The organism is Streptomyces sp. NBC_00083 (assembly GCF_026343295.1).
Classification (GTDB): Bacteria; Actinomycetota; Actinomycetes; order Streptomycetales; family Streptomycetaceae; genus Streptomyces.
On sequence record NZ_JAPELY010000001.1, the window covers coordinates 2,166,266 to 2,221,964 of the forward strand.

Sequence of the window (55,699 nt, forward strand, 5' to 3'; positions counted from 1 at the left end):
GCACGGCAAGAACCCCTCGACCGCGGTCGCACTCGTCCAGGAGGGCACCACGGCCGCTCAGCGTCGCGTGGACGCCACGCTGGAGAGCGTCGGCGAGGTCGTCAGGGCCGAGGACGTCAGGCCGCCGGCGGTCATCGTCATCGGCGACGTCGTGACGGTGAACTCCCGCCCGTAGCCGACCCGCCCCGGCCGGCGGCGGGATCCGATCCCCAGCCGTTGGCACCCGACCCAGGACAAGGCAGTATCACCCCGTGGCCGATCTCATCACCGTCGAGGACCCCGACGACCCCCGCCTGCGCGACTACACGGGCCTGACCGACGTGGAACTGCGGCGCCGCCGCGAACCCGCCGAGGGCCTCTTCATCGCGGAGGGCGAGAAGGTCATCAGACGGGCCAAGGACGCCGGGTACGAGATGCGCTCGATGCTGCTCTCGGCCAAGTGGGTCGACGTCATGCGGGACGTCATCGACGAGCTCCCGGCCCCGGTGTACGCCGTCAGCCCCGAGCTGGCCGAACGCGTCACGGGCTACCACGTGCACCGCGGGGCGCTCGCCTCGATGCAGCGCAAGCCGCTCCCCGAGGCGGAGGAGCTCCTCACCGCGGCACGCCGCGTGGTGGTCATGGAAGCGGTCAACGACCACACCAACATCGGCGCGATCTTCCGCAGCGCGGCGGCGCTGGGCATGGACGCGGTCCTGCTCTCGCCGGACTGCGCCGACCCGCTGTACCGCCGCTCGGTGAAGGTGTCGATGGGCGCGGTCTTCTCGGTCCCGTACGCCCGCCTCGAATCGTGGCCCAAGGCCCTGGAGACGGTCCGCGGCGCCGGCTACCGCCTCCTCGCCCTGACCCCCGACGAGAAGGCCTCCAGCATCGACGAGGCGGCCCCGCACAAGCTCGACAAGGTGGCCCTCATGCTGGGCGCCGAGGGCGACGGCCTGTCCCGCCAGGCCCTGGTGGCGGCCGACGAGTGGGTGCGCATCCCGATGGCCCACGGAGTCGACTCCCTGAACGTGGGCGCGGCAGCGGCGGTGGCCTTCTACGCAGTGGCGACAGGCCGCCCGACGTCCTGACCCGGCCGGGATCGCGAGGCGCCCCCCAACCCCTCCGGCGTGCAGCCCCCGACCCCGCCAGGGGCGCGGGGAACGGCGCGCCCAGCCACGAACCGGCCCGCACCCGTAAGGGCACCCGGAAGCGGCGCCGAACGCACGCGTAGGCGCAGCCGGCCCCGCTCCCTCAGAACTGCTTGACCGCGGCGATACCCAGCAGCACGATCAGCGTGACCAGCACGAAGACCGTGAGCCGCTGCCGCAGCAGCCGGGGGTTGGCGGGCCGCAGCCCGCCCGAGGTACGCGCCCCGGGCCGCGTGCCCGGCCGCCCCCCGGGCCGCGACGCGTTGCCGCGCGACGCACCGGGACGCGACCCGCCCGTACGCGAGCTCCCGGTCCGGGAGGACGCACCCGTACCGGAGCCGGCGGTACGCGGCGCACCCGGACGCGCCCCGGACCGCGGCCCGCCCGACGTCCCGGGGCCCGCGGACCCCCGCCCCGCCTCGGTGTACCGCTGCGTCCGCTCGTCGAGCCGTCCCGTGGGCCGCTCGACCTCCACCCGCTCCCGCTGCACCGGCGGCCGCACATCCGCCGCCTGCGCGTGCAGACCGCCCTGGGCCTCCCGCGCCGCGATCTCCTTCAGCCGCATCGAGAGCTGCAACGTGCTCGGCCGCTCCTCGGGGTCCTTCGCCAGGCACGCCTGGACCAGCGGGGCCAGCGCGTCCGGCACGCCGCGGAGCTGGGCCTCCTCGTGCACGACGCGATAGAGCATCACCTCGGAACTGCCGTGCCCGAAGGGCGAGTCGCCCATCGCCGCGTACGCCAGCGTCGCGCCGAGCGAGAAGACGTCCGTGGCCGGGGTGACCGCCGCGCCACGGACCTGCTCGGGCGCGAGGAAGCCGGGCGAGCCGACGGCCGTGCCGACATGCGTGAGCGTCGAGGCGCCGGTGGCCCAGGCGATGCCGAAGTCGATGATCCTGGGCCCCTTGGGGGAGAGCAGGATGTTGGACGGCTTGAGGTCGCGGTGGACCACACCGGCCTCGTGCACCGCGACGAGCCCTTCGGAGAGCGCGGCCCCGATCGCCGCGGTGTCGGCGGCGGTCAGCGGGCCCTCCTCGGCGACCTTGTCGTGGAGCGAGGGTCCGGGCACGTACTGCGTGGCGAACCAGGGCCGCTCGGCTTCGAGATCGGCGGCGACCAGCCGAGCCGTACACCCGCCCCGGATGCGCCGCGCGGCCGAGACCTCACGGGCGAACCGTGACCTGAACTCCTGGTCCTCGGCGAGATCGGGCCGGATCACCTTGAGCGCCACCCGCTGCCCGCGCCGGTCGGAGCCGAGGTACACGACACCCATGCCGCCCGCGCCGAGCCGCCGGTGAAGCCTGAACGAGCCGACGACACGCGGGTCCTCGCGCCGGAGCCGCATCATCGCCATTTTCATCCCCGCTGCCAGTCCTGTTGACGGGGCACAGCTTACGTACCCGCCGCCCGGTGTGCTCATAGGCCGCGCCCTCGCGGCCCGACCGATTGTCAGTGCCGGGTGGGAAACTTGAAGAGTGGTCAGCAGGCCGCGGATCCATGGCTGCTGACCCGTGCGAGATCTCAACGGTCCGTCGCAGAAGGGGGTTTGGGTCCATGAAGGGTGACCGGGTGGAGATAGTGGTGGACGCGGGAGACACGACCCGCACGTATGAAGTGGTGGCCGGCAGGGCGGGCCGGAGGGTCGAGACGGCGGTCCGCCGCGGGGTGGTCGAAGTGAGCGAAGTCACGCGCAGCGGCACCGTCGTGCGCACCGCGCGCTTCATGGCGACGCGGGTGCTCGCCCTGGTCGAGCAGCCCGTCCCGAGGGAGGGCGCGGGGGAGGCGGAGTCCCGAGCGCAGGCCCGACCCCTCCGGGAAGACCCCAGGACATAGGGGTCCGTCTCCACCCAGGGGAGTAGGCGCGAGGGTGACGGCTCATCCCCTGGGAGGCCCGCAGATCGGTACGAGGGCATGACGTCCGGCGCCCCGAGGATCCCTAGTGTTGAAGTCAAGCGGCGGGTGATGCACTCGTCCCCCGAGGTCAGACACCCGCCGCTGTCAGGCCGCCCCCATGGCGGGGGCCGGCCGGACACATGAGGCAGACCCATAAACGAACAGGAGAGGACCATGGCGGACACGGCTGCGCGGACGATCATCCGCACGCGGGGACGCAGGGCTTACAGCACCGCGTTCGGTGCCCGCCGTTCCGGCCCGCGCCACCCCCTGGTGGCAACGGCCATGGTCCTTCCCCTGGCGGCCCTGCTCGTAGTCGTCTTCGGCGGCTGGGACGCGGTGGTCACACAAGCGTCGTCCGTGGGCGTGATGCTGGGGCGCTGAGCGGCGCCCCGGACCCGGTAGAGCGGACCGGGTCGGGACATCCGGCCATTACAGCCCCGTGGGGACGGGGGTGCGGCGGACGGCAGTAAGAGGCGTTGCCCGATCGGCTGGGGAGCCGATCGGGCAACGCCTTTTGCGTGTCCGGCAGTTGCGTCCGCCGGCCGTCTCGGGCCGTCTGTGGCCCATGGGGGAGGTCTCCGGCCCATGGGGGAGACGACGGGAGAACGACGGAACCCCCGGCCTTCGAGAAGGCCGGGGGTTCCGGGTGGTGCGCGATACTGGGATTGAACCAGTGACCTCTTCCGTGTCAGGGAAGCGCTCTCCCGCTGAGCTAATCGCGCGGGAACGGCCCCAAACCTTACAGGGCCGGTTACTTCGTGGTACTGCGTGCGCGATACTGGGATTGAACCAGTGACCTCTTCCGTGTCAGGGAAGCGCTCTCCCGCTGAGCTAATCGCGCGGGAACGGCCCCAAACCCTACGGGACCGGTTACTTCGTGTTACTGCGTGCGCGATACTGGGATTGAACCAGTGACCTCTTCCGTGTCAGGGAAGCGCTCTCCCGCTGAGCTAATCGCGCTTGGAGGTGGAGACGGGATTTGAACCCGTGTAGACGGCTTTGCAGGCCGTTGCCTCGCCTCTCGGCCACTCCACCAGGAGTGCATATGAGGGTTCGGGAAGATCCCCCACATCGAGCGGACGACGAGATTCGAACTCGCGACCCTCACCTTGGCAAGGTGATGCTCTACCAACTGAGCCACGTCCGCTTGTCGTTTCCGTTGCGCTTGCGCGTCCCGGCGACGTGTTGAACTCTAGCGGATTCCCGGGCCAGTACAAAAACGCGTTTGTGCAGCGTGCTGCGTTACGCCTGGTCCGGACCGCCGCCGGGGTACGGCCGGAGTTCGCCCCCAGGTCACTCAGAGGCACCCCACCTGCACCGGCCCTAGACTCACAAGCGTGCACGACCTCGCTCCTCTGGCCCGCTTCGGCCGCCTCGTCGCCTCGGACCTGCGTGATGTCACCAGCGACCCCGAGGCCCTCGACTCCGCCGGCTTCTGGGCCGTCTCCGCCGACTTCGAGGGCCGGCTCGTCTGCGCCCGCTTCGCGGACGTCCGCAACCGGCCCGTCCCCGAGCCCCTGCCCGGCGCCTGGCGCGGGCCCGCCGCCGACGACTGGGCGTCGTCCCTCGACCGCGCCGCGTACACGGCGGGGGTGCGCCGCATCCGCGAGCACATCGCCGCCGGCGAGGTCTACCAGGCCAACCTCTGCCGCGTCCTGAGCGCGCCGCTGCCCGACCCGGCCGCGGCCGACGTCGACGCGCTCACCGCGCTGCTCGCCCGCGGCAACCCCGCCCCCTATGCCGGAACGATTCGGCTGCCCGCCCACGGCGTCGAGATCGCGACCGCCTCGCCCGAGCTGTTCCTGCGGCGCACCGGACGCGTCGTCGAGTCCGGCCCCATCAAGGGCACCGGCAGGACCGCGGCGGACCTCCTGGAGAAGGACCACGCCGAGAACGTGATGATCGTGGACCTCGTCCGCAACGACATCGGACGCGTCTGCGCCACCGGCACGGTGAGCGTGCCCGAGCTGTGCGCCGTCGAGGAGCACCCCGGCCTCGTCCACCTCGTCTCCACCGTCCGCGGCGAACTGCGCGAGGGCGCCGGCTGGCGCGAGCTGCTCGCCGCCACCTTCCCGCCCGGCTCCGTGACCGGGGCGCCCAAGTCCAGCGCGCTGCGGATCATCGACGCGCTGGAGACCGCGCCCCGCGGCCCCTACTGCGGAGGCATCGGCTGGGTCGACGCCGACCGCGGCACCGCCGAGCTCGCCGTGGGCATCCGTACGTTCTGGATCGACCGGCCGCAGGGCGTGCTGCGGTTCGGCACCGGGGCCGGCATCACCTGGGGCTCCGACCCCGAGGGCGAATGGCGGGAGACCGAGCTGAAGGCGGAGCGCCTGCTCGCGATAGCGTCGGGCGACCGGGCCCACAGCGGGCACAGTGGAAGGACCGCGTAAATGCAGATCTGGGTCAACGGCGCCCTGCGGGACGCCGGCGCCGCGCAGGTGTCCGTCCTCGACCACGGGCTCACCGTGGGCGACGGCGTCTTCGAGACGGTGAAGGCGACCGGCGGGCGGCTCTTCGCGCTCACCCGCCATCTGGACCGGCTGACCCGCTCCGCCCGCGGGCTCGGCCTGCCCGACCCCGATCTCGACGAAGTGCGGCGCGCCTGTACGGCCGTCCTCGACGCCAACCCGGTGCCGCTCGGCCGGCTGCGGATCACCTACACCGGCGGACTCTCGCCGCTCGGCTCCGACCGGGGCGACAACGGGCCGACCCTGGTCGTCGCGCTCGGCGAGACCGCGCGCCGCCCCGACACCACCGCGGTGATCACGGTGCCGTGGACGCGCAACGAGCACAGCGCGGTGACCGGCCTGAAAACCACCTCGTACGCCGAGAACGTCATCGCCCTCGCCAGGGCGCACGCGGCGGGTGCGTCCGAGGCCCTCTTCGCCAACACGGCGGGACAGCTCTGCGAGGGGACCGGCTCCAACGTCTTCGTCGTCGTCGACGGCCACCTGCACACCCCGCCGCTCGCCTCCGGCTGCCTCGGCGGCATCACCCGCGCGCTGGCCGTCGAGTGGACCGGCGCGCAGGAGAGCGAGCTGCCGCTCGACGTCCTGGAGCGCGCCGAGGAGATCTTCCTGACCTCCACGCTGCGCGACGTGCAGGCCGTACACCGCGTCGACGGGCGGCAGTTGAGCGCCGCGCCGGGCCCGGTCACGGCGAAGGCCATGCGGATCTTCGACGAGCGGGCCGGATCGGACCTGGATCCGTGACCGAGGCCGATCCGGGCCCGTAAAGCACGTGACGAGCGCCGCCCGGCCCGGTACAACGGCCTTGATGACCACCACCATTCGGCCGACCGGGCCGCTCCAGCAGGGCGCCGACGGCGCCAAGTCGCGCACGTACGACGTGTGTGTGAACAGCCGACGCGTCGGACGGATCAAGATCACCACGGACTCCCGGTTCGGCGCCGGCACGGGCCGGATCGAGGAGCTGCACATCGACCCGGCCGACCGGGGCCGTGGCCGTGGCACCGTGGCCGCGCTCGCCGCCGAGGAGGTGCTGCGCGGCTGGGGCTGCGGCCGGATCCGCTTCACCGCCGCGGCCGGGGCCGACGCGGCCCTGCGCATGGCGGCGTCCCTCGGCTATGTGGAACGCAGCCGGAACATGGTCAAGCAACTCCCGCACATCACCCCGGAGTTGCCCCCGCAGACGGCCGGGCGGCACATGGACGCCGCCGAGTTCGAGCGGTGGCGCTCCGCGGCCGTCGAGGGGTACGCGCAGAGCTGGATCGAGCGGGGCGTGCCCGAGGCGCGGGCGCTGGCCGAGTCCGAGGAGGAGCACCGCGCCCTGCTGCCCGACGGCGCCGCCACCGCCGGGACGCATCTGATGGTGCTGGAGGAGCGGGGGAGCGAGGTGGGCACCGTGTGGGTGGCCCGCGCGCCCGCGCCCGAGGCGGGGGCGTACGTCTATGACGTGCACGTCATGGAGGAACACCGGGGCCGGGGCCACGGCCGCTCCCTGATGCTCCTCGCGGAGCGGGCGGCGCTCGCCGACGGCCTGGACACGATGGGCCTGCACGTCTTCACGGGCAACACCCCGGCGCTGCGGCTCTACGAGTCGCTCGGCTACCGCGCCACCCGCCACCACCTGAACAAGGACCTGCTCTGACGCCGCGTCCCGACGGGCCGCCGTCTCCGTCCCGCCCGCTCCGCCCTACTGCGCGAGCAGCCGGTCCACGAGCTCCTCGATGCGCTCGCGCAGCCCGTCCTGGCTCTTGCCGCCGTCGAGGCGCTCGTCGCCGATGACGTACGTCGGCGTGCCCGTCACGCCGATCGCCTTGCCCTCGGCCTGATCCGCGTCGACGATCAGCATGTGCCGCCCGTCGATGAGGGCGGTGTCGAACTCGTCGGCGTCCAGGCCGAGTTCGGCCGCCGTCCGTACCAGCACGGACTCGCCCTCCGCGGCGAGGGCCCCGGTGCGGGCGAGCACGGCCTCCACGTACGGCCAGCCCCTGCCCTGCTCGAAGGCCTCCTCGGCGGCCTGCGCCGCGGCGAAGGCGTGCTTGTGCTTCTCCAGCGGGAAGTGCCGCAGCCGGATGGAGAGACGGTCGCCGTAGCGGGCGCGCAGGGCCCGGATGTCGTCGAGTGCGGTGGCGCAGTCGGGGCACTGCAGCTCGCACCACACGTCGAGGACGGCGGGGGCTGCGGTGCCGGAGGAGGTGGGGTCGCTCATGGGGCCAGTCTCCCAGCAACCGGGACCTGGGGAGGATCCCGCCCCGGAGATCTCCCTGAGGTCGCGGCCGGGCGTGGCCTCCCGGACGGGTTCCGGTGCAGGATGGAAGGAGCCACACCCGCCCACGTCTGGAGGAACCGGATGCTTGCCGAGACCGTCTGCTCCGCCGTTTCCGCGGCAGGACTGGGCATCGCCGCCGTCACGGCGTACCGCAAGCGCTTCCTCGCGGCGACGCGCATCGCCGCCTACGCGCTGGTCCCGGTCGGCCTCGTCATGACGGGCGTCGTGCAGTGGGTGTCCGGCATCGTCTTCAAGCCCAGTGTGTGGCTCGGTTTCGGGCTGCTCGGCATCGCCTGGCTGCTCTTCCTGACCACCCGGGCCGTGGAGCGGCGCGGCGGCGGCACCCGCAAGGAGCGCAAGGCCGCGGCGGCGGCCGGCCGGAGCGACGCGGTGGCCCCGGCGGCGTCCGCCCCCTCGCTCGGCGCGGGCCGCGCCACGGCGGCCGGGCCCGCGGCGAAGCCGCAGGGCAGGCCCGCCGCGAGCGAGGACTTCAGCGACATCGAGGCCATCTTGAAGAAGCACGGCATCTGAGGTCCCGCCCCGGCCGGGGAGCCGGTCCGCGAGGCCGCCGCGCGCGGGCGCCCGAGCCCCGCTCGGCCCGTTTTCGTACGCCCTGCAAGATCGGGTGAACTCCCGCTCATTATGGATGGGTTGGTATATCCATGCGGCGGGGCTGCGTCATCATCGCCCCGAGATGCTGGACACTTCCCAGGGCCCCGTCCCTGCACCGACCGACGAGCCGAGCGCGCCCGATCCCCAGGCCCGGGGCTGCCTCTTCGCGCTCTCCCAGCCGCCCCTGATGATCTTCCTGGGGGTGATCGGCTCACTGCTCCTCATGGCCGCCCTGCACGATCTGTTCCTGCTCTGAGGGGCTCCCGGCTCCCAGGCCCCGGCCGGCCGGAGGTCAGCCGGCCGCTTCCTTGCGCCGGGCCCGGTAGGCGGCGACGTGCAGTCGGTTCCCGCAGGTGCGGCTCGAGCAGTAGCGCCGGGAGCGGTTGCGCGAGAAGTCCACGAACGCCCGGCCGCAGTCCGGCGCCTCGCACCGGCGCAGCCGCTCCAGCTCGCCGGTGACGATGAAGAAGGCGAGGGCCATGCCGCCGTCGGCCGCCAGGTGGTCGGCGACCGAGGCGCCGGGCGCGAAGTAGTGCACGTGCCAGTCGTAGCCGTCGTGGTCGGTCAGCTGCGGGGTGGTGCCCGCGGCCGCGACCAGCTGGTTGACGAGTGCGGCTGCGGCGCGGGCGTCGGGCGCCGCGAAGATCTCCGCGAACCTGCCGCGTACGCCGTGGACGCCCAGCAGGTCACCGGGGGAGAGCCGCTCGACCCCGCTGATGTCGTGGTCCTGGACGAAGCCGTACAGCGCGTCCACGTCGGCGAGCAGGTCGGTCGCCTCGCTCTCCGGCGCGGTGTTCACCAGATCGACCACCATGTCGAGGGCGATCCGGGTGTCGTGAGGGATCAGCACGATTCGCTCCCTGGCCTGCGGCGGGCGGCGCCCGTCGGATGCTGGCCGACTCTAGCGGCTCGTGCTGTACGCGCATCGGCGCCGTCCCCCACGACGGCTTCGTGGGGGACGGCGCCGATGGGTGCCGCTCCTTGGGTGTCCGCGCGGCGCCGTCGCCCCGAGTCGGACGGCGCCGTGCGGCTCTCTGCCTGGCCTCAGTTGTTCTCGGCCAGGATGTGCGAGAGTTCCGTGTCGAGATCGAAGTGACGATGCTCGGTGCCGGGCGGAACCGCGGCGTCGGTCCGCTTCAGGAACGACTCCAGGGCCCGCGCCGGGGCTTCGAGAAGGGCTTCTCCTTCCGGCGAGCTCAGGGCGATACAGACGACACCCTGACCGTGACTGCGTGACGGCCAGACTCTGACGTCGCCGGTTCCGGTGGGCCGGTGCAGGCCCTCGGCGAGGAGATCGCGAGCGAAGACCCACTCGACGGTTTCCTCGGCTCCGGTGTGGAAGGTGGCGTGCACGGCATAGGGATCGGCCGTGTCATACCGCAGGCCCGCGGGTACAGGCAGTGAGGACTCGCTCGACACAACGAGGCGCAGGTGCAGCTCGCAGCTGACCGTGGTGTTCATAAGCGCCAGGGCCTTTCGCTCAGTGTGCGCTCGGGGATTCGCACGTCGGCGAAATCGACATGCCACCTACGGTGCCGTTGTAAACCCCTCTGACCGTTTTGGAGGGGTTCACGTAGCTCGTACGGCGGACTATTACTTTGGGTGATAGGTCCATTTCGGTGAACCCGTTTCGGGACGCCGGTCCGGTACGTTGGGGTCCATGGATACGGGGAGTGACGAGCGGGGCGGGGCGGCGCTCGGATCGCGCGCGCCGGCGTTCATCAAGGCGTCGAGACCGCTCCACCTGAGCTGGCAGGTCGGTGTCTTCGTGGTCGGCCTCGCGGTCGTGGCGGGCGGCGTGGTCATGCTGCCGCTGCCGGGCCCCGGCTGGCTGGTGATCTTCGGCGGCATGGCGATCTGGGCGACCGAGTTCGTCTGGGCCCAGCTGGTGCTCCGCTGGACCAGGCGCAAGGTCACCGAGGCCACGCGGAAGGCGCTCGACCCCAAGGTGCGGCGGCGCAACATCATGCTCACCACGGCCGGCCTGATCATCGTCGGCGCGCTCGTGGGGAGCTACCTCTGGACGTTCGGTTTCGTCCCGCCGTGGAAGATCGACCACTGACCGCTCGCGGTCGAAGTGCGTGGTCAGAGGCCCCGCTGACATGCGGTAATGTTTGCGGTGCGTCCGGGCGATTAGCTCAGTGGGAGAGCGCTTCGTTCACACCGAAGAGGTCACTGGTTCGAACCCAGTATCGCCCACCCGGACCGAAGGCCCCGAAGATCATCTCGATCTCCGGGGCCTTCGTCGTACCGCCTTCGTCGTACCGCCTTCGTCGTACCGCCTTCGTCGTACCGCCTTCGTCGTACCGCCTTCGTCGTACCGCCTTCGTCGTACCGCCTCCGGCGCCCCGCGCACACCCCGGGCGCAAGGCCCCTGCACGCCGCTCTGCGGCCCCGCGCAGACTGGGGGCATGAACTGGTGCCACTACCGCTTCCGCACCGCCTGGCAGCTCCCTGCGGAGCCCGAAGCGGTCTACGCCGTCCTGGAGCGCGCCGAGGAATACCCGCGCTGGTGGCCCCAGGTCCGCGAGGTGACCCCGCTCGACGCGCACACCGCCACCGCCCGCTTCCGCTCCGTCATCCCCTACGACCTCCGCGTCACCGCCCACGAGACCCGGCGCGACCCCGAGGCCCTCGTCCTGGAGGCCGCCCTCAGCGGCGATCTCGAAGGCCGGGCCCGCTGGACACTCCTCGCGCACCACGGCGGCACCCGCGCCCTCTACGAGCAGGAGGTCGAGGTCCGCAAGCCCCTGATGCGCCGCCTCGCCGTCCCCGGCCGCCCGCTGTTCCGCGCCAACCACGCCCTGATGATGCGCTCCGGACAGCGCGGACTCCGCCGTCGCCTGGAGGTGGTTTGAAAGCAGGGCCGCAAGGCCTGTATGGTTCAGTCCGTTCCCGGGCGATTAGCTCAGTGGGAGAGCGCTTCGTTCACACCGAAGAGGTCACTGGTTCGAACCCAGTATCGCCCACCGGGAAAGGCCGGTCCGTCCCAGACGGACCGGCCTTCTTGCTGTCCGGCGCCCGCCGAGAACCCGCCAACGCTCAAGCCGCCGCCGGGAGTTCGGGCCGCAACGGCCACGCCGTGTCCACCAGCTCCGGAGTGCCCTGCTTGCTGAACCACGCCTGCAGACCCCGCGCCTGCGCCGCGTGCCACGTCGTCTGCAACGCGTGCAACTCCGTCGGCGTCAGCCGCTCCAGACGTCCCGCGAACCTGCGCCCCACCGCCCGCACCACCTCCAGGGCCGCCAGCGCGTCGGCCGCCGCGTCATGCGCGCCCTCCAGCGTCACGCCGTAGTGCTCACACAGATCGGTCAGCGTGCGGCGCCCCTTGCGATAGCGGTCCAGATGCTTGTCCAGGACCCGGGGATCGAGCACCCGCAACGGATTGCGGCCCAGATAGTGACCGAGGGAGGCCGCCCGATGGCGCCTCAACTCCCGGTCCAGCATGGTCAGATCGAACGGCGCGTTCATGATGACCAGCGGCCGCCCCGCCGAACACTGCTCGGCGAGCGCCTTCGCGACCTCCTCCATCACCGGAGCCGGCCAACGCCCGTGCAGCTGAAGGTGCTCGTCCGTCAGGCCGTGCACCTCCGTCGCACCCGCCGGGACGGGTATCCCCGGGTTGATCAGCCAGCGCGTCACCCGCGGCCGCGCCCCCGGCCCGTCCTGCACCACCAGGGCCGCCGAAACTATCCGGTCCCCTTCGACGTCCACCCCGGTCGTCTCCGTGTCGAACGCCGCCAGGGGACCCTCGAACCAGCACGTCATGTCTACTCAACTCCTCGCGCACTACCGGCAGATGGCGTGCATCCCCTGCCCGATTGCGTGATACCCGTGCTGTTTGCGACATACGCCGTTTGCGGGCGGCGGAGTACGGAGACAACACAGGTGACGGAACGCGCTGTTGACGGCCCGTCACGGAAAAGGTTCGGCACAGCCCGGAAGGCATACGACAGCCATGGCGCTCGCGCAGCCCGATCCGGCCGCGCCCGGGTACGGTCTGCTGCCCGAGGGGATCGCACCGCTGCGCGGCTCGCTCGCCACCACCGCCTGCATGGAGACCCTCCAGGTGGGCTACCTGCACGCGGTGGCCGCCGCCGCGGGGTGCTCGCTGTCGCAGCCCTTCCCGGACAACGGAATCGACTGGCACCTCAGCCACAGCGCCGCCGGCCACACCGTCGACGACGAAGTGACCATCAAGGTGCAGCTCAAGTGCACGTACCAGATACCGCCGCACCCGCCGGGCGGGGCCTTCTCCTTCACGCTCGACAACGACCACCTGGTGAAGCTGGCCCGCACACCCGTCTCGGTGCACAAGATCCTGGTGGTCATGGTGGCGCCGAGGAACCGGGAGGAATGGCTTCAGGCGGGCCACGACCGGCTCGCGCTGCGGCACTGCTGCTACTGGACCAACCTGGCCGGACACCCGGTGACCGGCCGGCGCAGAACCACGGTGCGAATACCGACCTCGCGGATCTTCGACGACCGCGCGCTCTGCGAGATCATGACGCGGGTCGGGGTGGGAGGGAGGCCCTGATGCGCTGGTTGGACGAAGAGCCCGGCGGAACGCCACCGGTTCCCGGCCAGGTCGACCCCGCGGTGCTCGGGGCGCTGCTCAGCCGGCACGGCTGGCGCAGGCGCGGCGGAGCGGCCGGGCACTACACCCGCTGGACACCCCCCGGAGCCACCGGCTCCGGCACCAGCCTGCTCGTCCCCGAAAGCAGGGCCTACCCCGACAGCGACGACCTCCTGGGCGAGGCGCTCACCGCCCTCGCCCGCAGCGCCGCGCCCTCCGCCCGCGAGGTCCTCGTCTCGCTCGCCGTACCCAGCGACGAGGTCCGCTGGTGGCGCGAGGTGCCCGAAGGCCCCGCAGGCACCGCCTCCTGGAACGAACAGGAACACCTGCGCCGCGCCGCCCACCGCATGCTGCTCGCCGGCGCCCTCGCCGTACGCGGCTCCGCCGGCCACCACGGCGCGCGCCACCGCAGTCAGGCCCTCGCCTCCCTCGAAGGCGTCCTGGTCGAACCCGCGACCGGCGCGGGCCTCACCGCCTTCGTGCCCGCGGCCTCCGCCCGGCCCGCCGTCGTCCGCCTGTACGCCGCGCTCAACGCCGTACGCGACGCCGTCGACTACCAGCGCACCACCGGCGGCATGGAGGCCTTCGACGCCGCCGTACGCGCGGGCGTCAGCCGAGAACTCACCGAGTCCCTCGTCGCGCTGGTGCGAGGCAGCGAGGGCGTGCGGGTCGCCCTCGCCTGGGCACCCGCCGCCGGGGTCCCCGAAGGCTGCGCGGCCCGCCCCGAACCCGTCGACTTCTCACCCGGCGACCTGCCCGCCCTGCGTGCCGCCGGCGCCCGCTACCTCGGCGGCGAACCGTCCGTACCGGTGCGGATCACCGGCGCCGTGGTGCGCCTTCGCCGCCCCGCCCCCCGCGGACCCGGCGTCGTACGGCTCCGCGTGCTGGCCGGGGCGGAGGTCGACCACGTGCGCATGGAGCTGGACGAGGAGGCGTACCGCATCGCGGGCCACGCGCACCTGGTCGGGCTGCCGATCCGCGTCGTGGGGCGCCTGGAGAGCCGTGGCGGGTTCCGCCGGCTCTTCGACGCACGCGAGGTGACCCCCGTCCAGGTCGACGACGCCGAACGGGACCGGCTCATGAAGTCGCTCCAGGAGAACCTCGACTTCTTCGAGGAGGCCTGCGGCGCGGAACCCGGTCCCGCCGACGCGTGAGCGCCCCGATATCCGTTTCGCGAGGCACCCCACCGGCTCGGTAGGATCGTCTCGCGTACGCGACACGCGCTGCGCGCCCCCTACGGCAGGAGAAGTCCGGTGTCAGACGTCCGTGTGATCATCCAACGCGATTCCGAGCGGGAAGAGCGCGTGGTGACGACGGGCACTACGGCGGCCGAGCTCTTCGCCGGTGAGCGCACCATCGTCGCGGCCCGCGTCGCCGGCGACCTCAAGGACCTGGCGTACGAGGTGAAGGACGGCGAGGAGGTCGAGCCCGTCGAGATCTCCTCCGAGGACGGCCTCAACATCCTGCGCCACTCCACCGCGCACGTCATGGCCCAGGCGGTGCAGGAGCTGTTCCCCGACGCGAAGCTCGGCATCGGCCCGCCGGTCCGGGACGGTTTCTACTACGACTTCGACGTCGAGAAGCCGTTCACGCCCGAGGACCTCAAGGCCATCGAGAAGAAGATGCAGGAGATCCAGAAGCGCGGCCAGCGCTTCTCGCGCCGCGTCGTCACCGATGAGGCCGCGCGCGAGGAGCTCGCGGACGAGCCGTACAAGCTGGAGCTCATCGGCATCAAGGGCTCGGCGTCCACCGACGACGGCGCGAACGTGGAGGTGGGCGGCGGCGAGCTGACCATCTACGACAACCTCGACGCCAAGACCGGCGACCTGTGCTGGAAGGACCTCTGCCGCGGTCCCCACCTGCCGACCACCCGCAACATCCCCGCGTTCAAGCTGATGCGCAACGCCGCCGCCTACTGGCGCGGCAGCGAGAAGAACCCGATGCTCCAGCGCATCTACGGCACCGCCTGGCCCTCCAAGGACGAGCTGAAGGCGCACCTGGAGTTCCTCGCCGAGGCCGAGAAGCGCGACCACCGCAAGCTCGGCAACGAGCTCGACCTGTTCTCCATCCCGGAGCAGATCGGCTCCGGCCTCGCCGTCTTCCACCCCAAGGGCGGCATCATCCGCCGGGTCATGGAGGACTACTCGCGCCGCCGGCACGAGGAGGAGGGGTACGAGTTCGTCTACACCCCGCACGCCACCAAGGGGAAGCTCTTCGAGACCTCGGGCCACCTGGACTGGTACGCCGACGGCATGTACCCGCCCATGCAGCTCGACGAGGGCGTGGACTACTACCTCAAGCCCATGAACTGCCCGATGCACAACCTGATCTTCGACGCGCGCGGGCGCTCCTACCGTGAACTCCCGCTGCGGCTCTTCGAGTTCGGCACGGTGTACCGGTACGAGAAGTCGGGCGTGGTGCACGGTCTGACCCGCGCGCGGGGCTTCACCCAGGACGACGCGCACATCTACTGCACCAAGGAGCAGATGGCCGACGAGCTCGACCGGACGCTCACCTTCGTCCTGAACCTGCTCCGCGACTACGGTCTGAACGACTTCTACCTGGAGCTGTCGACCAAGGACCCGGAGAAGTTCGTCGGCTCGGACGAGATCTGGGAAGAGGCCACCGACACCCTGCGCAAGGTCGCCGAGAAGCAGGGCCTCGACCTGGTCGCCGACCCGGGCGGCGCGGCGTTCTACGGCCCGAAGATCTCGGTGCAGGCGCGCGACGCGATCGGCCGCACCTGGCAGATGTCGACCGTGCAGCTCGACTTCAACCTGCCGGAGCGGTTCGACCTGGAGTACACCGGCCCCGACGGCACCAAGCAGCGTCCGGTGATGATCCACCGCGCGCTGTTCGGCTCCATCGAGCGCTTCTTCGCGGTGCTCCTGGAGCACTACGCGGGCGCCTTCCCGGCGTGGCTGGCCCCCGTCCAGGCGGTCGGCATCCCGATCGGGGACGCGCACGTGGAGTACCTCCAGGACTTCGCCCGCCAGGCCAAGGCCAAGGGGCTGCGCGTCGACGTGGACGCGTCCTCGGACCGGATGCAGAAGAAGATCCGCAACCAGCAGAAGCAGAAGGTCCCGTTCATGATCATCGCGGGTGACGAGGACATGGCCGCGGGCGCCGTCTCCTTCCGCTACCGCGACGGTTCCCAGGAGAACGGTGTTCCGGTGGCCGAGGCCATCGCGAAGATCGAGAAGGTCGTGGCGGAGCGGACCCAGGTCTGACCGCCGCCGTACGCCGAGGGGCCCCGGGAAGCACGCCTTCCCGGGGCCCCTCGCGCGTACGGGCACCGGCCACCCGGGCGACGCCCCGCCGCGCCGAAGTCATATGCTTCCCATCATGACGAGTGAGCCGGAGCAGCAGATCGGAGTGGGTGTCCAGGACGCGTTCCAGCGCCTGTGGACGCCTCACCGGATGGCGTACATCCAGGGCGAGAACAAGCCGACGGGACCGGAGTCCGGCGACGGGTGTCCGTTCTGCTCGATTCCGGCGAAGTCGGACGAGGACGGGCTGGTCATCAAGCGGGGCGAGCACGTGTACGCCGTGCTGAACCTCTACCCGTACAACGGCGGGCACCTCATGGTCGTGCCCTACCGCCACGTCGCCGACTACACCGAGCTGGACGCGTCCGAGACCGCGGAGCTGGCCGAGCTCACCAAGCGGTCGATGACCGCGCTGCGTGCGGCCTCCGGGGCGCACGGGTTCAACATCGGGATGAACCAGGGCTCCGTGGCCGGGGCCGGGATCGCCGCCCATCTGCACCAGCACATCGTGCCGCGCTGGGGTGGCGACACCAACTTCATGCCGGTCGTCGGCCACACCCGGGTGCTGCCCCAACTCCTCGCGGACACGCGGCAGATGCTGGCCGACGCCTGGCCGTCCTAGGCGCCCGAGGCGTCCTGGGCGGCTGCTCAGGCGTCGTACAGATCGGCCTTCCTCGGGGCCGGGTCCTGGACCAGGCCGCTGAGGATCGCGGAGCGGTTGGTGAAGCGCTCGGTGTTCACTCCGTGCTCGTCGAGCACCTTCATGGCCGCGGAGTGGACCACGCGCAGGACCGGTGTAGCCGCGCGCATCGCGTCGTCGGCCATGAAGCGGTGGCGCCAGGGCCGGTCGGCCCAGGCGTGCCGCAGGCCGAACGGCTCGGGCAGCGCTATGCGCCCGCCCAGGTGGTCGAGGACCGGCGGGAACCAGGTCAGCGGGGCGCGGGCGGCGAGGCGCACCACTTCGGCGGCGTCGACGAGGGGGAGCTGGACCGTCTTCTTCTCCCAGAACTTGAAGGCCTTGTCGACCTCCTTGGTCTTGGGGGCGGGCTTGGTGGTGAACAGGGGGTGCACCGGGCCGAGTGCGTGCCCGGTGACCTCGATGCGCAGGGTCTCGTGCAGGACGGTGACGGTGACCATCATGGTGATGACCAACTGGCCGTCCCAGAGCGTGAACTGGATGCCGAGGTAGTGGCGGTTCCCGCTGGAGAACTGCTGCTCGTTGCAGATGCGCTGTATCTCGTGCTGGCGCACCTGGAAGTTGTCGATGTCCTGGCCGCTGGGCCGGGACACCTCCTTGGCGCCTTCGCCGATCGGTGAGACGACCCAGTTCTTGATGGACGGGGTGGGGAAGCCGCCGGTGTGCAGGGGGCCGCGTTCCAGGAGCTGGAGGCGGTCCTGGATGGCGCGTATGACGTCCCAGCTGCGGAAGCCGTGGATTTCCTTGCCGGGTTCCTTCGGTTCGAGCTCTTCGGCGAGCTGCCAGCTGCCCCAGCGGGTGCCCATGCCGAGTATGCCCTTGGGGCCGGCGTAGAAGACGACGTTGGACTGGTCCTCGGCGGCCAGTTTGACCAGGGACTGGCGGAGTTGTTCGGCGGAGCCGGCCGCCGCGCTCTTGGGTACGGCCTCGGGGATCCGGGCTCCTATGCCGCCGCCGCCGAGCAGGCTGTCCCAGCGGGAGCGCAGGTCGCGTGCGGTCTTCTCGCAGATGGTCTTGGCCCAGAACCAGCCGATGACGGGGGCGACCATCATGGCGCGCAGGTAGAGGCCGAGGATGCCGTGGAAGGGGAGCTTGATCAGGAAGAGGACGGCGAGGCCCGCGGCGGCCACGAGCAGGATGGTGCCGAGGGCGCCGGCGCGCCGGTCCTTGGCTCCGGCCAGGGTGCGGCGGAGCTGGAAGACGCCGAGCCAGAGGAGCATGCCGGGCAGGAAGAGGAGCCCGAACACGGCCATGACGAGGGTGAGTTTGCTGTCGCGTTCCTTGCGGATGCGGATCGAGGCGAGGCAGTGCTCGACGATGGTGCCGGGTTCGGTGCCGAAGGACTGGATGAGGCCCTTGCGGGTGGCGCCGAGCATTCTGGACTGGACGGCGCGGGCGAAGGCCTCGCCGAGGTTGGGTTCGAGGAGGGACAGTTTGCCCTTGGTCACCTCGGACTCGTGCCATTCGTTGTTGGCCTTGAGGATGTCCTGGACCGGGCTGTCCCGGTATGCGGCCGAGGCGAGCGCCTGGGTCGCCGCCGTCTGGCCGGCTGAGCCCTGGAGCGGCACCTGTGGCCTGGGCAAGAAGTCGAAGAATGGCTCTTCCGTCGTCACTGCCGCCCCCATCGCCGCTCGCTGTCGCTCTGCGGCCTGTTCCCGACCACCGCACCCCGTACACCATTTGATCTGGGACCCCAGCGTATCGGGGTCGTGGCCCCCTCGTCAGGGGACGTCGGAATGCCGCCCACCGCGGCTGTGCCGTGGTGGGCGGTTTCCTGAGGCTATGTCAATTATCGTCCGCCTTCCGGCTGTTCACGCATTTTGTCGGCGAGCTGGGGCGGCATCGGCTCGTGCCGCGCGTACCTGCGGCTGAACTGTCCCGTGCCGTGCGAGAGGGACCTGAGGTCGAGGGCGTACCGGCCGATCTCGATCTCGGGGATCTCGGCCCGGACCAGGGTGCGTCCGGGGCCGGCCTGTTCGGTGCCGACGACGCGCCCGCGGCGCCCGGACAGGTCGCTCATGACCGGGCCCACGTAGTCGTCGGCGACCATGACCCGGACTTCGGCGACGGGCTCGAGCAGCTGGATCCGGGCCTCCGCGGCGGCCTCGCGCAGGGCGAGGGCGCCCGCGGTCTGGAACGCGGCGTCGGAGGAGTCGACCGAGTGGGCCTTGCCGTCGAGGAGGGTGATGCGGACGTCGACCAGGGGGTGGCCCGCGGCCACGCCCTTCGCGGCCTGGGACCGTACGCCCTTCTCGACGGAGGGGATGAACTGGCGGGGGACGGAGCCGCCGACCACCTTGTCCACGAATTCGACGCCGCTGCCCGGCGGCAGGGGCTCGACGTCGATCTCGCAGATCGCGAACTGTCCGTGGCCGCCGGACTGTTTGACGTGCCGGCCGCGCCCGGTGGACCGTGCGCCGAACGTCTCGCGCAGGGACACCTTGTGCGGGACGACGTCGACCTGCACGCCGTACCTGCTGCGCAGCCGTTCGAGGGCGACGTCGCGGTGGGCCTCGCCCAGGCACCACAGCACCAACTGGTGGGTGTGCGGGTTCTGTTCGAGCCGCATGGTGGGGTCTTCGGCCACGAGGCGCGCGAGGCCCTGGGAGAGCTTGTCCTCGTCGGCCTTGCTGTGGGCCTCGATCGCCAGCGGGAGCAGCGGGTCGGGCATGTCCCAGGGCGTCATGAGGAGCGGATCGTCCTTGGCGGACAGGGTGTCGCCCGTCTCGGCCCTGGACAGTTTCGCCACGCACGCGAGGTCGCCCGCGACGCACCGGGTGAGGGCGCGCTGCTGTTTGCCGAAGGGGGAGGAGAGGGCGCCGATGCGCTCGTCGACGTCGTGGTCCTCGTGGCCGCGTTCGGTCATGCCGTGGCCGGAGACGTGGACGGTCTCGTCGGGGCGCAGGGTGCCGGAGAAGACGCGGACCAGGCTGATCCGGCCGACGTAGGGGTCGGAGGAGGTCTTGATCACCTCGGCGACGAGGGGGCCGTCGGCGGCGCACGCCGGGGTGGGGCGCGGTGTGCCCTCGGGGGTGGTGAGGTCGGGCGCCGCGCGCTCCAGGGGGGAGGGGAAGCCGCCGGTGATCAGTTCGAGGAGTTCCACGGTGCCGAGGCCGTGCCGGGCGCCGTCAGCGGCGGGCGCGGCGGCGAGCACGGGGTGGAAGGTCCCGCGCGCTACGGCCCGCTCCAGGTCGGCGACGAGGGTCTTGACGTCGATGTCCTCGCCGCCGAGGTAGCGGTCCATGAGGGTCTCGTCCTCGCTCTCGGCGATGATTCCCTCGATGAGCCGGTTGCGGGCCTGCTCGATGAGGGGGAGCTGCCCCGCGTCGGGGCCGGTCTCCTTGCGCTCGCCGGACGCGTAGTCGTAGACCCGCTGGGAGAGCAGTCCGACGAGACCGGTCACCGGGGCGTGGCCGTCGGGACCGGGTGCGCCGTGGACGGGCAGGTAGAGCGGCAGGACGGCGTCGGGGTCGTCACCGCCGAACGTGCCGGCGCAGATCTCGGTCATGGCGTCGAAGTCGGCTCGGGCGGCCTCGAGGTGGGTGACGACGATGGCCCGCGGCATCCGGACGGCCGCGCACTCCTCCCAGAGCATGCGGGTCGAGCCGTCCATGCCGTCGGCGGCGGAGACGACGAAGAGGGCCGCGTCCGCGGCGCGCAGACCGGCCCTGAGCTCCCCGACGAAGTCGGCGTATCCGGGGGTGTCCAACAGGTTGATCTTGAAGCCGTCCCAGGCGAGCGGGACGAGCGAGAGCTGTACGGAGCGTTCCTGGCGGTGCTCGATCTCGTCGTAGTCGGAGACGGTGGCGCCGTCCTCGACCCGGCCCGCGCGGTTGACGGCCCCTGCCGCCAGCGCGAGCGCCTCCACCAAGGTGGTCTTCCCGGATCCGCTGTGGCCGACCAGCACCACGTTCCGTACGGATGCGGGGTGGTCGGCCGTCGGGGCCCTGCCGGCGGCCCCGGGGTGTGCGTGTGCCTTGTCGCCCATGTCCGTTCCTCCCGGTTTCGTGCGCGGTGAGGTGGTGAGAGGGCGCGGACACGCGGACTCCGCGTGCGGAGGCGGCATCAGCGACGCCCGCGGTCATTCGAGCTTTGCACTCCGGTCACGGCGCGTCCATACGTCGTACGTGTCCTCACCTCCCACGGTGGCCCTCCGGCCGCCCCCGCGGGTGGCCCGGCGGTGCGGCCCGCCAGTCGTGGCTACGATGGGTCGGCCGGTGGCCAGCAGGGGCCGCGCGGCCACACCGACCCCTCGGGAAGGCCATGCTGAACAAGTACGCGCGTGCATTCTTCACGCGTGTCCTCACGCCGTTCGCCGCATTTCTGCTCCGCCGAGGAGTCAGCCCCGACGCGGTGACCCTCATCGGTACGGCCGGAGTGATGGCGGGTGCGCTGGTCTTCTTCCCCCGTGGAGAGTTCTTCTGGGGCACGATCGTCATCACCCTGTTCGTCTTCTCCGACCTGGTCGACGGCAACATGGCGCGCCAGGCCGGGATCTCCAGCCGCTGGGGCGCGTTCCTCGACTCGACGCTCGACCGGGTCGCCGACGGCGCGATCTTCGGCGGCTTCGCGCTCTGGTACGCGGGGCGGGGCGACGACAACGTGCTGTGCGCGGTGGCCATCTTCTGCCTGGCCAGCGGCCAGGTGGTGTCGTACACCAAGGCGCGCGGCGAGGCGATCGGCCTGCCGGTCGCCGTCAACGGGCTGGTCGAGCGTGCCGAGCGCCTCGTCATCTCGCTGGTCGCGGCGGGCCTCGCGGGGCTGCACGACTTCGGGGTGCCCGGCATCCAGGTGCTGCTTCCCGTCGCGCTGTGGATCGTCGCCGTGGGCAGCCTGATCACGCTGATCCAGCGCGTCGTGACCGTCCGCCGGGAGTCCGCCGAGGCCGACGCGGCCGCGGCGCGGGCGGCCGGTGAGGCGGGCGCATGAAGGACCGACTGACCGACGCGCTCTACGGACTGGGCTGGGCGGCCGTCAAGAAGCTGCCCGAACCCGCCGCGACCCGGCTCGGCCGGAGCATCGCCGACCAGGTGTGGAAGCGGCGCGGCAAGAGCGTGCTGCGGCTCGAGTCCAACCTGGCGCGGGTCGTCCCCGACGCCTCCGCGGCCCGGCTCGCCGAGCTCTCCCGGGCCGGGATGCGCTCGTACATGCGGTACTGGATGGAGTCGTTCCGGCTGCCGTCGTGGAGCCGGGACCGGATGGCGAGCGGCTTCGTGCCGGAGGACGTCCACCACCTCGTGGACGGCATCGCCGCGGGGCGCGGAGTGGTCGTGGCGCTGCCGCACATGGGCAACTACGACCTCGCGGGCGCCTGGGTCACCAGCAAGCTGGACATCCCGTTCACCACGGTCGCCGAGCGGCTCAAGCCGGAGACGCTGTACGACCGGTTCGTCGCCTACCGCGAGAGCCTCGGCATGGAGGTGCTGCCGCACACCGGCGGCTCCGCCTTCGGCACTCTGGCCCGGCGGCTGCGCGCGGGCGGCCTCGTCTGCCTGGTCGCCGACCGCGACCTGTCGGCCTCCGGGGTGGAGGTGAAGTTCTTCGGCGAGACGACCCGGATGCCCGCGGGGCCCGCCCTGCTCGCCCAGCAGACCGGCGCGCTCCTCCTGCCGGTGACGCTCTGGTACGACGACTCGCCGATCATGAAGGGGCGGGTGCATCCGCCGGTCGAGGTGCCGGAGACAGGCGACCGGGCCTCCAGGACGTCCTCCATGACACAGGCGCTGGCAGACGCCTTCGCCACCGGAATCGCCGACCACCCCGAGGACTGGCACATGCTGCAACGCCTGTGGCTCGCGGACCTGGAGGAGCGCCGAACGTGAAGATCGGCATCGTCTGCCCGTACTCGTGGGACGTCCCGGGCGGCGTCCAGTTCCACATCCGTGACCTGGCGGAGCACCTCATCCGCCTCGGCCACGAGGTGTCGGTGCTGGCCCCCGCCGACGACGAGACCCCGCTGCCGCCGTACGTCGTGTCGGCGGGCCGGGCCGTTCCCGTGCCGTACAACGGCTCGGTCGCACGGCTCAACTTCGGGTTCCTGTCCGCGGCGCGCGTCCGGCGCTGGCTGCACGACGGAACGTTCGACGTGATCCACATCCACGAGCCGGCCTCGCCCTCGCTCGGCCTGCTCTCCTGCTGGGCCGCGCAGGGCCCCATCGTGGCGACGTTCCACACCTCCAACCCCCGCTCCCGGGCCATGATCGCGGCGTATCCGATCCTGCAGCCCGCCCTGGAGAAGATCAGCGCGCGCATCGCGGTCAGCGAGTACGCGCGCCGCACCCTGGTGGAGCACCTGGGCGGCGACGCGGTGGTGATCCCCAACGGCGTCGACGTCGACTTCTTCGCGAAGGCGGAGCCGAACAAGGAGTGGCAGGGCCAGACCCTCGGCTTCATCGGCCGCATCGACGAGCCCCGCAAGGGCCTGCCGGTCCTCATGAAGGCGCTGCCGCGCATCTTCGCCGAGCGTCCGGAGGCCCGGCTCCTCGTCGCGGGCCGCGGCGACGAGGAGGAGGCCGTCGCGTCGCTTCCGCCCGAGCTGCGCTCCCGGGTCGAGTTCCTCGGCATGGTCAGCGACGAGGACAAGGCGCGGCTGCTGCGCAGCGTGGACGTGTACGTGGCGCCCAACACGGGCGGCGAGAGCTTCGGGATCATCCTCGTCGAGGCCCTCTCGGCGGGCGCGGCGGTCCTCGCGAGCGACCTGGACGCCTTCGCGCAGGTCCTCGACCAGGGCGCGGCGGGCGACCTCTTCACCAACGAGGACGCCGACGCGCTGGCCTCGGCCGCGGTGCGCCTCCTCGCCGACCCCGAGCGCCGTGCGGGCCTGAGCGAACGCGGCTCGGCCCATGTCCGGCGCTTCGACTGGGCGACGGTCGGCGCGGACATCCTCGCGGTGTACGAGACGGTGACGCACGGCGCGGCGGCGGTCGCGGCGGACGAACGCCCCGGCTTCCGCGCGAGGTTCGGCCTGGCCCGCGACTGAGCCCTGGTCGCTCCGCGGCGCCGAGGTGGGCGCGGTGCCGGATGCCCTACGTCTTTAGGGGCGCGGGGCTGTGCCGATTACGCGGCTCCGCCGCGGTGGGCGCGGGCGGCGGGCTGCGGCTCCGGGTGCCCTACGTCTTTAGGGGCGCGGGGAACTGCGGCGGGACGCGGGCACGGTCTGCAGACGAAAGCGGGGTTCCTGGGGCTCCGCCCCAGACCCCGTTCGCGCCTTGAGGGCGCTCGTCCTCAACCGCCGGACGGGCTGAGGTGGCCTGGATTGGGCACCCTGCCGTGGTCCAACCCCGCCAGGGGCGCGGGGCTGTGACACGTGCGCGGCTGCGCCGCGGTGGGTGCGGTGTCGGGTGCCCTCCTAGGGGCGCGGGGAACTGCGCGAGACGCGGGCACGGTCTGCAGTCGAAGGCGGGGTTGCTGGGGCTCCGCCCCAGACCCCGTTCGCGCCTTGAGGGCGCTCGTCCTCAATCGCCGGACGGGCTGAGGTGGCCTGGATTGGGCACCCTGCCGTGGTCCAACCCCGCCAGGGGCACGGGACCAGGACACGTGCGCGGCTCCGCCGCGGTGGGCGCGCCGGACGGGCTGAGGCGGCCTGGATTGGGCACCCTGGGGGTGGGCCCGGCCGCACTGGACGCCCGCCGAGGCGCCGCCCGGTAGCCTTGCCGCCCGTGACCGTAACCCTCATCTGGATCGTCGTCGCCCTCGTCGCGATCGGCCTCTACCTCAGCTGGACCGCCGGCCGGCTCGACCGGCTGCACGCCCGCATCGACGCGGCCCGCGCCGCCCTCGACGCGCAACTGCTGCGCCGCGCATCGGTCACCCAGGAACTGGCCACCAGCGGTGTCCTCGACCCGGCCGCCTCCATCGTGCTCTACGAGGCCGCCCACGCCGCGCGCCAGGCGGAGGAGGAGCACCGGGAGGTCGCCGAGAGCGAGCTCAGCCAGGCGCTGCGGGCCGTCTTCGGGGAGCCCGCACAGGTCGAGGCGGTACGGGAGGCGCCCGGCGGCGTGGAGGCCGCCGAGGAGCTGGCCCAGGCGGTGCGCAGGGTCCCGATGGCGCGGCGCTTCCACAACGACGCGGTGCGGGCGGCGCGGGCGCTGCGCAGGCACCGGACGGTGCGCTGGCTGCGCCTCGCGGGCCACGCGCCGTTCCCCCTCGCCTTCGAGATGGACGACGAGCCGCCGACCGCGCTGGCCGACCGGCCGGGGAGCTGACCGCGGGCCACGCGGTGCCAAAACGATCCACCGGCTGAGCATTGGCCCTTGATGCGGACCGGGCGGGCGGGGTTCTCTCAGGTCAGCAGAATCCCTTTCGTCGCTCAGTGAGGTCGCTCCGTGTCCAGCACCCCTTCCAGCACCCCCAACGCCGACACCCCCGCCGTCGGCACCGCACGCGTCAAGCGCGGCATGGCCGAGCAGCTCAAGGGCGGCGTGATCATGGACGTGGTCAACGCCGAGCAGGCGAAGATCGCCGAGGACGCGGGCGCCGTCGCGGTCATGGCCCTGGAGCGGGTTCCCGCCGACATCCGCAAGGACGGCGGCGTGGCCCGGATGTCCGACCCGAACATGATCGAGGAGATCATCGGCGCGGTCTCCATCCCGGTGATGGCCAAGTCCCGCATCGGTCACTTCGTCGAGGCCCAGGTCCTGCAGTCCCTCGGCGTCGACTACATCGACGAGTCCGAGGTCCTCACCCCGGCCGACGAGGTCAACCACAGCGACAAGTTCGCCTTCACGACCCCGTTCGTGTGCGGCGCCACCAACCTGGGCGAGGCCCTGCGCCGCATCGCCGAGGGCGCGGCCATGATCCGCTCCAAGGGCGAGGCCGGCACCGGCAACGTCGTCGAGGCCGTACGACACCTGCGCCAGATCAAGAACGAGATCGCCAAGCTGCGCGGCTTCGACAACAACGAGCTGTACGCCGCGGCCAAGGAGCTGCGCGCCCCGTACGAGCTGGTCAAGGAAGTCTCCGAGCTCGGCAAGCTGCCCGTCGTGCTGTTCTCCGCCGGTGGCGTCGCCACCCCCGCCGACGCCGCGCTGATGCGCCAGCTCGGCGCCGAGGGCGTCTTCGTCGGCTCCGGCATCTTCAAGTCGGGCGACCCGGCCAAGCGCGCCGCCGCCATCGTGAAGGCCACCACCTTCTACGACGACCCGAAGATCATCGCGGACGCCTCCCGCAACCTGGGCGAGGCCATGGTCGGCATCAACTGCGACACGCTGCCCGAGACCGAGCGCTACGCCAACCGCGGCTGGTAACCACTCATGACCACCCCTGTCATCGGTGTCCTGGCGCTCCAGGGCGACGTACGGGAGCACCTCATCGCCCTGGCCGCGGCGGACGCCGTGGCCAGGCCGGTCCGGCGCCCCGAAGAACTCGCCGAGGTCGACGGTCTCGTCATTCCCGGCGGCGAGTCCACCACCATCTCCAAGCTGGCCGCGCTCTTCGGCATGCTGGAGCCGCTGCGCGAGCGGATCGCCGCGGGCCTGCCCGTCTACGGCACCTGCGCCGGCCTGATCATGCTCGCCGACAAGATCCTCGACCCGCGCTCGGGCCAGGAGACGTTCGGCGGCATCGAGATGATCGTCCGCCGCAACGCCTTCGGCCGCCAGAACGAGTCGTTCGAGGCGACCGTCGAGGTTTCGGGCGTGGGCCCCGTAGAAGGCGTGTTCATCCGCGCGCCCTGGGTCGAGTCGGTCGGCGCCCGCGCCGAGGTGCTCGCCGAGCACGGCGGCCACATCGTCGCCGTGCGCCAGGGAAACGCGCTGGCGACCTCGTTCCACCCCGAGCTCACCGGCGACCACCGCATGCACGCGCTCTTCGTGGACATGGTGCGCGCCGCCGCGTGAAAGACGCCCGCTCCGGCTTCCCGCCCCGCGCGGGGGCCGGGCGACGGGCGGGCCGGGTCCCGGTAGGATCTCTGCCGAACGACGCAGAATGGGTTACGCGAAGGAGACAGGCAGATGTCCGGCCACTCTAAATGGGCTACGACGAAGCACAAGAAGGCCGTGATCGATGCCAAGCGCGGCAAGCTCTTCGCGAAGCTGATCAAGAACATCGAGGTCGCGGCCCGCACCGGGGGCGCCGACATCGACGGCAACCCGACCCTCTTCGACGCCGTACAGAAGGCCAAGAAGCAGTCGGTGCCCAACAAGAACATCGACTCCGCGCTCAAGCGCGGTGCCGGTCTCGAGGCGGGCGGTGCCGACTACGAGACGATCATGTACGAGGGTTACGGCCCGAACGGTGTCGCGGTGCTCATCGAGTGCCTCACCGACAACCGCAACCGTGCCGCCTCCGACGTACGTGTCGCGATGACCCGCAACGGCGGCAACATGGCCGACCCGGGTTCCGTCTCGTACCTCTTCAACCGCAAGGGCGTCATCGTCCTGCCCAAGGCCGAGCTCTCCGAGGACGACGTCCTGGACGCGGTCCTGGAAGCGGGTGCGGAGGAAGTCAACGACCTCGGTGAGTCCTTCGAGATCATCTCCGAGGCGACCGACCTGGTCGCGGTCCGTACCGCGCTCCAGGAGGCCGGTATCGACTACGACTCGGCCGACTCCAACTTCGTCCCGACCATGCAGGTCGAGCTGGACGAAGAGGGCGCGCGGAAGATCTTCAAGCTGATCGACGCGCTGGAGGACAGCGACGACGTGCAGAACGTCTTCGCCAACTTCGACGTCTCCGACGAGGTCATGGAGAAGGTCGACGCGTAGGACCGCGCGGGCTGAGTGTTTTCGGCGGGCCGATGGGACACGTCCCATCGGCCCGCCGCCGTTGTCAGTGGCAGCGGATAGCCTGGCGGCAAGTCAAAGATCACCGAGGGACCGAGGGGGAGGCCGTGCGCGTACTCGGGGTGGACCCCGGACTCACGCGGTGTGGTGTGGGCGTCGTCGAGGGCACAGCGGGCCGGCCGCTCACCATGCTGGGCGTCGGCGTCGTACGCACGCCCCCGGACGCCGAGTTGGGCCACCGCCTGGTCGCCATCGAGCGCGGCATCGAGGAGTGGCTCGATGCCCACCGGCCCGAATTCGTCGCCGTGGAGCGGGTGTTCAGCCAGCACAACGTGCGTACGGTCATGGGCACCGCCCAGGCCAGCGCGGTCGCCATGCTCTGCGCGTCGCGGCGCGGAATCCCCGTCGCCCTGCACACCCCCAGCGAGGTCAAGGCCGCCGTCACCGGCAGCGGCCGCGCCGACAAGGCTCAGGTCGGCGCCATGGTGACCCGGCTGCTCCGGCTCGACGCCCCGCCCAAACCGGCCGACGCCGCCGACGCGCTCGCGCTCGCCATCTGCCACATCTGGCGCGCCCCGGCCATCAACAGACTCCAGCAGGCCCACGCCCAGCACTCCGTCCGGAAGGTCACCCGATGATCGCCTTCGTCAGCGGCCCGGTCGCCGCCCTCGCACCCGACACCGCGGTGGTCGAGGTCGGCGGCATCGGCATGGCCCTCCAGTGCACGCCCAACACGCTGGCCGAGCTGCGCGTCGGACAGCACACCAAGCTCGCCACCTCCCTCGTCGTCCGGGAGGACTCGCTGACCCTGTACGGATTCGCCGACGACGACGAGAAGCAGGTCTTCGAGCTGCTCCAGACCGCCAACGGCGTCGGCCCCCGGCTCGCCCAGGCCGTCCTCTCCGTGCACACACCGGACGCGCTGCGCCGCGCCTTCGCCACCGGCGACGAGAAGGCGCTCACCGCCGTGCCCGGCATCGGCAAGAAGGGCGCGCAGAAGCTGCTCATCGAGCTGAAGGACCGGCTCGGCGCGCCCGTCGGCAGCGCTCCGGCCGTCGGCGCCCCGGTCACCTCGGGCTGGCGCGACCAGCTGCACGCGGCCCTCATCGGTCTCGGGTACGCGACGCGCGAGGCCGACGAGGCGGTCGCCGCGGTGGCGCCGCAGGCCGAGGCCGCGCAATCGCCGAACATCGGGGCCCTGCTCAAGGCCGCTCTGCAGACCCTCAACCGGGCCCGCTGAGCGGAGGCGGCACGCCGCGCCCCGAACCCGGCCCGCGCGCCCCGCCGACCGGACCCCGCACGCCCCCGCACCACCCACCGCGACCACGATCCGAGGCACACCGCATGAACTGGGAAGACAGCTCCGACACGGCGGATCTGTCGGCGACCGCCGATGGCCACGGCGACCGCCTGGTCGGGGCCGACGCCGACGGCGAGGACACCGCGGTCGAGGCGGCGCTGCGCCCCAAGGACCTGGAGGAGTTCGTCGGCCAGGAGAAGGTCCGCGAACAGCTCGACCTGGTCCTGCGCGCGGCCCGCGCCCGCGGCGCCACCGCCGACCACGTCCTGCTCTCCGGCGCCCCCGGCCTCGGCAAGACCACCCTCTCCATGATCATCGCGGCCGAGATGGGCGCCCCCATCCGCATCACCAGCGGCCCCGCCATCCAGCACGCGGGCGACCTCGCCGCGATCCTCTCCTCCCTCCAGGAGGGCGAGGTCCTCTTCCTGGACGAGATCCACCGGATGTCGCGGCCGGCCGAGGAGATGCTCTACATGGCGATGGAGGACTTCCGGGTCGACGTCATCGTCGGCAAGGGCCCCGGCGCGACCGCCATCCCGCTGGAGCTGCCGCCCTTCACCCTCGTCGGCGCCACCACACGGGCCGGCCTGCTGCCGCCCCCGCTGCGCGACCGCTTCGGCTTCACCGGCCACATGGAGTTCTACGAGCCCTCCGAGCTGGAGCGCGTCATCCACCGCTCGGCCCGGCTGCTCGACGTGGAGATCGACACCGCGGGCGCCGCCGAGATCGCCGGCCGCTCCCGCGGCACCCCCCGCATCGCCAACCGCCTCCTGCGCCGGGTCCGCGACTACGCCCAGGTCAAGGCCGACGGCGTCATCACCCCTGAGATCGCCTCGGCCGCGCTCGGGGTGTACGAGGTCGACGCCCGCGGTCTCGACCGCCTCGACCGGGCGGTGCTCCAGGCCCTCCTGAAGCTGTTCGGCGGCGGCCCCGTGGGCCTGTCCACCCTGGCCGTCGCGGTGGGGGAGGAGCGCGAGACCGTGGAGGAAGTGGCCGAGCCCTTCCTGGTGCGCGAGGGCCTGCTCGCCCGCACCCCGCGCGGCCGGGTGGCCACCCCCGCGGCCTGGGCCCACCTCGGTCTCGTACCGCCGCAGCAGGGCGGCGGCCCCGCAGGAAGCGGACAACAGGGGCTCTTCAGGGCGTGACGGCGCGCAGGGTCGCACGTGGAGGAACCCCGGTGGGATGCTGGGCGTTGTTCCATCTGTGCGGACTCGCTTAGACTCCGCCGATGCCGCCCTTCCAGGCCGGCGTACCCACCCCCAGATCAGGCCGCGCTCCGCGTGTGTCATGCGAAGGAAGTTCCGTCCCGTGAGCCCTATCACCCTCCTCCCCTTGGTTTTGCTTATCGGGGCCATGTTCCTGATGACCCGGTCGACCAAGAAGAAGCAGCAGGCCGCCGCGGCCATGCGTGACGAGATGCAGCCCGGCACCGGTATCCGCACCATCGGCGGCATGTACGCCACCGTCAAGGAGATCGGTGACGAGACGGTCCTCCTGGAGGTGGCGCCCGGCGTCCACGCCGTCTACGCCAAGAACGCCGTCGGCGCTGTCCTCAGCGACGCGGAGTACAACCGCATCGTCCACGGCGACACCGAGGAAGAGCTTCCCGCGGTGCCGGACGACGCGTCGTCGCTGACCGCGGCCACCGAAGCCGCCGAGGCCGACGCGGCGGCCGCCGATGAGGCGAAGATCGACCTGGGCAAGAAGGACGGGGCTGCCGAGGCGAAGGACGCCGACGCCGCAACGCCCGAGGACGGCAAGGACGGCAAGGCCGACGGCGGGGCCGAAGCGAAGTAGTCACGCACCGGGACCGCACGGCGCCCGACCGGCGCGCGCGGTCCCTGGAGCGGGCCGACTTCCACGGGGGACGTCCCCACACCACTTCGTGGCCGTCCGCGCGCACACCCGGCGCCGGGCGGTTGGACAGGGAGAAACGACAAGGTGGCAGCACCGAACAAGGGCCGAAGGCCGGCGGCGGGGGGTCAGAGCAAGCCGGGCCGTGCCCTGGCCTTCATCCTCATCGCCATGGTCGCGCTCACCGGTGGGATGTTCCTTTCCCACACCACCACTCCGAGGCTGGGAATCGACCTCGCGGGCGGTACGAGCATCACGCTCAAGGCGAAGGCCGAGCCCGGCCAGGAGTCGGCGATCAACAAGAAGAACATGGACACCGCGGTTTCGATCATGAACCGCCGTGTCAATGGTCTTGGTGTCAGCGAGGCCGAGGTTCAGACCCAGGGCAGCGACAACATCATTGTCAACATCCCCAAGGGTACGAACTCCGAGCAGGCCCGCCAGCAGGTCGGCCAGACCGCCAAGCTGTACTTCCGGCCGGTCCTGACCGCCCAGGCGACCGCGGCACCCACGCCGAGCGCCTCCCCGAGCGCCCCGGGCAAGGCCACCCCCTCGGGCGCCCCGAGCGCCTCCGGCAAGCCCACGCCGACCGCCTCCGCCAAGGGCACGCCCAACGCGGGCAAGGCGAGCGCGAGCACCAAGCCGCAGGGCCGCGCCCTGACCGACGCGCTCAAGGCCTCCGGTTCGCCCACGCCGGGCGCGAGCAAGTCCGGCACCCCCGCGCCCGACCCGTCCGCCTCCGGTGACGCGGCGGCCGCGGCCAAGCTCCAGGCCCAGTTCGCGGCGCTGGACTGCTCCACCAAGGAAGCCCGCTCCAAGGCCGGCGAGGGCGCCAAGCCCACCGATCCGACCGTGGCCTGCGACAAGGACGGCCAGGAGAAGTTCATCCTGGGCCCGGCCGAGGTCGACGGCACCGACGTCTCCAAGTCCCAGGCCGTGATCAACCAGAACGGTCAGTGGATCGTCCAGATGGACTTCACGAGCGGCGGCTCGAAGAAGTTCGCGGCGATCACCGGGAAGCTCTCGCAGCAGCAGTACCCGAACAACCGCTTCGCGATCACGCTGGACAACCAGGTCGTCTCGGCCCCGACCGTGAGCTCCACGCTCAGCGGCTCCGCCGAGATCTCCGGCAGCTTCAACCAGTCGTCCGCCCAGGACCTGGCCAACGTGCTCTCCTACGGCGCGCTGCCGCTCTCCTTCCAGGAGCAGAGCGTCACCACCGTGACCGCCGCCCTCGGCGCCGACCAGCTGCACGCCGGTCTGATCGCCGGTGCCATCGGCCTCGCGCTGGTCATCATCTACCTGGTGGCCTACTACCGCGGCCTCGCCGCGATCGCCATCCTCAGCCTCGTCGTCTCGGCGATCCTGACGTACGCGATCATGACGCTGCTCGGCCCCGCCATCAGCTTCGCGCTGAACCTGCCCGCGGTCTGCGGCGCCATCGTCGCCATCGGCATCACCGCGGACTCGTTCATCGTGTACTTCGAGCGCATCCGTGACGAGATCCGCGAGGGCCGCACCCTGCGTCCCGCCGTGGAGCGGGCCTGGCCGCGCGCCCGGCGCACCATCCTGGTCTCCGACTTCGTGTCGTTCCTGGCCGCCGCGGTGCTGTTCGTCGTGACGGTCGGCAAGGTCCAGGGCTTCGCGTTCACGCTGGGTCTGACCACCCTGCTCGACGTCGTCGTCGTCTTCCTGTTCACCAAGCCGGTGATGACGCTCCTGGCCCGCCGCAAGTTCTTCGCCAGCGGTCACCCGTGGTCCGGCCTCGACCCCAAGCGGCTCGGCGCCAAGCCCCCGCTGCGCCGGGCCCGTCGCACCACCTCCGCCCCCGTCGACAACCCGAAGGAGGCGTGAGATGTCGAAGCTCGGCACTCTCGGCGCCAGGCTGTACCGCGGTGAGGTCGGTTACGACTTCGTCGGCAAGCGGAAGATCTGGTACGGCATCTCGATCCTGATCACCATCACGGCCATCGTGGGCCTGGCGGTGCGGGGCCTGACGATGGGCATCGAGTTCGAGGGCGGCGCGGTCTTCACCACGCCCAAGACCTCGATGTCCGCCACACAGGCGGAGCGGGCGGCCGAATCGGCCTCCGGCCACGACGCGATCGCCCAGAAGCTCGGCGACAACACGATCCGCATCACCATCGGCGGCGTCGACACCGCCAAGTCCGACCAGATCAAGACGGAGCTCGCGAAGGACCTCAAGGTCGACGCGAACACCATCAACGCCGACCTGGTGGGCCCGAGTTGGGGCAAGACGATCGCCAACAAGGCCTGGACGGGCCTGATCGTCTTCATGATCCTCGTCGTGATCTACCTGGCCATCGCCTTCGAATGGCGCATGGCCGTCGCCGCCCTGGTCGCCCTGATCCACGACCTCACCATCACGGTCGGCATCTACGCCCTGGTCGGCTTCGAGGTCACCCCGGGCACGGTGATCGGTCTGCTCACGATCCTCGGTTACTCCCTCTACGACACCGTCGTCGTCTTCGACGGACTCAAGGAGGGCCAGAAGGGGATCACCAAGCAGACCCGGCTCACGTACAGCGAGATGGCGAACAAGAGCCTCAACGGCACGCTGGTCCGCTCCATCAACACCACGGTCGTGGCGCTGCTCCCGGTCGCAGGCCTGCTGTTCATCGGTGGCGGCGTCCTGGGCGCCGGCATGCTGAACGACATCTCGCTCTCGCTGTTCGTCGGCCTCGCGGCCGGTGCGTACTCCTCGATCTTCATCGCCACTCCGCTGGTCGCCGACCTGAAGGAGACCATGCCGGAGATGAAGGCCCTCAAGAAGCGGGTGCTCGCCAAGCGCGCGGCGGCCGCCGCCAAGGGCGAGACCGAGGAGCCGCAGGACGCCTCGCCGCTCGACGAGGACGACGACGCCGAGACCGCCGGCGCGGTCGTCGGCCAGCGCCGCCAGCCGAGCCGCAACAACCGGGGGAAGCGCCGATGACCAGCGTCTCCACCGAGACCGCGGGGCTGCTGCTCAGCCGCATCCGTGACGTGCCGGACTATCCGAAGCCCGGTGTGATGTTCAAGGACATCACGCCGCTGCTCGCGGACCCGGAGGCGTTCACGGCCCTCACCGACGCGCTCGCCGCACTGTGCGTACGGCACGGCGCGACGAAGATCGTCGGCCTGGAGGCGCGCGGCTTCATCCTGGCGGCCCCCGTCTCGGTCCGCGCCGGGATCGGCTTCATCCCCGTACGCAAGGCGGGCAAGCTCCCCGGAGCCACCCTCAAGCAGGCGTACGAGCTGGAGTACGGCACCGCGGAGATCGAGGTGCACGCCGAGGACCTCAGCGCGGGCGACCGCGTCCTGGTCATCGACGACGTGCTCGCCACCGGCGGCACCGCCGAGGCCTCGATCGAGCTGATCCGCAGGGCCGGTGCCGAGATCGCCGGCGTCGCGGTCCTGATGGAGCTGGGCTTCCTCAGCGGCCGGCAGCGCCTGGAGGCCGTCCTGGACGGCGCCCCGCTGGACGCCCTGATCACCGTCTGAGCAAGCCGCACGGCACCACGGAGGCGGGCCCGGAGGAATCCGGCGCCCGCCTTCGGTGTTCCTCCCAGGTACACCGTCCCGCCCGGCCGGGGGAGAGCGCGGGCCCGTGGCTCGATACCATGTACTTCCGGGCCTGACCGGGGGACCCGGACCCTCCCCCAGACTCCGTCCGGGGGGACCCGCACGAGGAGCGCTCTTGCCAGACGAGGCCCAGCCACTCTCCGCCGCGCAGCCCGACAAGAAGGCCGAAGAGCCCGCGGCGGCCCCGGCCACGCCCTCCGAGCCCGCGGCCGAGCCGAAGCCCGCGGCGCCCGAGCAGGCCGACACCCCGGCGAAGACCCCGGCGCCCGCGCCCGTCGCGAAGCCCGTGGTGCCGGCCGGCGCGGTGTCGCGCTCCGCCGGATCCTCCAACCGGGTCCGCGCCCGCCTCGCCCGACTGGGCGTGCAGCGCTCCTCCGCGTACAACCCTGTGCTCGAACCGCTGCTGCGCATAGTGCGCGGCAACGACCCCAAGATCGAGACCGCCACGCTGCGCCAGGTCGAGAAGGCCTACCAGGTCGCCGAGCGCTGGCACCGCGGGCAGAAGCGCAAGAGCGGCGACCCGTACATCACCCACCCCCTCGCGGTGACGACGATCCTCGCCGAGCTGGGGATGGATCCGGCCACCCTCATGGCGGGTCTGCTCCACGACACCGTCGAGGACACCGAGTACGGCCTCGACACCCTGCGCCGCGACTTCGGCGACCAGGTCGCCCTGCTCGTCGACGGCGTCACCAAGCTCGACCGGGTCCAGTTCGGCGACGCCGCGCAGGCCGAGACCGTACGCAAGATGGTCGTCGCCATGGCCAAGGACCCCCGCGTCCTGGTCATCAAGCTCGCCGACCGCCTGCACAACATGCGCACCATGCGGTACCTCAAGCGCGAGAAGCAGGAGAAGAAGGCGCGCGAGACGCTGGAGATCTACGCGCCGCTCGCCCACCGCTTGGGCATGAACACCATCAAGTGGGAGCTGGAGGACCTCTCCTTCGCGATCCTCTACCCCAAGATGTACGACGAGATCGTGCGGCTGGTCGCCGAGCGCGCCCCCAAGCGCGACGAGTACCTCGCCATAGTGACCGACGAGGTCCAGTCCGACCTGCGCGCGGCCCGCATCAAGGCGACCGTCACCGGGCGCCCCAAGCACTACTACAGCGTCTACCAGAAGATGATCGTCCGCGGCCGTGACTTCGCGGAGATCTACGACCTGGTGGGCATTCGCGTCCTCGTCGACACGGTCCGCGACTGCTACGCGGCGCTCGGCACGGTCCACGCGCGGTGGAACCCGGTCCCCGGCCGGTTCAAGGACTACATCGCGATGCCCAAGTTCAACATGTACCAGTCGCTGCACACGACGGTGATCGGCCCCAACGGCAAGCCCGTAGAGCTGCAGATCCGTACGTTCGACATGCACCGGCGCGCGGAGTACGGCATCGCCGCGCACTGGAAGTACAAGCAGGATCCGTCCGCCGGCGCCTCCAAGGTGCGCACCGACGCACCGAAGAAGACCGGCAAGGACGACCACCTCAACGACATGGCGTGGCTTCGCCAGCTCCTCGACTGGCAGAAGGAGACCGAGGACCCCAGCGAGTTCCTGGAGTCGCTCCGCTTCGACCTGTCGCGCAACGAGGTCTTCGTCTTCACGCCCAAGGGCGACGTCATCGCGCTCCCGGCCGGCTCGACCCCGGTCGACTTCTCGTACGCCGTCCACACCGAGGTCGGCCACCGCACCATAGGCGCACGGGTCAACGGGCGGCTCGTGCCGCTCGAATCGACCCTGGACAACGGCGACCTGGTGGAGGTCTTCACCTCGAAGGCGGCCGGCGCGGGGCCCTCCCGTGACTGGCTCGGCTTCGTCAAGTCGCCGCGCGCCCGCAACAAGATCCGCGCCTGGTTCTCCAAGGAGCGCCGCGACGAGGCGATCGAGCAGGGCAAGGACGCGATCGCCCGCGCCATGCGCAAGCAGAACCTGCCGATCCAGCGGATCCTGACCGGCGACTCGCTGGTCACCCTCGCCCACGAGATGCGCTACCCCGACATCTCCTCGCTGTACGCGGCGATCGGCGAGGGCCATGTCGCGGCGCAGGGCGTCGTGCAGAAGCTGGTGCAGGCGCTCGGCGGCGAGGAGGCCGCCAACGAGGACATCGCGGAGTCGGCGCCGCCGTCGCGGGGCCGCAGCAAGCGGCGCAAGAACGCGGACCCGGGTGTCGTCGTCAAGGGCGTCGACGACGTGTGGGTCAAGCTCGCACGCTGCTGTACGCCGGTGCCGGGCGACCCCATCATCGGCTTCGTCACGCGCGGCAGCGGGGTCTCGGTGCACCGGGCCGACTGCGTCAACGTGGACTCGCTGTCGCAGCAGCCGGAGCGGATCCTGGAGGTGGAGTGGGCGCCGACGCAGTCCTCGGTCTTCCTGGTCGCCATCCAGGTCGAGGCGCTGGACCGGTCGCGGCTCCTGTCGGACGTCACGCGTGTCCTGTCCGACCAGCACGTCAACATCCTCTCGGCGGCCGTACAGACGTCGCGCGACCGGGTCGCCACGTCCCGGTTCACCTTCGAGATGGGCGACCCCAAGCACCTCGGGCACGTGCTCAAGGCTGTGCGGGGGGTCGAGGGCGTGTACGACGTGTACCGGGTGACGTCCGCGCGGCGGCCTTAGCGGCCGGCCCGCCGGGTGTCAGCTGAGGCCACCTCAGCCCGTCCGGCGTTCGAGGACGAGCGCCCTCAAGGCGCGAACGGGGTCTGGGGCGGAGCCCCAGGACACCCCGGTTTCGGCTGCGGGCCGTGCGGGGCTGGTCGCGCAGTTCCCCGCGCCCCTGGCGGGGTCGGTGTTGGGCTGGGTGGCCGGTCAAGGCAACCTCAGCCCGTCCGGCGATTGAGGACGAGCGCCCTCAAGGCGTGAACGGGGTCTGGGGCGGAGCCCCGGTATGGGGAGGCCCCCGGAGCCAGAAGGTTCCGGGGGCCTCCCCATGGGTGGGGGCGGGGTCAGCCGCCGAACTCCTCCAGCCCCTTCAGGGCCTGGTCGAGGAGGGCCTGGCGGCCTTCCAGCTCGCGGGACAGCTTGTCCGCCTTGCTGTCGTTGCCCGCCGCACGCGCCGCGTCGATCTGCCGGTGCAGCTTGTCGACGGCGTCCTGGAGCTGGCCCGTGAGGCCGGCCGCGCGGGCCCGCGCCTCCGGGTTCGTACGGCGCCACTCGGCCTCCTCGGCCTCCTGGATCGCCCGCTCCACGGCGTGCATCCGGCCCTCGACCTTGGGACGCGCGTCCCGCGGCACGTGGCCGATGGCCTCCCAGCGCTCGTTGACCGAGCGGAACGCGGCGCGAGCCGCCTTCAGATCGGTCACCGGGAGGATCTTCTCGGCCTCGACGGCCAGCTCCTCCTTGAGCTTCAGGTTCTCGGTCTGCTCGGCGTCCCGCTCGGCGAACACCTCGCTGCGCGCCGCGAAGAAGACGTCCTGCGCCCCGCGGAAGCGGTTCCACAGCTCGTCCTCGGCCTCGCGCTGCGCGCGCCCCGCCGCCTTCCAGTCCGCCATCAGATCGCGGTAGCGCGCCGCGGTCGTGGCCCAGTCCGTGGACCCGGAGAGCGCCTCGGCCTCGACGACCAGCTTCTCCTTGACCTTGCGGGCGTCCTCGCGCTGCGCGTCGAGCGACGCGAAGTGCGCCTTGCGCCGCTTGGAGAACGCCGAGCGCGCGTGCGAGAAGCGGTGCCACAGCTCGTCGTCGGACTTGCGGTCGAGGCGCGGCAGCCCCTTCCACGTGTCCACGAGGGCCCGCAGCCGCTCGCCCGCCGAGCGCCACTGCTCGCTCTGCGCGAGCTCTTCCGCCTCGGCGACCAGCGCCTCCTTGGCGTGCTTGGCCTCGTCGGTCTGCTTGGCCTTCTGGACCTTGCGCTCCTCGCGCCGCGACTCGACGGTCGCTACGAGCTTGTCGAGGCGCCCCCGCAACGCGTCGAGGTCACCGACCGCGTGATGCTCGTCCACCTGCGTACGCAGATGACCGATGGCGGTCTGCGCGTCCTTCGCCGACAGGTCGGTGGTCCTCACCCGTCGTTCGAGGAGGCCGATCTCGACAACCAGGCCCTCGTACTTGCGCTCGAAGTAGGCCAGCGCCTCCTCCGGAGAGCCCGCCTGCCACGATCCGACGACCACTTCGCCCTCGGCTGTACGCACATACACGGTGCCCGTCTCGTCGACGCGGCCCCACGGGTCGCTGCTCACAGCGCCTCCTCCACATGATGCCTGCGCGGGGGGTTCCTCCCCCGGGGCATCGTCCACAGTTTCCCGGCGGGCCTCGCCCGCCCTCCACAGCGCGGTACGAGCCCGCGCTGCACAACGCCAATCTAGGCGACCGGCCGCCCGGCTGTCCGCACTCAGCGCGGCCGAATTCAGCGCTTCACGCTCGGTGCCGGGCGCCCGGCGGCGTCACTCTTTGGTGACGGCGGCCTTCTGGACGGTGACGGCCTTCTTGGGCGCACCGTCGCCCGCTCCGCCCTCGACGCCCTCCTTGGCGACGTCCTGGACGGCCTTGAGGCCGGCCGCGTCGATCGTGCCGAACGGCGTGTACGTCGGCGGCAGTTTGCTGTCCTTGTAGACCAGGAAGAACTGGCTGCCGCCGGTGTGGGCCTGGCCGGTATTGGCCATCGCGACGGTGCCCGCCGGATAGGTCACCGTGCCGTCGGCGCCCGCCTTGCCGAGGCCGGTCAGGTTCTCGTCCGGGATCGTGTAGCCGGGGCCGCCCGCGCCGGTGCCCTCCGGGTCGCCGCACTGGAGCACGAAGATGCCCTGCGTGGTCAGCCGGTGGCACTTGGTGTTGTTGAAGAAGCCCTTGTCGGCGAGGTACTTGAACGAGTTCACCGTGTGCGGGGTCTTGGCCGCGTCCATCGCGAACGTGATGTCGCCCGCGCTGGTCTTCAGCGCCATGTCGTACTTGGCCTTGGTGTCCACGGCCATCTTCGGCTCGGGCGTGGAGCTGGCCGACGGCGACGGGCTGTTCGAGGGGGCCGCGCTGTCCGACTTCTTCTTGCCGTCGCCGGAGAACGCGCCCGTCGCGAAGGCCACGCCGCCCGCCGCCACGACCACCGCGAGGGTGGCCGCGATGACCGTGTTGCGGCGCCTTGCCTTGCGCCGGGCCGTCTCCCGGCGCTGCTGCTGCCGCTCGAACTTCTCGCGCGCGAGCTGGCGCCGACGCTGTTCGCTGCTGACCACCGGTCGTCTCCTTGTGCGGTCTCATGGGGTGCGGGTACGTGCGTACGAGCTGACTGTGCCCCGTACCGTATATGGGTTCGCTGTGACGGGAGCAGCGCCGGTAGGCTCTGAGCTGCCGTAATCACCCGCCGCACCACCCGCGGCGCGAGAAATCGAGGACGATCGTGCTGATTGCCGGGTTCCCCGCCGGGGCCTGGGGGACCAACTGCTACCTGGTCGCCCCCGCCGCAGGCGAGGAATGCGTGATCATCGACCCCGGCCACCAGGCCACCCGGGGCGTCGAGGAAACGCTGAAGAAGCATCGGCTCAAGCCCGTCGCCGTCGTCCTCACCCACGGCCACATCGACCACTGCGCCTCGGTCGTCCCGGTCTGCGGGGCCCACGACGTACCCGCCTGGATCCACCCCGACGACCGCTACATGATGAGCGACCCGGAGAAGGCCCTCGGCCGTGCCTTCGGCGCCCAGCTCATGGGCGAGCTCACCGTGGGCGAGCCGGACGACGTCAAGGAGCTCACCGACGGCGCCAGGCTGGCGCTCGCGGGCATGGAGCTCACCGTGTCGCACGCGCCCGGCCATACCAAGGGGTCGGTGACGTTCGGGCTGCCCGAGGCGGAGGACATCCCTCCGATCCTGTTCTCGGGCGACCTGCTCTTCGCCGGCTCCGTCGGACGCACCGACCTGCCCGGCGGCAGCCACGCCGAGCTCCTCGAGTCGCTGGGCCGTGTGTGCCTGCCGCTCGACGACTCGACCGTGGTGCTGTCCGGCCACGGCTCCCAGACGACCATCGGCCAGGAGCGCGCCACCAACCCGTATCTGCGGCAGGTGGCCGCCGGCCAGGGAGAGGGCATCGCCTCTCCCCGACGAGGAATGTGACGAGAAGTCTTCCCATGAGCACCTTCCAGGCCCCCAAGGGCACCTACGACCTGCTCCCGCCCGACTCGGCGACGTTCCTCGCCGTGCGCGAGGCGATCGCGGCGCCGCTGAAGAACTCCGGCTACGGCTACATCGAGACCCCCGGCTTCGAGAACGTCGACCTGTTCGCGCGAGGTGTCGGCGAGTCCACCGACATCGTCTCGAAGGAGATGTACGCCTTCGAGACCAAGGGCGGCGACCGGCTCGCGCTGCGCCCCGAGGGCACGGCCTCCGTGCTGCGCGCGGCCCTGGAGGCCAACCTGCACAAGGCGGGCAACCTCCCCGTCAAGCTCTGGTACTCGGGCTCGTACTACCGCTACGAGCGCCCGCAGAAGGGCCGCTACAGGCACTTCTCGCAGGTCGGTGCCGAGGCCATCGGCGCGGAGGACCCGGCGCTCGACGCCGAGATGATCATCCTGGCGGACCAGGCGTACCGCTCGCTCGGCCTGCGCGACTTCCGCATCCTGCTGAACTCGCTCGGCGACAAGGAGTGCCGCCCCGTCTACCGGGAGGCGCTCCAGACGTTCCTGCGCGGACTCGACCTCGACGCGGAGACGATCCGCCGCGCCGAGATCAACCCGCTGCGGGTCCTCGACGACAAGCGCCCCGACGTGCAGAAGCAGCTCGTCGGCGCGCCGGTGCTGCGCGACTACCTGTGCGACGCGTGCAAGGCGTACCACGAGGAGGTGCGCGCGCTGGTCACGGCGGAGGGCGTCGCCTTCGAGGACGACGAGAAGCTGGTGCGCGGCCTGGACTACTACACCCGCACGACCTTCGAGTTCGTCCACGACGGCCTGGGCTCGCAGTCCGCGGTCGGCGGCGGCGGGCGCTACGACGGTCTCTCCGAGATGATCGGCGGCCCCGCGCTGCCGTCGGTGGGCTGGGCGCTCGGCGTGGACCGTACGGTCCTGGCCCTGGAGGCCGAGGGCGTCACCCTCGACATCCCCTCCGCCACCAGCGTGTTCGCGGTGCCGCTGGGCGAGGAGGCGCGGCGCGTGCTCTTCACCAAGGTGACGGAGCTGCGCCGGGCGGGCATCTCGGCCGACTTCAGCTTCGGCGGCAAGGGCCTGAAGGGCGCGATGAAGAACGCGAACCGCTCGGGCGCGCGCTTCACCCTGGTCGCCGGCGAGCGCGACCTCGCCGAGGGCGTGGTCCAGCTGAAGGACATGGAATCGGGCGAGCAGGGCCCGGTGCCGCTGGACGGCGTCCTGGACGCGGTCCGCCAGCGCCTGGCCTGACGGCCGAGCGCCGCGCGGGGAGGCTCGCACAGCTCCCCGCGCCGCCGGTCTTCGGCCGGGTGCGGACCGTGCGTGGCTGGTCGCGCAGTTGCCCGCGCCCCCTGGCGGCGTCGATGCCGACATCGCCGTACCGCGTGCGAAGTCCGCGTACGTCAACCGCCAGTCCTGTCATGGCGAAGAGCGTCCCGCGCCGTCCTCGCTTCAGGGACCCTCGTGCGGACTTCCTTATGTCCATCGAACGGTGGACAGGGCGCCCCGTGCGGCAGAATGAGGCGGCGGCAGCACAGGACGACCACGATGACGGGATGACGGACCGGCGCTATGACCACAACACTTGACGACGTCTCCTCCGACTCCGGCCACCGGGAGGTGAGCAGCGAGGGGGCGATCGGCGGCAGCCGTGCCTTCGCCTGGCTGCTCGTGATCACCGGCGCCGCCGGTGTGCTGGCGGCCTGGGTGATCACGCTCGACAAGTTCAAGCTCCTGGAGAACCCGAACTTCGTACCGGGGTGCAGCCTCAACCCGGTCGTGTCCTGCGGCAACATCATGAAGAGCGACCAGGCGGCGGCCTTCGGGTTCCCGAACCCGATGCTGGGCCTGGTCACGTACGGCATCGTGGTCTGCGTCGGCATGAGCATCCTGGCGGGCGGCCGGTTCCGCCGCTGGTACTGGCTGACCCTCAACGCGGGCACCCTCTTCGGCGTCTGCTTCGTCAGCTGGCTCCAGTTCGAGTCGCTGTACCGGATCAACTCGCTCTGCCTGTGGTGCTGCCTGGCGTGGGTCGCCACGATCCTGATGTTCTGGTACGTGACCTCGTTCAACCTCCGCAAGGGCCTGCTGCCCGCGCCGCGTTGGGCGAAGAACTTCCTCGCGGAGTTCACCTGGGTCCTTCCGGTGCTGCACATCGGGATCATCGGCATGCTGATCCTCACCCGCTGGTGGGACTTCTGGACCAGCTGACCGCCGCCGGCCGGGCGGGGCGGCCGCCGTCGGCGCAGCCCGGCGGCGTTGTCAGTGGTGTGCCATAGGCTCGTGGACGTGGAACCCGATCTCTTCACCGCAGCCGCAGAGGACCGCCAGGAGAAAGACCCGGCGGGCAGCCCCCTGGCCGTACGGATGCGCCCGCGCGTCCTGGACGAGGTGGTCGGCCAGCAGCACCTCCTGAAGCAGGGCTCGCCGCTGCGGCGGCTGGTGGGGGAGGGCGCGGGCGGCCCGGCCGGTCCGTCCTCGGTGATCCTGTGGGGCCCGCCGGGCACGGGCAAGACGACGCTCGCGTACGTGGTGTCCAAGGCCACCAACAAGCGGTTCGTGGAGCTCTCGGCGATCACCGCCGGGGTCAAGGAGGTCCGCGCGGTCATCGACGGCGCGCGCCGGGCCATCGGCGGCTTCGGCAAGGAGACCGTCCTCTTCCTCGACGAGATCCACCGCTTCTCCAAGGCCCAGCAGGATTCCCTGCTCCCGGCGGTCGAGAACCGCTGGGTCACCCTGATCGCGGCGACCACGGAGAATCCGTACTTCTCGGTGATCTCCCCCCTGCTCTCCCGCTCCCTGCTGCTCACGCTCGAACCGCTCACCGACGACGACCTGCGGGCCCTGATCCAGCGGGCCCTCGTCGAGGAGCGGGGCCTGGGCTCCGCGGTCACCCTGCCGTCGGACGCCGAGGCACACCTGCTGCGCATCGCGGGCGGCGACGCGCGCCGGGCGCTGACCGCGCTGGAGGCGGCGGCCGGTTCGGCCCTCGCCAAGTCGGAGCAGGAGATCACGCTCCAGACGGTCGAGGAGACCGTCGACCGGGCGGCCGTCACCTACGACAAGGGCGGCGACCAGCACTACGACGTGGCGAGCGCGCTGATCAAGTCGATCCGCGGCTCCGACGTCGACGCGGCGCTGCACTATCTGGCCCGGATGATCGAAGCCGGAGAGGATCCCCGCTTCATCGCGCGCCGCCTGATCATCTCCGCGAGCGAGGACATCGGCCTGGCCGATCCGACGGCGCTGCCCACCGCCGTCGCGGCGGCCCAGGCGGTGGCGCTCATCGGCTTCCCCGAGGCCGCCCTGACCCTGAGCCACGCCACGATCGCGCTGGCCCTCGCCCCGAAGTCCAACTCGGCGACCACGGCGATCGCCGCCGCGATGGAGGACGTGCGCAAGGGCCTCGCCGGCCCCGTCCCGCCCCATCTGCGGGACGGCCACTACAAGGGCGCGGCCAAGCTGGGGCACGCCCAGGGGTACGTGTATCCGCACGACGTGCCGGGCGCCATCGCCCCCCAGCAGTACGCCCCGGACGCGGTGGCGGACCGGCGCTACTACGAGCCGACGCGCTACGGAGCCGAGGCGCGGTACGCGGACGTGGTGGAGAAGGTGCGGGAGCGGCTCGGCCGGGGCGGCGAGTAGCGCGGCCTCAGGTGGCCGCCGCCTCGAAGAGGCGGTGCAGGGCGCGGCGCAGCGCCGTGATGTCGTCCACCGGCTCGGGGAAGTCGAAGCGCGCGTCGAAGGTGTGGCCGTCGCTCCGGCCGAACCGCACCCGCAGTCCGAACCGGTCCAGCGCCAGCGGTGTGGCGCGTGCCACGCCTTCGCGCTCCACGAGCCCGCACAGCAGCCCGACCCGCTCGGCGTGGGCGGCGGCGAGGTGCTGGAGCAGCTCGGTCTCGTGCCGTACCAGCGGATCGGGTGCGGCCGCGGCGAACTCCTCGGCGTCCACGGCGCTCGCGCCCCACAGGTCGTCCACGTAGGCGTCGCCCACTTCGAGGCGCAGCATCACCCGGCCTGGGGCCGCCCGGCCGGGCACCAGGGTCAGCCAGCCGGAGACCCAGGCGCGGCCCCGGATACGGTGGGGGACGGAGACCGGAGCCACATCCGTGATCTCCAGGACCGCTCGCACCTCGTCGTCCTGCGCGTGCGTGGCGGCCCGCACGGCCGGGGAATCGGCGGGGAAGACGAGGAAGACGTCACCGTCGGGACCGACGCTGCGGACATCGGCCACGAGCTGCTCCGGACGGGGTGCCGTGAGGCCCGGTACGAGGAGCACCGCCGAGCAGGTACTCTGTACGAGAGTTCGTGTGCGCTCGGCTGCTGACGGCATCCGTGCGATTTCAAGTCCGCTGGGACGCGGCTGACCACGATCTGATCGGACCTCCGTCACGTGACCGGCCCCGTGCTTCGACTGGGGGCTGGTGGAGTCGGCCCCTCCCGCGGGAGCAGGGTCGCCCTTCTTCGTGTTGTCCGTGATGTGACTGGTGTTCCCCGGACGCGACATGCGATCTCCTTGAGTAAGGTGAGCCTAACCTAACCCAACCATGGAGGTTTGGAGAACGTGCCTAACCAGTCGCGTCCCAAGGTCAAGAAGTCTCGTGCGCTCGGCATCGCGCTGACGCCGAAGGCCGTCAAGTACTTCGAGGCCCGCCCCTACCCGCCGGGCGAGCACGGCCGTGGCCGCAAGCAGAACTCGGACTACAAGGTCCGTCTGCTCGAGAAGCAGCGTCTGCGCGCCCAGTACGACATCAGCGAGCGCCAGATGGCGCGTGCCTACGACCGCGCCAAGAAGGCCGAAGGCAAGACGGGCGAGGCGCTGGTCGTCGAGCTCGAGCGCCGCCTCGACGCGCTGGTCCTGCGTTCGGGCATCGCCCGCACCATCTACCAGGCCCGCCAGATGGTCGTGCACGGTCACATCCAGGTCAACGGTGGCAAGGTCGACAAGCCGTCGTTCCGCGTCCGTCCCGACGACGTCGTGACGGTCCGCGAGCGCAGCCGCGAGAAGGTCCCCTTCCAGGTCGCCCGCGAGGGTGGCTACGCCGGCGAGGGCGAGACCCCGCGCTACCTCCAGGTGAACCTGAAGGCCCTGGCCTTCCGCCTGGACCGCGACCCGAACCGCAAGGAAATCCCGGTCATCTGCGACGAGCAGCTCGTCGTCGAGTACTACGCCCGCTGATCACGGCGTAATACCGGAGCCTCAGCGCTTCAGCCCGCCGTCCCCCCGCTCCACTCGGAGCGGGAGGCGGCGGGCTTCCGCGTGTCCGGGCCCCTCGTGCTCGTGCGGCTGGGTGTCCTGACGGGGCGTCAACTCCCGTGCCCCCTCGGCCTCCCGGCCGCCGCCGAGCGCCCGTGCCACCGCCGCGTCCGCCTCGATTCCGGCACCCCGCCGCCGGTGCTCCTCGTACGCCGCGTCGCCGAGCCGCTCCCTCGTACGCTCCTCGCACAGCACGTGCGCCGCGTAGAAATAGGCCGAGCCGAACAGCGGCAGACCCACCGACGGCCAGATCCGCTCGGCCGCGCCCTGGAGCACCGCCGCCTCCGCCGGATCCCCGGTGTCCACGGCCACGAGCGCCAGCATCTCCAGGCTGAGCACCGAACCCACCAGATCGTGGAAGGCGTGGTTGACGGCGAGCGTCTCCCGCAGCAGCCGGCGCGCCCCCGCCGGATCGCCGCCGACCCAGGCCGCGTACCCGAGGACGTACTGCGCATAGGCGCGCGCCCAGCGCTCCCCGTGGTCGTCGCACACCTCGACGACCTGCTCGCAGACGGCGACGGCCTCGTCGAGACGGCCCCGGAAACCCACGGCCATCGCCAGCTCGACCTGGCCCATCAGCACATTGCTGTTGAGCTCCCCGACCTCCTCGTACCCGGCGAGCGCGGCACGCAGCAGCTCCTCGGCGCGCGGCATGTCGTCGGTGACCAGGGCCAGACAGCCCGAGCGGTGCACGGCGTACGCCGCCGCCACCCGGTCGCCCCGCAGCTCCGCCTCCTCGCGGCACTCCTGCAACGCGGCGATCGCCGCCACCGCGTCGCCCTGGAGCACCGCCACATAGCCGAGCACCCACAGCGCCTTCAGCCGTGAACTGTCGTGCTCGCCCTCGGCGTCCAGGACCTGCCCGAGCCAGTGCCGCCCCTCCGCGAGCCGCCCGCAGCCGACCCAGCAGAACCACAGCGTGCCCGCCAGGTACTGGGCCAGGTGCGCGTCCTCGGGCGAGGTGAGCGAGAACTCCATCGAGGCCCGCAGATTGGGCAGTTCGCTCTCCACCCGCGTCGCCACCTCGGCCTGGCGGGGGCTGAACCAGTCCAGCTCGCACCAGGTGGCGAGCCCCAGGTACCAGTCGCGATGGCGCCGGTGCACACGCTCCGCGTCCCCGGTCTCGGCCAGCCACTCGGCGCCGTACTCGCGGACCGTGTCGAGCAGGCGGTAGCGGACGCCCGCCGCGCCGTCCTCACGCGTCACGAGCGACTGGTCGATCAGCTCGCCGAGGACGTCGAGCACCTCCTCCTGCGGCAGGTCGGAGCCGACGCAGATGTACTCGACCGCCTCCAGATCGAAGGTGCCCGCGAACACCGAGAGCCGCGCCCACAGCAGCCGCTGCGCCGCCGTGCACAGTTCATGGCTCCAGCCGATGGTCGTGCGCAGCGTCTGATGGCGGGGGAGCGCGCCCCGCCCGCCGCCGGTGAGCAGCCGGAACCGGTCGTCGAGCCGGCGCAGGAGCTGTTCCACCGAGAGCGTGCCGAGCCGCCCCGCCGCCAGTTCGAGCGCGAGCGGAATCCCGTCGAGCCGGCGGCACAGCTCGGCGGCAGCGGTCTCGTGGCCCTGGACCGTCCGCTCCCCGGCCGAGGCGGCCCGCGCGCGCTCGGCGAACAGCGCCAGCGCGTCCGCCTCGTCCATCGGCGGCAGCGAGAAGACCTGCTCGCCCTCGATCCGCAGCGGCAGCCGCCCGGTGGCGAGCACCCGAAGCCCCGGGCAGCCCCGCATCAGCTCCCGTACGAGGTCGGCGCAGGCGTCCACCAGCTGCTCGAACCCGTCGACGACCAGCAGAAGTTCACGCTCCGCGAGATGGTCGAGCAGCAGCCGGCGCGGGGCGCGCGCCGTGTGGTCGGTCAGGCCGAGCGCATCGACGACCGCGTGGTCGAGCAGCCCGGGATCGTTCAGACAGGACAGCTCGACCAGCCGGACCCCATCGCAGTACCGTTCCTGCGCTGCCTCGCGTGCCGCGGCCCGCAGCGCGAGCCGCGTCTTGCCGACCCCGCCGACGCCGGTCACGGTGACCATGCGCGCATCGCGGAGCAGACGGTCGAGCCGGGCCAGATCTCGGTCTCGCCCGACGAAACGGTTCAACTCTGCGGGCAAATGGGAGCGCATGGAACACGCAGCGTACTCAAGGGTATGCACTGCGTACAATCGGCTTGCGTAACTCCGCTTGTGGCGGCCCGGGATGCGGTACGGGAAGCGATCCCCGGCGCGATAGGCTCACAGGACGACTTTTTTCGAGTTCCGACGGGTTGCGGGGAGCGGTGCAAGTGTCCGGTGGTGAGGTGGCCGGGATCCTGGTGGCCGTCTTCTGGGCGATCCTGGTGTCCTTCCTCGCGGTCGTGCTCGTGAGGCTGGCCCAGACGCTGAAGGCGACGACCAGACTGGTCGCGGACGTGACCGACCAGGCGATCCCCCTGCTCGCGGACGCCTCCACCGCGGTGCGCTCCGCCCAGACACAGCTGGCCCGGGTCGACGCCATCGCCTCGGACGTCCAGGAGGTCACCTCCAACGCGTCCGCGCTCTCCACCACCGTCGCCTCCACCTTCGGCGGCCCGCTGGTGAAGGTGGCCGCCTTCGGCTACGGAGTGCGCCGCGCGATCGGACGCAAGGGCGCCGCACCCGCCGACGAGCCGGCTCGGGCGAGCCGGCGGACCGTGATCGTCGGGCGGACCGTGCCGTCCGCGCGGCGCTCCAAGCGAAAGGGCTGACGCTGCGATGTTCCGCCGTACGTTCTGGTTCACCGCGGGCGCGGCCGCCGGAGTCTGGGCCACCACCAAGGTCAACCGCAAGCTGAGACAACTCACCCCCGAGAGCCTGGCCGCGCGCACCGCCGACAAGGCGGTCGAGGCCGGCCACCGGCTCAAGGACTTCGCCCTCGACATCAAGTCCGGCATGGCGCAGCGCGAGGCCGAACTCAACGACGTCCTGGGCATCGGCGAGAGCGAGGTGCGCGAACTCCCCGCGCAGCGCCGCCTCGTCGCCATCGAGACCGCACACGAGCGGTTCGGCAAGCAGCAGTACAGCAAAGAGCAGAACCCCAAGCATTCGTACGACCGGAATGAGGACCACTGATGGAGTCGGCCGAGATTCGCCGCCGCTGGCTGAGCTTCTTCGAGGAGCGCGGCCACACCGTCGTCCCTTCGGCGTCGCTCATCGCGGACGACCCGACTCTGCTGCTCGTCAACGCGGGCATGGTCCCCTTCAAGCCCTACTTCCTGGGTGAGACCAAGCCGCCCGCCCCGCGCGCCACCAGCGTGCAGAAGTGCGTGCGCACGCCGGACATCGAAGAGGTCGGCAAGACCACCCGGCACGGCACGTTCTTCCAGATGTGCGGCAACTTCTCCTTCGGCGACTACTTCAAGGAAGGCGCCATCAAGTACGCCTGGGAGCTGCTCACCAGCTCCGTGGCGGACGGCGGCTACGGCCTGGAGCCGGAGAAGCTCTGGATCACCGTCTACCTCGACGACGACGAGGCCGAGCGGATCTGGCATGAGGTCGTCGGGGTGCCGAAGGAGCGCATCCAGCGCCTGGGCAAGAAGGACAACTTCTGGTCCATGGGCGTGCCCGGACCGTGCGGGCCCTGCTCCGAGATCAACTACGACCGCGGCCCCGACTTCGGCGCCGAGGGCGGCCCGATCGTCAACGACGAGCGGTACGTGGAGATCTGGAACCTGGTCTTCATGCAGTACGAGCGCGGCGCCGGCGAGGGCAAGGAGGACTTCCCGATCCTCGGCGACCTGCCCTCCCAGAACATCGACACCGGCCTGGGTCTCGAACGCCTCGCGATGATCCTGCAGGGCGTGCAGAACATGTACGAGACCGACACCCTGCGCGTCGTCATGGACAAGGCCACCGAGCTGACCGGTGTGCGCTACGGCGACCAGCACACCTCCGACGTGTCGATGCGTGTGGTCGCCGACCACATCCGTACGTCCGTGATGCTCATCGGCGACGGTGTCACCCCCGGCAACGAGGGCCGCGGCTACGTGCTGCGCCGCATCATGCGCCGCGCCATCCGCAACATGCGCCTCATGGGCGCCACCGGTCCGGTCGTCCAGGACCTGATCGACGTCGTGATCAAGACGATGGGCCAGCAGTACCCGGAGCTCGTCACCGACCGCAAGCGCATCGAGACGGTCGCCCTCGCCGAAGAGGCCGCCTTCCTCAAGGCGCTGCGCGGCGGCACCAACATCCTGGACACCGCCATCACCGAGACCAAGGCCACCGGTGGCACGGTCCTCGCCGGCGACAAGGCGTTCCTGCTCCACGACACATGGGGCTTCCCGATCGACCTCACCCTGGAGATGGCTGCCGAGCAGGGCCTCTCCGTGGACGAGGACGGCTTCCGCCGCCTGATGAAGCAGCAGCGCGACCAGGCCAAGGCCGACGCCCGCGCGAAGAAGACCGGTCACGCCGACCTGTCCGCCTACCGCGAGGTGGCCGACGCCTCGGGCGCGACCGACTTCACCGGCTACACCTCCACCGAGAACGAGTCGACCATCGTCGGCCTGCTCGTCGACGGCGTGCCCTCGCCGGCCGCCACCGAGGGCGACGAGGTCGAGGTCGTCCTCGACCGCAGCCCCTTCTACGCCGAGGGCGGCGGTCAGCTCGCCGACCAGGGCCGCATCAAGCTCGACAGCGGCGCGGTCATCGAGGTCCGTGACGTGCAGAAGCCGGTCCCCGGCGTCCACGTCCACAAGGGCGTCGTGCAGGTCGGCGAGGTGACGGTCGGCGCGTCCGCGTACGCCGCCATCGACACCAAGCGCCGCCGCGCCATCGCCCGCGCCCACTCGGCGACCCACCTCACCCACCAGGCGCTGCGCGACGCGCTCGGCCCGACGGCCGCCCAGGCCGGCTCCGAGAACTCGCCGGGCCGCTTCCGCTTCGACTTCGGGTCGCCCGCCGCCGTCCCCGGCACGGTCCTCACCGACGTCGAGCAGAAGATCAACGAGGTCCTCGCCCGCGAGCTCGACGTTCAGGCCGAGGTCATGTCGATCGACGAGGCCAAGAAGCAGGGCGCCATCGCCGAGTTCGGCGAGAAGTACGGCGAGCGGGTCCGTGTCGTCACCATCGGCGACTTCTCCAAGGAGCTGTGCGGCGGCACCCACGTCCACAACACCGCCCAGCTCGGCCTGGTGAAGCTGCTCGGCGAGTCGTCGATCGGCTCGGGCGTGCGCCGCATCGAGGCGCTGGTCGGCGTCGACGCGTACAACTTCCTGGCGCGCGAACACACGGTCGTCGCCCAGCTCCAGGAGCTGGTCAAGGGCCGCTCCGAGGAACTGCCCGAGAAGATCTCCACCATGCTCGGCAAGCTGAAGGACGCCGAGAAGGAGATCGAGAAGTTCCGCGCGGAGAAGGTGCTCCAGGCCGCGGCCGGTCTCGTGGACTCCGCCAAGGACATCCACGGCACCGCGCTCGTCACCGGTCAGGTGCCGGACGGCACCTCCGCCGACGACCTGCGCAAGCTGGTCCTCGACGTGCGCGGCCGCATCGCGGGCGACCGCCCGGCCGTCGTCGCGCTGTTCGCCACGGCCAACGGCCGCCCGGTGACCGTCATCGCCACCAACGAGGCCGCCCGCGAGCGGGGTCTCAAGGCCGGCGAGCTGGTCCGCACGGCGGCCAAGACCCTCGGCGGCGGCGGTGGCGGCAAGCCGGACGTCGCCCAGGGCGGCGGCCAGAACCCGGACGCCATCGGCGACGCGATCGACGCCGTCGAGCGCCAGGTAGCCGAGACCGCCTGATGCGCCGAGGACGCCGACTGGCGATCGATGTCGGTGACGCCCGGATCGGGGTCGCCTCGTGCGACCCCGACGGGGTGCTCGCCACGCCGGTGGAGACCGTGCCGGGACGTGACGTCCCGGCCGCCCACCGGCGGTTGCGGCAGCTGGTCGGGGAGTACGAACCGATCGAGGTGATCGTCGGACTGCCCCGCTCGCTCAATGGCGGCGAGGGCCCGGCGGCGGCCAAAGTGCGGCGCTTCGCCCAGGAGTTGGCGCGCGGCATCGCCCCGGTCGGGGTCCGGCTCGTCGACGAACGCATGACCACCGTCACCGCGACCCAGGGCCTGCGAGCCTCGGGCGTAAAAGCGAAAAAGGGCAGATCAGTCATCGACCAGGCCGCCGCGGTGATCATCCTCCAGAACGCGCTTGAGGCCGAACGGGTGTCAGACACGGCTCCCGGAGAAGGCGTCGAAGTGGTTATCTGATCGCGATACGGTAACGTTCCGGCCGATGCGGAGGCATTCGAACAGTCGCCGCACAGCAAAAGAGGCGGACCGTCCGGATGCCTCGCGGCTCTAGGGGACCGATGACTGAGTATGGCCGGGGCCAAGGCTCCGAACCGTGGCACCCAGAGGACCCCCTCTACGGGGACCAGGGGTGGGGAGCGCAGCAGGCTGCCTCCGGTCAGGCTCTGTACGCCGGCCAGGACGAGCAGTACCAGCAACAGCCTCAGCAGCCGTACTACCCGCAGCAGACGCAGGACCCGTACGGGCAGCAGCAGTACGCCCAGGCGCAGCAGCAGCAACAACAGCAGCAGTACGCCCAGGCGCAGCAGCAGCAACAACAGCAGCAGTACGCCGAGGCGCAGCAGCAGCAGTACCAACAGGGCTACGCCGAGCAGCTCCATCAGGGCTACCCGCAGCAGCAGTATCCGGACCAGTACGCCGCCCAGCCCCAGCAGCCCCAGCAGTTCAGCGGTGGCTGGGACACCACGGGCGAGCAGGCCGCCATGCCGTACGCGGGCCAGCAGCCCGACCCGTACCACAACGGCTACGCCGGCGAGGGCCACGACCCGTACGGGACGCCCGAGGCGTATCCGCCGCCGCAGCCTCCCGGCCAGCGCCAGGCGCCCGTCGTGCCCGAGGTGCCCGAGCAGGGCCACGAGTGGGACGCCGAGCCGCAGGAGGAGCGCCACCCGTTCTTCACCGGCGTTGACGACAGCGAACGCGGCGACGACGACCCGGCCGAAACCCGCGGGGCCGACGGCGGCGGTGGTGGGCGCGAGCGGCGCAGCAAGACCAAGAAGAAGGGCAAGAGCGGACGCGCCTGCCTGGTCCTCGCGGTCATCTTCGCGATCGGGGCCGGCGGCGTCGGCTACGTGGGCTACGACTTCTACCAGAAGAAGTTCGGCGCGGCGCCCGACTACGTGGGCGAGGGCAGCGGCGACACCGTCACCATCGAGGTCCCGGCCGGCGCGGGCGGCTCCGAGATCGGCTCGCTCCTCAAGCAGGCCGGTGTCGTCAAGAGCATCGACGCCTTCGTCCAGGCCCAGAACGACAACCCCAAGGGCAAGACGATCCAGGCCGGCGCCTACACGATGAAGAAGGGCATGTCGGCGGCGAACGCGATCCAGCTGATGCTCAATCCGGCCAGCCGCAACGCCCTCATCATTCCCGAAGGCAAACGCAACGCCTGGGTCTACGAGCAGATCGACAAGCGGCTCGGCGTGACCGCGGGCACGACCAAGGACGTCGCGGCCAAGAACGTCAACAGCATGGGTCTGCCGGACTGGGCCAAGGGCCACAAGGACGTCAAGGACCCGCTGGAAGGATTCCTCTACCCGGCGAGCTACCCCGTCGCCAAGGGCATGAAGCCCGAGGACGTGCTCAAGAAGATGGTCAACCGGGCCACCTCCGAGTACGGCAAGCAGGACCTGGCCGGCGAGGCCAAGAAGCTCAAGCTGGACGGTCCCTGGCAGCTCGTCACCGTGGCCAGCCTCGTGCAGGCCGAGGGCAAGACGCCCGACGACTTCCGCAAGATGGCCGAGGTCGTCTACAACCGCCTCAAGCCGGACAACTTCCAGACCAACCAGAAGCTCCAGTTCGACTCGGCGTACAACTACCTCACCAACCAGAGCAACATCAAAATCGGCCTTTCCGAGATCAACAGCAACCCCGACCCGTACAACACCTACAAGTGGCGGGGCCTGACACCCGGGCCGATCGGCAACCCCGGCAGCGAGGCGATGGCGGCGGCGCTGGATCCGACGAACGACGGCTGGCTGTACTTCGTCGCCACCGACGGCGTCCACAAGACCGAATTCGCCAAGACGCTGGCCGAGTTCAACAAGCTGAAGGAAGAGTTCAATGCCCAGTCCGGCCAGTGAGGGCGCGCGGCGTGCCGCCGTCCTCGGGTCGCCCATCGCGCACTCGCTCTCCCCGGTCCTGCACCGGGCCGCGTATGCCGAACTCGGCCTCGACCACTGGTCGTACGACCGCTTCGAGGTGGACGAGGCCGGGCTCCCCGGCTTCGTCGCCGGGCTCGACGGGTCGTGGGCGGGGCTCTCGCTCACGATGCCGCTGAAGCGCGCGATCATCCCGCTGCTCGACGCGGTGAGCTCCACCGCGGCCTCGGTCGAGGCGGTCAACACCGTCGTCTTCACGGACGACGGCCGCCGCCTCGGCGACAACACCGACATCCCGGGCATGATCGCGGCCCTCGGGGAGCGCGGGGTGACCCGGGTCGACTCCGCGGCCGTCCTCGGCGCGGGCGCCACCGCGTCCTCGGCGCTCGCCGCCCTCGCCCGGATCTGCACCGGCCCCGTCACCGCGTACGTACGCAGTGAGGAGCGGGCCGCGGAGATGCGCGGCTGGGGCCAACGGCTGGAAGTCGACGTCCGCACCGCCGACTGGTCGCGCGCGGCCGACGCCTTCGATGCGCCGCTCGTCATCGCCACCACCCCGGCAGGGACCACCGACGCCCTCGCCCCCGCCGTTCCCGAGCGTGTCGGCACCCTTTTCGACGTGCTGTACGACCCCTGGCCCACCGCGCTCGCGGCCGCCTGGTCGGGACGCGGGGGAGCCGTCGTCGGCGGCCTCGACCTCCTCGTGCACCAGGCCGTGCTCCAGGTCGAGCAGATGACGGGCTGCGCCACGGCCCCCCTGGAGTCCATGCGCAAGGCGGGCGAAGCGGCCCTGGCCCACCGCTGAGGCGTCCCGGCGGACAGCACTTGGCCTGCCGGCGCGGGGCCGTCCCGTCGACGGCTCCGCAGCGACCGGCACAAACGGGCCCGCACCCGCACGTATCACCGTCCGCCTGCTGGACCGGGGCCCAGGCCACCTTCCGGGACGTGGGAGGATCAGGGGAGGCGGGCCAGGGCCGCGCACCCCGGTAACGCCGCCGTAGTACCAGGACGCGCGAGCTAACGAGGAGCACCGTTGAGCAGGTTGCGCTGGCTGACCGCTGGGGAGTCCCACGGACCCGCACTTGTCGCGACGCTGGAGGGTCTTCCCGCCGGCGTGCCGATCACGACGGAGATGGTGGCCGACCACCTGGCCCGGCGGCGGCTCGGTTATGGACGCGGCGCCCGCATGAAGTTCGAGCGCGACGAGGTGACCTTCCTCGGCGGCGTACGGCACGGCCTGTCGATGGGCTCGCCGATCGCGGTCATGGTGGGCAACACCGAGTGGCCCAAGTGGGAACAGGTCATGTCGGCCGACCCGGTCGACCCGGAGATCCTGGCGGAGCTGGCCCGCAACGCGCCGCTGACCCGCCCGAGGCCCGGCCACGCCGACCTCGCCGGCATGCAGAAGTACGGCTTCGACGAGGCCCGGCCGATCCTGGAGCGCGCCAGCGCCCGCGAGACCGCGGCCCGTGTCGCGCTCGGCGCGGTGGCCCGCTCCTACCTGAAGGAGACGGCCGGCATCGAGATCGTCAGCCACGTGGTGGAGCTGGCCGCGGCCAAGGCCCCCTACGGCGTGCTGCCGACCCCCGCCGACGTCGAGAAGCTGGACGCCGACCCGGTGCGCTGCCTGGACGCGGACGCGTCGAAGGCGATGGTCGCCGAGATCGACCAGGCCCACAAGGACGGCGACACCCTCGGCGGCGTCGTCGAGGTGCTCGCCTACGGCGTGCCCGTCGGCCTCGGCTCGCACGTCCACTGGGACCGCCGTCTGGACGCGCGGCTCGCCGCCGCCCTCATGGGCATCCAGGCGATCAAGGGCGTCGAGGTCGGCGACGGCTTCGGCCTGGCGCGCGTGCCCGGCTCCCAGGCGCACGACGAGATCGTGA

53 protein-coding genes and 7 tRNA genes (2 of these 60 cut by a window edge) are annotated in these 55,699 nt (G+C 71.3%); 44 read left to right on the forward strand and 16 right to left on the reverse strand.

What is annotated here, in order from left to right; all coding sequences use genetic code 11:
* Positions 1-175, forward strand: partial view of a uroporphyrinogen-III C-methyltransferase gene (gene cobA, locus OOJ98_RS09520; RefSeq protein WP_267054184.1) — the final stretch only. 1,046 nt of this gene lie to the left of the window's left edge; only the last 175 of its 1,221 coding nucleotides appear in the window; the start codon falls outside the window, past its left edge; it ends in the stop codon at positions 173-175.
* Between the two features lie 76 nt (positions 176-251).
* Positions 252-1,070 (forward strand): RNA methyltransferase, encoded by an 819-nt coding sequence (locus OOJ98_RS09525; protein ID WP_267054185.1) that lies wholly within the window; start codon positions 252-254, stop codon positions 1,068-1,070.
* Positions 1,071-1,233: 163 nt separating this feature from the next.
* On the opposite strand, the gene OOJ98_RS09530 is transcribed toward OOJ98_RS09525, so the two are convergent.
* Positions 1,234-2,481: a serine/threonine-protein kinase gene (locus tag OOJ98_RS09530; protein ID WP_267055581.1), complete on the reverse strand. Its 1,248-nt coding sequence runs from the start codon at positions 2,479-2,481 to the stop codon at positions 1,234-1,236.
* Between the two features lie 200 nt (positions 2,482-2,681).
* On the opposite strand from OOJ98_RS09530, the gene OOJ98_RS09535 reads away from it, so the two are divergent.
* Both OOJ98_RS09535 and OOJ98_RS09540 read left to right on the forward strand, forming a co-directional pair.
* Positions 2,682-2,960, forward strand: a complete 279-nt coding sequence (locus OOJ98_RS09535) for a hypothetical protein (protein ID WP_267054186.1) — start codon at positions 2,682-2,684, stop codon at positions 2,958-2,960.
* Between the two features lie 234 nt (positions 2,961-3,194).
* A complete protein-coding gene (locus OOJ98_RS09540; RefSeq protein WP_267054187.1) occupies positions 3,195-3,404 on the forward strand; it encodes a hypothetical protein in 210 nt (69 codons plus the stop codon).
* Positions 3,405-3,670: 266 nt separating this feature from the next.
* Here the strand turns inward: OOJ98_RS09540 and OOJ98_RS09545 are convergent.
* The 5 genes from OOJ98_RS09545 to OOJ98_RS09565 form a co-directional block, all read right to left on the reverse strand.
* A tRNA-Val gene (locus OOJ98_RS09545) sits at positions 3,671-3,745 on the reverse strand.
* Between the two features lie 47 nt (positions 3,746-3,792).
* Positions 3,793-3,864 (reverse strand) — tRNA-Val (locus OOJ98_RS09550).
* Positions 3,865-3,911: 47 nt separating this feature from the next.
* Positions 3,912-3,983 (reverse strand) — tRNA-Val (locus OOJ98_RS09555).
* A 1-nt stretch (position 3,984) separates the two neighbouring features.
* Positions 3,985-4,058 (reverse strand) — tRNA-Cys (locus OOJ98_RS09560).
* A 39-nt stretch (positions 4,059-4,097) separates the two neighbouring features.
* Positions 4,098-4,170 (reverse strand) — tRNA-Gly (locus OOJ98_RS09565).
* 190 nt (positions 4,171-4,360) lie between these two features.
* Between OOJ98_RS09565 and OOJ98_RS09570 the strand changes: the two genes are divergently transcribed.
* From OOJ98_RS09570 to OOJ98_RS09580, 3 genes are all read left to right on the forward strand, one after another.
* Positions 4,361-5,416: a chorismate-binding protein gene (locus tag OOJ98_RS09570; RefSeq protein ID WP_267054188.1), complete on the forward strand. Its 1,056-nt coding sequence runs from the start codon at positions 4,361-4,363 to the stop codon at positions 5,414-5,416.
* A complete protein-coding gene (locus OOJ98_RS09575) occupies positions 5,417-6,238 on the forward strand; it encodes an aminotransferase class IV (protein ID WP_267054189.1) in 822 nt (273 codons plus the stop codon).
* Between the two features lie 64 nt (positions 6,239-6,302).
* Positions 6,303-7,136 (forward strand): GNAT family N-acetyltransferase, encoded by an 834-nt coding sequence (locus OOJ98_RS09580; protein WP_267054190.1) that lies wholly within the window; start codon positions 6,303-6,305, stop codon positions 7,134-7,136.
* 45 nt (positions 7,137-7,181) lie between these two features.
* On the opposite strand, the gene OOJ98_RS09585 is transcribed toward OOJ98_RS09580, so the two are convergent.
* The gene (locus OOJ98_RS09585; RefSeq protein ID WP_267054191.1) at positions 7,182-7,700 is read right to left on the reverse strand and encodes a DsbA family protein; all 519 of its coding nucleotides are present in this window, start codon (positions 7,698-7,700) and stop codon (positions 7,182-7,184) included.
* Between the two features lie 141 nt (positions 7,701-7,841).
* Between OOJ98_RS09585 and OOJ98_RS09590 the strand changes: the two genes are divergently transcribed.
* Both OOJ98_RS09590 and OOJ98_RS09595 read left to right on the forward strand, forming a co-directional pair.
* Positions 7,842-8,291 carry a hypothetical protein gene (locus OOJ98_RS09590; protein ID WP_267054192.1) on the forward strand — a complete coding sequence of 150 codons (450 nt, stop codon included), beginning with the start codon at positions 7,842-7,844 and terminating at the stop codon, positions 8,289-8,291.
* A 163-nt stretch (positions 8,292-8,454) separates the two neighbouring features.
* Positions 8,455-8,628, forward strand: a complete 174-nt coding sequence (locus OOJ98_RS09595; RefSeq protein ID WP_267054193.1) for a hypothetical protein — start codon at positions 8,455-8,457, stop codon at positions 8,626-8,628.
* 36 nt (positions 8,629-8,664) lie between these two features.
* On the opposite strand, the gene OOJ98_RS09600 is transcribed toward OOJ98_RS09595, so the two are convergent.
* Both OOJ98_RS09600 and OOJ98_RS09605 read right to left on the reverse strand, forming a co-directional pair.
* Entirely contained in the window at positions 8,665-9,222 is a 558-nt protein-coding gene (locus OOJ98_RS09600) for a CGNR zinc finger domain-containing protein (protein ID WP_267054194.1), read from the reverse strand.
* Positions 9,223-9,416: 194 nt separating this feature from the next.
* On the reverse strand, positions 9,417-9,833 hold the full coding sequence (locus OOJ98_RS09605; RefSeq protein WP_053723613.1) for an SsgA family sporulation/cell division regulator: 417 nt from the start codon (positions 9,831-9,833) through the stop codon (positions 9,417-9,419).
* A gap of 199 nt (positions 9,834-10,032) precedes the next feature.
* Between OOJ98_RS09605 and OOJ98_RS09610 the strand changes: the two genes are divergently transcribed.
* From OOJ98_RS09610 to OOJ98_RS09625, 4 genes are all read left to right on the forward strand, one after another.
* On the forward strand, positions 10,033-10,434 hold the full coding sequence (locus OOJ98_RS09610; protein WP_267054195.1) for a TIGR02611 family protein: 402 nt from the start codon (positions 10,033-10,035) through the stop codon (positions 10,432-10,434).
* Between the two features lie 65 nt (positions 10,435-10,499).
* Positions 10,500-10,571 (forward strand) — tRNA-Val (locus OOJ98_RS09615).
* A 212-nt stretch (positions 10,572-10,783) separates the two neighbouring features.
* A complete protein-coding gene (locus tag OOJ98_RS09620; RefSeq protein ID WP_267054196.1) occupies positions 10,784-11,230 on the forward strand; it encodes an SRPBCC family protein in 447 nt (148 codons plus the stop codon).
* 39 nt (positions 11,231-11,269) lie between these two features.
* Positions 11,270-11,341, forward strand: a tRNA-Val gene (locus tag OOJ98_RS09625).
* A gap of 73 nt (positions 11,342-11,414) precedes the next feature.
* Here OOJ98_RS09625 and OOJ98_RS09630 read toward each other — a convergent pair.
* Positions 11,415-12,140: a 3'-5' exonuclease gene (locus tag OOJ98_RS09630; RefSeq protein ID WP_267054197.1), complete on the reverse strand. Its 726-nt coding sequence runs from the start codon at positions 12,138-12,140 to the stop codon at positions 11,415-11,417.
* A 190-nt stretch (positions 12,141-12,330) separates the two neighbouring features.
* Between OOJ98_RS09630 and OOJ98_RS09635 the strand changes: the two genes are divergently transcribed.
* From OOJ98_RS09635 to OOJ98_RS09650, 4 genes are all read left to right on the forward strand, one after another.
* Positions 12,331-12,909, forward strand: coding sequence for a DUF4365 domain-containing protein (locus OOJ98_RS09635; protein WP_267054198.1), 579 nt, complete (start codon positions 12,331-12,333; stop codon positions 12,907-12,909).
* On the forward strand, positions 12,909-14,102 hold the full coding sequence (locus tag OOJ98_RS09640; protein ID WP_267054199.1) for a hypothetical protein: 1,194 nt from the start codon (positions 12,909-12,911) through the stop codon (positions 14,100-14,102). The genes OOJ98_RS09635 and OOJ98_RS09640 overlap by 1 nt, the downstream gene beginning before the upstream one ends.
* Before the next feature lie 99 nt (positions 14,103-14,201).
* Positions 14,202-16,178 carry a threonine--tRNA ligase gene (gene thrS, locus OOJ98_RS09645; RefSeq protein WP_267054200.1) on the forward strand — a complete coding sequence of 659 codons (1,977 nt, stop codon included), beginning with the start codon at positions 14,202-14,204 and terminating at the stop codon, positions 16,176-16,178.
* Positions 16,179-16,281: 103 nt separating this feature from the next.
* Positions 16,282-16,839, forward strand: a complete 558-nt coding sequence (locus OOJ98_RS09650; RefSeq protein ID WP_267054201.1) for an HIT domain-containing protein — start codon at positions 16,282-16,284, stop codon at positions 16,837-16,839.
* Positions 16,840-16,865: 26 nt separating this feature from the next.
* Here the strand turns inward: OOJ98_RS09650 and OOJ98_RS09655 are convergent, their stop codons facing one another.
* Together OOJ98_RS09655 and OOJ98_RS09660 are read right to left on the reverse strand one after the other, a co-directional pair.
* Positions 16,866-18,539, reverse strand: coding sequence for a hypothetical protein (locus OOJ98_RS09655; RefSeq protein ID WP_267054202.1), 1,674 nt, complete (start codon positions 18,537-18,539; stop codon positions 16,866-16,868).
* Positions 18,540-18,703: 164 nt separating this feature from the next.
* Complete coding sequence (locus OOJ98_RS09660; RefSeq protein ID WP_267054203.1) at positions 18,704-20,902, reverse strand: elongation factor G-like protein EF-G2; 2,199 nt, start codon at positions 20,900-20,902, stop codon at positions 18,704-18,706.
* 275 nt (positions 20,903-21,177) lie between these two features.
* Between OOJ98_RS09660 and pgsA the strand changes: the two genes are divergently transcribed.
* The 15 genes from pgsA (at position 21,178) to OOJ98_RS09735 (ending at position 36,982) form a co-directional block, all read left to right on the forward strand.
* Complete coding sequence (pgsA, locus tag OOJ98_RS09665; protein ID WP_267054204.1) at positions 21,178-21,843, forward strand: phosphatidylinositol phosphate synthase; 666 nt, start codon at positions 21,178-21,180, stop codon at positions 21,841-21,843.
* Positions 21,840-22,736: a phosphatidylinositol mannoside acyltransferase gene (locus OOJ98_RS09670; protein ID WP_267054205.1), complete on the forward strand. Its 897-nt coding sequence runs from the start codon at positions 21,840-21,842 to the stop codon at positions 22,734-22,736. The genes pgsA and OOJ98_RS09670 overlap by 4 nt, the downstream gene beginning before the upstream one ends.
* The gene (locus OOJ98_RS09675; protein ID WP_267054206.1) at positions 22,733-23,893 is read left to right on the forward strand and encodes a glycosyltransferase family 4 protein; all 1,161 of its coding nucleotides are present in this window, start codon (positions 22,733-22,735) and stop codon (positions 23,891-23,893) included. The genes OOJ98_RS09670 and OOJ98_RS09675 overlap by 4 nt, the downstream gene beginning before the upstream one ends.
* Positions 23,894-24,572: 679 nt before the next feature.
* Entirely contained in the window at positions 24,573-25,118 is a 546-nt protein-coding gene (locus tag OOJ98_RS09680; RefSeq protein ID WP_267054207.1) for a hypothetical protein, read from the forward strand.
* 120 nt (positions 25,119-25,238) lie between these two features.
* A complete protein-coding gene (pdxS, locus tag OOJ98_RS09685) occupies positions 25,239-26,159 on the forward strand; it encodes a pyridoxal 5'-phosphate synthase lyase subunit PdxS (RefSeq protein ID WP_267054208.1) in 921 nt (306 codons plus the stop codon).
* A gap of 6 nt (positions 26,160-26,165) precedes the next feature.
* Positions 26,166-26,750 carry a pyridoxal 5'-phosphate synthase glutaminase subunit PdxT gene (gene pdxT, locus OOJ98_RS09690; RefSeq protein ID WP_267054209.1) on the forward strand — a complete coding sequence of 195 codons (585 nt, stop codon included), beginning with the start codon at positions 26,166-26,168 and terminating at the stop codon, positions 26,748-26,750.
* A 114-nt stretch (positions 26,751-26,864) separates the two neighbouring features.
* Positions 26,865-27,617, forward strand: coding sequence for a YebC/PmpR family DNA-binding transcriptional regulator (locus OOJ98_RS09695; RefSeq protein ID WP_267054210.1), 753 nt, complete (start codon positions 26,865-26,867; stop codon positions 27,615-27,617).
* Positions 27,618-27,742: 125 nt separating this feature from the next.
* Entirely contained in the window at positions 27,743-28,273 is a 531-nt protein-coding gene (gene ruvC / locus OOJ98_RS09700) for a crossover junction endodeoxyribonuclease RuvC (RefSeq protein ID WP_267054211.1), read from the forward strand.
* Positions 28,270-28,875 (forward strand): Holliday junction branch migration protein RuvA, encoded by a 606-nt coding sequence (ruvA, locus tag OOJ98_RS09705; RefSeq protein WP_267054212.1) that lies wholly within the window; start codon positions 28,270-28,272, stop codon positions 28,873-28,875. Before ruvC ends, ruvA begins: the two co-directional genes overlap by 4 nt.
* Before the next feature lie 104 nt (positions 28,876-28,979).
* Entirely contained in the window at positions 28,980-30,080 is a 1,101-nt protein-coding gene (gene ruvB, locus OOJ98_RS09710; protein ID WP_267054213.1) for a Holliday junction branch migration DNA helicase RuvB, read from the forward strand.
* A 163-nt stretch (positions 30,081-30,243) separates the two neighbouring features.
* The gene (yajC, locus tag OOJ98_RS09715) at positions 30,244-30,732 is read left to right on the forward strand and encodes a preprotein translocase subunit YajC (RefSeq protein WP_267054214.1); all 489 of its coding nucleotides are present in this window, start codon (positions 30,244-30,246) and stop codon (positions 30,730-30,732) included.
* Between the two features lie 144 nt (positions 30,733-30,876).
* Positions 30,877-32,643 (forward strand): protein translocase subunit SecD, encoded by a 1,767-nt coding sequence (gene secD, locus OOJ98_RS09720; protein WP_267054215.1) that lies wholly within the window; start codon positions 30,877-30,879, stop codon positions 32,641-32,643.
* A 1-nt stretch (position 32,644) separates the two neighbouring features.
* Positions 32,645-33,742, forward strand: a complete 1,098-nt coding sequence (gene secF / locus OOJ98_RS09725; RefSeq protein WP_267054216.1) for a protein translocase subunit SecF — start codon at positions 32,645-32,647, stop codon at positions 33,740-33,742.
* Positions 33,739-34,290 carry an adenine phosphoribosyltransferase gene (locus tag OOJ98_RS09730; protein ID WP_267054217.1) on the forward strand — a complete coding sequence of 184 codons (552 nt, stop codon included), beginning with the start codon at positions 33,739-33,741 and terminating at the stop codon, positions 34,288-34,290. Before secF ends, OOJ98_RS09730 begins: the two co-directional genes overlap by 4 nt.
* Before the next feature lie 196 nt (positions 34,291-34,486).
* The gene (locus OOJ98_RS09735; protein WP_267054218.1) at positions 34,487-36,982 is read left to right on the forward strand and encodes a bifunctional (p)ppGpp synthetase/guanosine-3',5'-bis(diphosphate) 3'-pyrophosphohydrolase; all 2,496 of its coding nucleotides are present in this window, start codon (positions 34,487-34,489) and stop codon (positions 36,980-36,982) included.
* Between the two features lie 326 nt (positions 36,983-37,308).
* Here the strand turns inward: OOJ98_RS09735 and OOJ98_RS09740 are convergent, their stop codons facing one another.
* Positions 37,309-38,538: a DUF349 domain-containing protein gene (locus OOJ98_RS09740; protein ID WP_267054219.1), complete on the reverse strand. Its 1,230-nt coding sequence runs from the start codon at positions 38,536-38,538 to the stop codon at positions 37,309-37,311.
* A gap of 204 nt (positions 38,539-38,742) precedes the next feature.
* Positions 38,743-39,525: a peptidylprolyl isomerase gene (locus OOJ98_RS09745; protein ID WP_267054220.1), complete on the reverse strand. Its 783-nt coding sequence runs from the start codon at positions 39,523-39,525 to the stop codon at positions 38,743-38,745.
* 164 nt (positions 39,526-39,689) lie between these two features.
* Here OOJ98_RS09745 and OOJ98_RS09750 point away from each other — a divergent pair, with 164 nt between their 5' ends.
* The 4 genes from OOJ98_RS09750 to OOJ98_RS09765 all read left to right on the forward strand — a co-directional run bounded on the left by OOJ98_RS09750 (position 39,690) and on the right by OOJ98_RS09765 (position 44,071).
* Positions 39,690-40,400 carry an MBL fold metallo-hydrolase gene (locus tag OOJ98_RS09750; RefSeq protein ID WP_267054221.1) on the forward strand — a complete coding sequence of 237 codons (711 nt, stop codon included), beginning with the start codon at positions 39,690-39,692 and terminating at the stop codon, positions 40,398-40,400.
* A gap of 14 nt (positions 40,401-40,414) precedes the next feature.
* Positions 40,415-41,677, forward strand: a complete 1,263-nt coding sequence (gene hisS, locus OOJ98_RS09755; RefSeq protein WP_267054222.1) for a histidine--tRNA ligase — start codon at positions 40,415-40,417, stop codon at positions 41,675-41,677.
* A gap of 321 nt (positions 41,678-41,998) precedes the next feature.
* A complete protein-coding gene (locus OOJ98_RS09760) occupies positions 41,999-42,637 on the forward strand; it encodes a vitamin K epoxide reductase family protein (protein WP_267054223.1) in 639 nt (212 codons plus the stop codon).
* 78 nt (positions 42,638-42,715) lie between these two features.
* A complete protein-coding gene (locus tag OOJ98_RS09765) occupies positions 42,716-44,071 on the forward strand; it encodes a replication-associated recombination protein A (protein ID WP_267054224.1) in 1,356 nt (451 codons plus the stop codon).
* A gap of 7 nt (positions 44,072-44,078) precedes the next feature.
* Here OOJ98_RS09765 and OOJ98_RS09770 read toward each other — a convergent pair whose 3' ends face one another.
* Positions 44,079-44,759, reverse strand: a complete 681-nt coding sequence (locus tag OOJ98_RS09770; RefSeq protein WP_267054225.1) for a DUF2470 domain-containing protein — start codon at positions 44,757-44,759, stop codon at positions 44,079-44,081.
* 231 nt (positions 44,760-44,990) lie between these two features.
* On the opposite strand from OOJ98_RS09770, the gene rpsD reads away from it, so the two are divergent.
* Complete coding sequence (rpsD, locus tag OOJ98_RS09775) at positions 44,991-45,605, forward strand: 30S ribosomal protein S4 (RefSeq protein ID WP_053723667.1); 615 nt, start codon at positions 44,991-44,993, stop codon at positions 45,603-45,605.
* A gap of 21 nt (positions 45,606-45,626) precedes the next feature.
* Here the strand turns inward: rpsD and OOJ98_RS09780 are convergent, their stop codons facing one another.
* Positions 45,627-47,798 (reverse strand): AAA family ATPase, encoded by a 2,172-nt coding sequence (locus OOJ98_RS09780; RefSeq protein ID WP_267054226.1) that lies wholly within the window; start codon positions 47,796-47,798, stop codon positions 45,627-45,629.
* Between the two features lie 158 nt (positions 47,799-47,956).
* Here OOJ98_RS09780 and OOJ98_RS09785 point away from each other — a divergent pair, with 158 nt between their 5' ends.
* The 7 genes from OOJ98_RS09785 to aroC all read left to right on the forward strand — a co-directional run.
* Positions 47,957-48,397 (forward strand): DUF948 domain-containing protein, encoded by a 441-nt coding sequence (locus OOJ98_RS09785; RefSeq protein WP_267054227.1) that lies wholly within the window; start codon positions 47,957-47,959, stop codon positions 48,395-48,397.
* Positions 48,398-48,404: 7 nt separating this feature from the next.
* The gene (locus tag OOJ98_RS09790; protein ID WP_267054228.1) at positions 48,405-48,761 is read left to right on the forward strand and encodes a DUF6167 family protein; all 357 of its coding nucleotides are present in this window, start codon (positions 48,405-48,407) and stop codon (positions 48,759-48,761) included.
* Complete coding sequence (gene alaS, locus OOJ98_RS09795; protein WP_267054229.1) at positions 48,761-51,430, forward strand: alanine--tRNA ligase; 2,670 nt, start codon at positions 48,761-48,763, stop codon at positions 51,428-51,430. The genes OOJ98_RS09790 and alaS overlap by 1 nt, the downstream gene beginning before the upstream one ends.
* Entirely contained in the window at positions 51,430-51,894 is a 465-nt protein-coding gene (ruvX, locus tag OOJ98_RS09800; protein WP_267054230.1) for a Holliday junction resolvase RuvX, read from the forward strand. Before alaS ends, ruvX begins: the two co-directional genes overlap by 1 nt.
* Before the next feature lie 101 nt (positions 51,895-51,995).
* On the forward strand, positions 51,996-53,795 hold the full coding sequence (gene mltG, locus OOJ98_RS09805) for an endolytic transglycosylase MltG (protein ID WP_267054231.1): 1,800 nt from the start codon (positions 51,996-51,998) through the stop codon (positions 53,793-53,795).
* Complete coding sequence (locus OOJ98_RS09810) at positions 53,776-54,618, forward strand: shikimate dehydrogenase (RefSeq protein ID WP_267054232.1); 843 nt, start codon at positions 53,776-53,778, stop codon at positions 54,616-54,618. The genes mltG and OOJ98_RS09810 overlap by 20 nt, the downstream gene beginning before the upstream one ends.
* A gap of 228 nt (positions 54,619-54,846) precedes the next feature.
* Positions 54,847-55,699, forward strand: partial view of a chorismate synthase gene (aroC, locus tag OOJ98_RS09815; protein WP_267054233.1) — the 5' portion only. It continues 332 nt past the right edge of the window; 853 of the gene's 1,185 nt are visible here — the first part of the coding sequence; the start codon lies at positions 54,847-54,849; its stop codon lies beyond the right edge, outside the window.

What these genes read in the sequence shown, in the direction of transcription:
- OOJ98_RS09530 (WP_267055581.1), bottom strand. Translation starts at nt 2,481, where the DNA reads ATGGCGATGATGCGGCTCCGGCGCGAGGACCCGCGTGTCGTCGGCTCG.
- OOJ98_RS09535 (WP_267054186.1), top strand. Translation starts at nt 2,682, where the DNA reads ATGAAGGGTGACCGGGTGGAGATAGTGGTGGACGCGGGAGACACGACC.
- OOJ98_RS09540 (WP_267054187.1), top strand. Translation starts at nt 3,195, where the DNA reads ATGGCGGACACGGCTGCGCGGACGATCATCCGCACGCGGGGACGCAGG.
- OOJ98_RS09575 (WP_267054189.1), top strand. Translation starts at nt 5,417, where the DNA reads ATGCAGATCTGGGTCAACGGCGCCCTGCGGGACGCCGGCGCCGCGCAG.
- OOJ98_RS09580 (WP_267054190.1), top strand. Translation starts at nt 6,303, where the DNA reads ATGACCACCACCATTCGGCCGACCGGGCCGCTCCAGCAGGGCGCCGAC.
- OOJ98_RS09585 (WP_267054191.1), bottom strand. Translation starts at nt 7,700, where the DNA reads ATGAGCGACCCCACCTCCTCCGGCACCGCAGCCCCCGCCGTCCTCGAC.
- OOJ98_RS09590 (WP_267054192.1), top strand. Translation starts at nt 7,842, where the DNA reads ATGCTTGCCGAGACCGTCTGCTCCGCCGTTTCCGCGGCAGGACTGGGC.
- OOJ98_RS09595 (WP_267054193.1), top strand. Translation starts at nt 8,455, where the DNA reads ATGCTGGACACTTCCCAGGGCCCCGTCCCTGCACCGACCGACGAGCCG.
- OOJ98_RS09605 (WP_053723613.1), bottom strand. Translation starts at nt 9,833, where the DNA reads ATGAACACCACGGTCAGCTGCGAGCTGCACCTGCGCCTCGTTGTGTCG.
- OOJ98_RS09610 (WP_267054195.1), top strand. Translation starts at nt 10,033, where the DNA reads ATGGATACGGGGAGTGACGAGCGGGGCGGGGCGGCGCTCGGATCGCGC.
- OOJ98_RS09620 (WP_267054196.1), top strand. Translation starts at nt 10,784, where the DNA reads ATGAACTGGTGCCACTACCGCTTCCGCACCGCCTGGCAGCTCCCTGCG.
- OOJ98_RS09630 (WP_267054197.1), bottom strand. Translation starts at nt 12,140, where the DNA reads ATGACGTGCTGGTTCGAGGGTCCCCTGGCGGCGTTCGACACGGAGACG.
- OOJ98_RS09635 (WP_267054198.1), top strand. Translation starts at nt 12,331, where the DNA reads ATGGCGCTCGCGCAGCCCGATCCGGCCGCGCCCGGGTACGGTCTGCTG.
- OOJ98_RS09640 (WP_267054199.1), top strand. Translation starts at nt 12,909, where the DNA reads ATGCGCTGGTTGGACGAAGAGCCCGGCGGAACGCCACCGGTTCCCGGC.
- OOJ98_RS09650 (WP_267054201.1), top strand. Translation starts at nt 16,282, where the DNA reads ATGCTTCCCATCATGACGAGTGAGCCGGAGCAGCAGATCGGAGTGGGT.
- OOJ98_RS09655 (WP_267054202.1), bottom strand. Translation starts at nt 18,539, where the DNA reads ATGGGGGCGGCAGTGACGACGGAAGAGCCATTCTTCGACTTCTTGCCC.
- OOJ98_RS09660 (WP_267054203.1), bottom strand. Translation starts at nt 20,902, where the DNA reads ATGGGCGACAAGGCACACGCACACCCCGGGGCCGCCGGCAGGGCCCCG.
- pgsA (WP_267054204.1), top strand. Translation starts at nt 21,178, where the DNA reads ATGCTGAACAAGTACGCGCGTGCATTCTTCACGCGTGTCCTCACGCCG.
- OOJ98_RS09670 (WP_267054205.1), top strand. Translation starts at nt 21,840, where the DNA reads ATGAAGGACCGACTGACCGACGCGCTCTACGGACTGGGCTGGGCGGCC.
- pdxT (WP_267054209.1), top strand. Translation starts at nt 26,166, where the DNA reads ATGACCACCCCTGTCATCGGTGTCCTGGCGCTCCAGGGCGACGTACGG.
- OOJ98_RS09695 (WP_267054210.1), top strand. Translation starts at nt 26,865, where the DNA reads ATGTCCGGCCACTCTAAATGGGCTACGACGAAGCACAAGAAGGCCGTG.
- ruvA (WP_267054212.1), top strand. Translation starts at nt 28,270, where the DNA reads ATGATCGCCTTCGTCAGCGGCCCGGTCGCCGCCCTCGCACCCGACACC.
- ruvB (WP_267054213.1), top strand. Translation starts at nt 28,980, where the DNA reads ATGAACTGGGAAGACAGCTCCGACACGGCGGATCTGTCGGCGACCGCC.
- secF (WP_267054216.1), top strand. Translation starts at nt 32,645, where the DNA reads ATGTCGAAGCTCGGCACTCTCGGCGCCAGGCTGTACCGCGGTGAGGTC.
- OOJ98_RS09730 (WP_267054217.1), top strand. Translation starts at nt 33,739, where the DNA reads ATGACCAGCGTCTCCACCGAGACCGCGGGGCTGCTGCTCAGCCGCATC.
- hisS (WP_267054222.1), top strand. Translation starts at nt 40,415, where the DNA reads ATGAGCACCTTCCAGGCCCCCAAGGGCACCTACGACCTGCTCCCGCCC.
- OOJ98_RS09760 (WP_267054223.1), top strand. Translation starts at nt 41,999, where the DNA reads ATGACCACAACACTTGACGACGTCTCCTCCGACTCCGGCCACCGGGAG.
- OOJ98_RS09770 (WP_267054225.1), bottom strand. Translation starts at nt 44,759, where the DNA reads ATGCCGTCAGCAGCCGAGCGCACACGAACTCTCGTACAGAGTACCTGC.
- OOJ98_RS09780 (WP_267054226.1), bottom strand. Translation starts at nt 47,798, where the DNA reads ATGCGCTCCCATTTGCCCGCAGAGTTGAACCGTTTCGTCGGGCGAGAC.
- OOJ98_RS09790 (WP_267054228.1), top strand. Translation starts at nt 48,405, where the DNA reads ATGTTCCGCCGTACGTTCTGGTTCACCGCGGGCGCGGCCGCCGGAGTC.
- alaS (WP_267054229.1), top strand. Translation starts at nt 48,761, where the DNA reads ATGGAGTCGGCCGAGATTCGCCGCCGCTGGCTGAGCTTCTTCGAGGAG.
- ruvX (WP_267054230.1), top strand. Translation starts at nt 51,430, where the DNA reads ATGCGCCGAGGACGCCGACTGGCGATCGATGTCGGTGACGCCCGGATC.
- mltG (WP_267054231.1), top strand. Translation starts at nt 51,996, where the DNA reads ATGACTGAGTATGGCCGGGGCCAAGGCTCCGAACCGTGGCACCCAGAG.
- OOJ98_RS09810 (WP_267054232.1), top strand. Translation starts at nt 53,776, where the DNA reads ATGCCCAGTCCGGCCAGTGAGGGCGCGCGGCGTGCCGCCGTCCTCGGG.